The sequence below is a fragment of the Streptosporangium nondiastaticum genome (assembly GCF_003011965.1).
Taxonomy (GTDB): domain Bacteria; phylum Actinomycetota; class Actinomycetes; order Streptomycetales; family Streptomycetaceae; genus Streptomyces; species Streptomyces nondiastaticus.
This window is the reverse complement of the sequence record NZ_PXWG01000038.1, coordinates 1-54370: the sequence shown is the minus strand read 5'-3', so window position 1 is coordinate 54370 and position 54370 is coordinate 1. Positions and strand designations below refer to the sequence as shown.

Here is a 54370-nt window from a genome sequence, read left to right as displayed (position 1 = left end):
GCCTCCGCGGGCGCGGAGGCCGCGGCCGTCTACGGCCCGAACGGCGCCGGCACGACGCTCGTCTCCGTCGCCGCCCCGCGCGGCACCACCGGCTACCGGCGGCTCGGCGACGGCCCCGGCTGGCCCCGGCAGACCCGCTCGGAGCTGGCCGAGCCGCAGAGCGGCCGCGAGGACCGCAGGACGACGCTCGCCTCCTTCGTGCAGTTCACCGACCTGCACCTGACGGACGTGCAGCACCCGCTGCGCTACGAGTTCTTCCGGGCCGGCGAGCCCGGCGCGTGGCGGCCGCACGAGGCGCTGACCCTGCCCGGCGTCGTCTCGCTCATCGAGCGCGTCAACCGGCTCCGGCACGGGCCCGCGACGGGCTCGCCGCTCTCCTTCGTCATCACCACCGGCGACAACGGCGACGAGAACGCCAAGATCGAGGTGGAGTGGTTCCTGACCGCCATGAGCGGCGGCCGCATGACCCCCAACACCGGCGACCCGCGCCACTACGAGGGCGTCCAGAACAGCGGCCTGAAGCTGTTCTGGCAGCCCGAGAGCGCCGTGCGCGACCAGGACAAGCAGGCCGGCTACCCGCGCATCCCCGGCTACCTCGGCGCGGCCACCCGCCAGGTCAACAGCCCCGGCCTCAACATCCCCTGGTACTCCACCTACGGCAACCACGACGGCCTCTCCGGCGGCTGCTACCCCGCCGCGGGCACCTTCATCGCCGAGGCCGCGACCGGTAACAAGAAGCTCCAGATCGTCTCCGCCGCCCAGGCCAAATGGCTGATGGAGGGCGAGTCCAAGGGCGTCGACCCCAAGGGCAAGCGCATAGAGGCGGTGCTGAAGGAGCACAAGAAGGAGATGCGCACGGTCACCGCCGACCCCCGGCGGGTGCCACTGACGGCGCGTCAGTACGTGGCCGCCCACCTCGAAGCCCGCTACAAGGGCCACGGGCCCGTGGGCCACGGCTACACCCGCGAGAACCTCGACTCCGGCAACCTCTACTACTCCTTCAAGATCTCCGACAAGGTCATCGGCATCAGCCTCGACACGACCGACCCCGGCGGCCACTACCAGGGCTCGCTCGGCACCGGCCAGCTGCGCTGGCTGGAGCGCACCCTCAAGCACTACGAGGACAAGTACGCGCTCGTCTTCAGCCACCACCCCAGCTGGAGCATGGACAACCTCACCCCCGACCCCACCCGCCCCGGCGAGGACCGCCACGACGGCAACGAGCTCATCGCCGTCCTGCAGGACCACAGCAACGTCCTCGCCTGGATCAACGGCCACAGCCACCGCAACCGGATCCGGCCCCGCGGCACCTTCTGGGAGATCGCCACGGCCTCGCACGTCGACTACCCGCAGCTCGCGCGCGTCATCGAGGTCACGGACAACCACGACGGGACGATCTCGCTCTTCACCACCCTCATCGAGTCCGCCGCCCCCTACCGCACCGACTTCGGCGACCTCTCCCAGACCGGCCTCGCCTCCCTCTACCGCGAACTCGCCTTCAACGCACCCGGATCCGACACCTCCCTCGGCGGCGCGCCCGCCGACCGCAACACCGAGCTCCTGCTGTCCCGCCGCTGAGGCGGCCTCACCGGGGCAGCACCACCAGATACGCGGCGGGGTCGCGGTCGGCCGACGCCATCAGGGCGGTACGGACCACCGCGGCCTGCTGCTGCGGGGACTCGCGCAGCTTCTTCGGCGTCACGTGCACGACCATGACCCCGAGCCGCTCCAGGTGCTCCCGCTTGCGGAACTGCGCCGACCACACGGCTTCCTCGTCCTGCCGGGGCGTCCGCGCGTCGATCTCCACGGCCACGCTGTACTCCGGCCAGAACGCGTCCACCCGGCCCAGCTGCGGCCCGCCGGGCAGCCGCAGGTCCACGTTCCACAGCGGCGCGGGCAGCTGGTGGTCGCGCACCAGGTCGTAGAGCCGGCCCTCGGCGACGGCCCGCCCCTCCGCCAGCAGCGTGTCCACCGCGTCCACCACGTGGGCCCGCCCCAGCAGCCGCGCCCGCGTCAACTCCTGCACGACCGCCGCCGCTTCGCAGTGCCCGCCGCGCACCGCCTCCGCCAGCAGCCTGCGCACCGTGGACGCGTCCGTCAGCTGCCCGATCGCGTCCGCGACCGCCCGCGCGACCGGCGCGACGGGCACCCCGGTCAGCAACTGCGGCTGCGGCAGGGAATGCGCCCGGACGATCCGCGCGAAACCCGTCGTCCGCAGCCTGCGGGTGCGCGGCACGAGCACGTCGATGTGGTCGAGGGCGAGCAGCGGCGGCACGGACGTGAAGCGGTGCAGGGCCAGCGCCGCCGCACCGGTGATCATGGCGGGGCCGTACAGGCCGGCCGCCGCCTCCCGGGCCGCGGCGGTGGCGGTGCCCGGGCCCGGCTGGACGGGCCGGCCCTGGGTGCGCGGCACCGTGTACAGCAGGGCGGCGTGCAGCCGCTCCTCGCTGGTGGCGGGCCCCGTGCGGAGCAGGAAGACGCCGGGCAGCAACTGCTGCCACGGCCCGCCGGGGCGGCAGCGCTCCCCGGCGGCGGGTCCGGACACACCGTGGTCGCGCAGCTGACGTGCGGTCATGACACGGTGACGGACGTCGGAGAGGTGATGCAGGGGGCGCGGGGAGAGAGGGGTGTCGGAGTTCATGCCCGGCACGTTCCCGCGTCCGCGGCGGGCGCTAACCCGGTGTTACAGCCCCGTCGACATTTCCGGACAACGCTGCCCTAAAGTACGGGCGTTCGACGCCCGGCCCGCCGTGCGGGCGGGGGCCGGGCCCTTGGCTTCGAGCCGGCGCGGCGTCCCTCGTCTCCGCCGCAGGCGGCTTCTTATGTCCGCCGCGACGGCGAGAAACCTCGTACTGCGCATTCGGCGGTGCCGGACGCAGCTCAGCGGACGCTGGATGTCCCGGCTGCGGGGAAGCACCCCGCAGCCGGGACCGTACCCCCGTAGCCGCGGAGCTACTCCGCGGCGCCGTCGCACTCCTGCGCCCGCAGCGCGCGAGCGAGGTCGTCCCGCGCCTCCAGGACGAGCCGGCGCAGCGCCGCGGGCGAGCCCGCGTGCTCCGCGAGCCACGCGTCGGCCGCGGCGAGCGTGCGGGGATCGTCCTGAAGGCTCGGGAAGAGCCCCCGCACGACGGCCATCGCGTACTCGATGGACCGCTCGCGCCACACGCCCTCGATCACCGCGAAGTACCGCTCGGCGTACGGCGCGAGCAGCTCCCGCTGCCCCGGCTGGTCGAAGCCCGCGATGGTGGCCTCGGCGAGGGCGTTGGAGAGCTTGTCGGAGCCGACGACGGCCTCCCACGCCTCCTCCTTGACCGCCGCGGACGGCCGCGACGCCAGGCAGCGGACGCTGTGCCGCTCGCCGGAGGCGGTGTTGTCACGGGCCAGCTCCGCGGCGACCGCCGCCTCGTCGGCCGCGCCCTGCCCGGCCAGCGCGGCCAGGAACGCCCAGCGCAGCTCCTGGTCCACCTCCAGCCCGTCGATCTGCGCGGAGCCGTCGAGCAGGCCGCGCAGCAGCTGCAGGTGGGAGGCGTCCGCCGCCAGCTGGGCGAAGAAGCGCGCCCACGCCAGCTGGTGGCCGCTGCCCGGCTCGGCGCGCCGCAGCTCGCGCAGCGCGCCCTCGGCGAGCTCCCGCCCGCCCCGCTCGCGCCACGCGGGCGACGCGTAGTGCACGAGGGCGGTCCGCGCCCACGCCTGCAGCATCTGCAGCACGCCGACCTCGCTCTCGGCGCCCGCGAACCGCTCCACGAGGCCGACGAAGTCGCGGGCGGGCATCAGCCCGTCGCGCGTGAGGTTCCACAGCGCCGACCAGCACAGGGCGCGCGCGAGCGGGTCCGCGACGTCGCCCAGGTGCGCGCGCAGCGTGTCCAGCGAGCCCTCGTCGAAACGGACCTTGCAGTAGGTCAGGTCCTCGTCGTTGACCAGGATCAGCTCCGGGCGCTCGGCCCCGGCCAGGCCGGTCACGACCGTGCGCGGGCCCGCGACGTCGACCTCGGTGCCGGCGTAGCGCACCAGCGCGCCGTCCGCGCCCTCGCGGCGGTAGAGGCCCACGGCCACCCGGTGCGGGCGCAGCTCGGGGTGCTCGGGCGAGGCCTCCTGCAGGATCGCGAGCTCGGTGATCCGGTCGGCGGCGTCGTACGTCGCGAGCGGCGTGAGCGAGTTGACGCCCGCGGTCTGCAGCCAGGACCGCGCCCACGCGGCCATGTCGCGGCCCGAGGTCTCCTCCAGCACCTCCAGCAGGTGCGACAGCCGCGTGTTGCCGAAGGCGTGCCGCTTGAAGTAGCGCCGGGCGCCCTCCAGGAAGGCCTCCCGCCCCGCGTAGGCGACGAGCTGCTTGAGCACGGACGCGCCCTTGGCGTACGTGATCCCGTCGAAGTTGAGCTTGGCCTCCTCCAGGTCGTGGATGTCGGCCGTGACGGGGTGCGTGGAGGGCAGCTGGTCGGCGCGGTAGGCCCACGCCTTGCGGCGGTTGGCGAAGGTGATCCAGCCATTGGTGAAGCGGGTCGCCTCGACCATCGAGAAGGTGCCCATGAAGTCCGCGAAGGACTCCTTGAGCCACAGGTCGTCCCACCACTCCATGGTCACCAGGTCGCCGAACCACATGTGCGCCATCTCGTGGAGGATGACGTTGGCCCGGCCCTCGTAGGCGGTCTGCGTCACCTTGCCGCGGAAGACGAACTCCTCGCGGAAGGTCACCAGGCCCGGGTTCTCCATCGCGCCGAGGTTGTACTCGGGCACGAACGCCTGGTCGTACTTCCCGAAGGGGTACGGGTAGTCGAAGTTGTCGTGGAAGAAGTCCAGGCCCTGCTTGGTGACGGTGAAGATGTCGTCCGCGTCGAAGTGCCGGGCCAGGCCCTTGCGGCACAGCGCGGCCAGCGGGATCTCCAGGGCCGTGCCGTCCGGCAGCGTGCGGCTGTAGTGGTCGCGGACCACGTGGTACGGGCCGGCCACGACCGCCGTGATGTACGTGGAGATGGGCAGCGTCTCCGCGAACTTCCACGTGGCGGCGTCCGGCGCGACGGGCTCGGGCTCGCCGTCCTGCGCGCCGTTGCCCAGCACCGTCCAGCCGGCCGGGGCGGTCACCGCGAGCGAGAACGGCGCCTTCAGGTCGGGCTGCTCGAAGTTCGCGAAGACCCGGCGGGCGTCGGCGGGCTCGTACTGGGTGTAGAGGTAGACCTCGCCGTCCTCCGGGTCCTCGAAGCGGTGCAGGCCCTCGCCGGTCCGGCTGTACGCGCACTGCGCGTCCACGACCAGGACGTTCTCGGCGGCCAGCCCGTCCAGCGCGATCCGCGCGCCGTCGAAGACCGCGGCCGGGTCGAGCGCGCGGCCGTTCAGCGTGACGGCCGTCACGGCCGGCGCCAGCAGGTCCGCGAAGGTCGCGGCGCCAGGCTCGGAACAGCGGAAGCGCACGGTCGTCACCGAGCGGAAGGTGCGGTGGTCCTGTCCCGCCCCCACCGCGGACCGCAGGTCGAGCGCCACGTCGTAGGCGTCGACCGACAGCAGCCGGGCCCGTTCGCGGGCCTCTTCGCGGGTCAGGTTCTCACCGGGCACGTCGGGACTCCCTCTGCTGGATGGTGTGTTTTGGACAACAGCGGAATCATGGCACGGGGTGTCTTTGTTGAAACTGCGAACGAACGGCCCGCCTGAGGAGACCCCCGTGACCGCTGTGGAGAACAAGACCCCCGCCGACTTCTGGTTCGACCCGCTGTGCCCCTGGGCCTGGATGACCTCCCGCTGGATGCTGGAGGTCGAGAAGGTCCGCCCCGTCGAGGTGCGCTGGCACGTGATGAGCCTCGCCGTCCTCAACGAGGACAAGCTCGACACCATGGACGAGCGGATGCGCACGATCATGCGGACCGAGGCGTGGGGCCCGGTGCGGGTGTGCGTCGCGGCCGCCGCCAAGCACGGCGAGGACGTGCTCGGCCCCCTCTACACCGCCCTCGGCACCCGCTTCCACAACCAGGGCCTGCCGCGGGACCGCGAGACGATCGTCGCCGCGCTGGAAGAGGTGGGCCTGCCCGCGGAGCTCGCGGACGTCGCCCACTCGGACGCGTTCGACGGCGAGCTGCGCGCCTCGCACGCCGAGGGCATCTCGAAGGTCGGCCAGGACGTCGGCACGCCCGTCATCGCGGTGCCGGGCGCGGACGGCGAGCAGATCGCCTTCTTCGGCCCGGTCGTCACCCCGGCCCCCAAGGGCGAGGCCGCGGCGCGGCTGTGGGACGGCACGCTGCTGGTGGCGTCGACGCCGGGCTTCTTCGAGATCAAGCGCACCCGCACGCAGGGGCCGGTCTTCGACTGAGTGCTCCGCTCGACGCGCGGTTCTCTGACTGCGGGCCGTCGGTGGCTGGTCGCGCAGTTCCCCGCGCCCCTGACGGGGCGCGATAGGCGCCGGCCGACGCGCGCTTCGGCCACCCCTCCCTTAATGTCCCGGTATGGGGCAGACCGAACTCACGTCGCCGATCGGCTGGGACGGCGGCCGGGCCGACGCGGACGCACCGCTCGCGAACCGGTTCGCCGAGCGGGCCGTCCGCCCGTACGACCTGCTGCTGCGAGCCGCCTGCCAGGCGCTCGTCCCGCTGCGGTCCGCCCTGGGCCTGCGCCGGGCGGCCGGGGTCCTGCGGCACTACCTGCGCGGGACCGGCACCCCGTACCGCGTGGACGCGGACGCCCTGCTCGCCCTTCCGGCCGTGCGCTCCGCGGCCGGGGAGCAGCTGGAGCGCTGGCGCGCCGAGGCGCTGGAGCAGTGGCGCGGCGGCCCGCGCACGGCCGCCGCGTACCCGGCGGACAGCGGCTGGCGCGAGGTGGCGCTGCCCCGGGCGTGGGGGAGCGCGGACTGGCGGCTGGCGGTGCGCGCGTTCGCGTACCGGCTGACGGGCACGGTCCGGGTCGCCGCCGACGGCACGGCCTCGGCCGACTACCGCTTCGCGGTGCTCGCGTGCTGGGACGCGGGGCGGTTCGCCCGGCTGCACGACGCGGGGCTCGCGAAGGGGTTCGCGGTGACGGGCGAGGCGTTCGGCCACGTGTGAGAAGGGCCCTCGCAGCTGCGAGGGCCCTTCTCCGCCTGCCACGTGAAGGGTGAGAAGACGATCACGAGCAGGACACCGGGGAGCGTTCCTTACGGAACGAGCAGCAGGTTGCCGCGCTGCTTGGCGGCCTCGAAGCGCTTCGCCACGTCCTGCCAGTTGACGACGGCCCACATGGCCTCGATGAAGTCGACCTTCTGGTTCTTGTACTGCAGGTAGAAGGCGTGCTCCCAGGCGTCGAAGACCAGGATCGGGACCGAGCCCTGGCCGACGTTGCCCTGGTGGTCGTAGACCTGCTCGACGATCAGCTTGCCGCTGATCGGCTCGTAGGCGAGGACGCCCCAGCCGGAGCCCTGCGTGGTGGCGGAGGCCTTGCTCAGCTGGGCCTTGAACTTGGCGAAGGAGCCGAAGGACTCGGCGATGGCGTCAGCGAGCTCGCCCACGCCGTCCTTGTCCAGGGGCTCGCCGCCGCCGTCGCCGGTCATGTTCTGCCAGTAGATGCTGTGCAGGATGTGGCCGGAGAGGTGGAAGGCCAGGTTCTTCTCCAGGCCGTTGATCGCACCCCACTGGTCCTTGTCACGGGCCTCGGCGAGCTGCTCCAGGGTGTCGTTCGCGCCCTTGACGTACGCCGCGTGGTGCTTGTCGTGGTGCAGCTCGATGATCTTCGCGTCGATCGTCGGCTGCAGCGCAGCGTAATCGTAGGGGAGTTCAGGAAGTGTGTAGATGGCCATGCCGAGCCCTCCGACTTATTGCAATTAACTTGCAAGTGGACGTTACCAGCAAGAGCATCTGACGCGCCGTAAGGGGGGCGTCATCCCCGTGGATCTCCGACTAAAGACCGAGGCGGGCTAGGTCCTGAAGATCAGGACCCGGCCCGCCTCGTGGGGGGTGTGGTGGTGGTCTGCGGCGTGGCCGGAAACGCGGGGTCAGCGCTTCCCGGCCGTCACCCGCTGTCGTGCGTAGCCGATGAGGGCGAGGGCGGCCGTGAGCCCCGCCGTGAAGTACAGCTGCACGCGGGTGTCCTCCTCGCGCAGCATCAGGGCCAGGACGCCCACGATGCCGGCCAGGGCCACCCAGGTCAGCGCGGGGAAGAGCCACATCTTCACGACGAGCTTCTCCGGCGCCGTGCGCTCCAGCTGCCGCCGCATCCGCAGCTGGGTGACGGCGATGATGCCCCACACCACGAGCACCGCCGCGCCCGTCATGTACAGCAGCCACTTGAAGACCGTGTCCGGCCACCAGTAGCTGAGCAGGACCGCGAAGAAGCCGAAGGCGGAGGAGGCGATGACGGTCAGCCGCGGCACGCCGTTGCTGACCTTGGCCAGGAAGCGGGGGCCCTCGCCGCGCATCACCAGCGAGTGCGACATCCGGGAGGCGCCGTAGATGTTGGCGTTCATCGCGGAGAGCAGGGCGACCAGCACGATCACGTTCATGATCTGCCCGGCGGCCGGGATGTCCAGGTGCTTGAGCACCGCCACGTACGGGCCGTCCGTCAGGAGCGACTTGTCGTTCCAGGGCAGGACGGTGACGACGACCAGCATCGAGCCGACGTAGAAGAGGGCGATGCGCCACATCGCCGTGCGGACGGCCTGGGCGACGCCCTTGACCGGCTGCTCGGACTCGGCGGCCGCGATCGTCACCGTCTCCAGGCCGCCGTACGCGAAGACCGACGCGAGCAGGCCCACGACCAGGCCGTTGGCGCCGTTGGGGATGAAGCCGCCGTTGCCGGTGAGGTTGTCGGCGCCCGGGGCCTCCGTGCCCGGCAGGACGCCGCAGATGGCGAGGACGCCGAGGACGAGGAAGACGCCGATCGCGGCGACCTTGAGCGTCGCGAACCAGAACTCGAACTCGCCGAAGTTGCTGACCGCCGCGAGGTTCGTCCCGCAGAAGACGGCCATGAAGATCAGCACCCACATCCACGAGGCCGTGGAGGGGAACCAGGACTGCATGATGTGCGCCGCGCCGATCGCCTCGACGGCTATGCCCACACAGAGTTCGACCCAGAACATCCAGCCGGCGGTGAAGCCGGCCCAGGGGCCGATCGCCTTCTCGGCGTGCACGGAGAAGGTGCCCGAGGCCGGGTTGGCCGCGGCCATCTCGCCCAGCATCCGCATCACGAGCATCACGAGCAGCCCGGAGGCCGCGTACGCGAGCACGATCGCCGGACCGGCGGCGGCGATGCCCGCACCGGAACCGACGAAGAGGCCGGCCCCGATGACCCCGCCGAGGGCGATCATCGACAGGTGGCGCTGCTTGAGGCCGTGCGACAGATCCGTGCCGCCCGGCGCCTGGCCGCTGACCGCGCGCTCGGGCGCGGAGGTCGCAGAAGTCCGAGTCATGGTCGTGTGTGTCCCGTGGGGTGAGAGCGGAAAAGTTGCCTCAGTGTGGGGGTCATGTTCGCCCAGGACAACACCTGTGACAGAGCTGTCCGATATTCAGACGCAGGTATGACTGTCCGTGCCTGACATCTCGCCAGAAGGCGATGAAAACGAGCCGACCCGGCGGGCCGGTCAGGCCGCGCGGCGCAGCCGGAGCTCGCGCACCCAGGCCACCACGAGCACGGCGCCGGTCGCCGCGGCCGACCACAGGAGCTGCGGCCGGGCCCCCTCGTCGGTGATCATCAGCACCAGCACGCCGGCCATCCCGGCCAGAGCGACCCAGGTCAGATAGGGGAAGGCCCACATCTTGAGGGCGAGCCGCTCCGGCATCTCGCGCTCGATGCGGCGCCGCAGCCGCAGCTGCGAGACGGCGATCAGGCCCCAGACGAAGAGCAGTACCGCACCCACGGCGTTCAGCAAGTACCGGAAGATCGAATCCGGCCACTCCAGGTTGAGTATCACCGAGGCGAAACCGAAGGCGACCGACGCCAGCACGGCCCGGCGCGGCACCCCGCCGCCCGACACCTTCAGCAGGCCCTTGGGGGCCTCGCCACGCTCGGCGAGCGAGAAGACCATCCGCGAGGAGCCGTAGAGATTGGCGTTGAGCGCGGACAGCAGGGCCACGAAGACCACGATGTTCATGATCTGGCCGGCGGCCGGGATGCCGATGTGGTCGAGCACGGCCACGTACGGGCTCTTGCCCGGCTGCATCGACGACCACGGCAGGAGGGTGACGATGACGAGCATCGAGCCCACGTAGAAGAAGAGGATGCGCCACACGGCGCTGCGCACCGCACGGCCCACCGCGCGCGCCGGGTCGTCGGACTCGGCGGCGGCGATGGTGACGACCTCCAGGCCGCCGAAGGCGAAGACGACGGCGAGGACGCCGGAGACGACACCGCTCACGCCGTTCGGCAGGAAGCCGCCCTGGCCGGTGAGGTTGGTGAAGCCCACGGCCTCGGTGTCCGGCAGCACGCCGAAGATCGCGAGCAGGCTCAGCGCCAGGAAGAGGACGATCGCCCCGACCTTGAGCGCGGCGAACCAGAACTCGAACTCGCCGAAGTTCTTCACCGCGGTGAGGTTGGCGGTCGTGAAGACCACCATGAAGATCAGCACCCAGCCCCACTGCGGGACGCCCGGCACCCAGCCGTTCGCGATCTGGGCCGCGCCCGTCGCCTCCACGGCCAGCACGACCACCAGCAGGAACCAGTACAGCCAGCCGACCGTGAAGCCGGCCCAGCGGCCCAGCGCCCGCTCGGCGTGCACCGAGAACGCGCCCGAGGCGGGCATCGCCGAGGACATCTCGCCGAGCATCCGCATCACCAGCATCGCGAGCGCGCCCGCGATCAGGTACGAGACGATGATGCCCGGGCCCGCGACGGCGATGCCGGCCCCGGAGCCCACGAACAGGCCCGCGCCGATGACGCCGCCCAGCCCGAGCATCGTCAGGTGCCGCTGCTTGAGCCCGGCCGACAGGGGTTCTTTCTCGGCCGCGAGGGAATCGGCGGCGGGGGGTGCGTCGTGCATGGGCTTCGTACTCTCGGGTCCGCGCGAAAAGCGCTGGGGGTCTTCGCAGCCGCAAGGAGCAGGTGCAAAGAGGTATAGGTGACTCCACATTCTCCCGGGGAGGTGCCCCGAGCCAAGCCTCAAGGGAATCCAGTGACGAGCATCACGCGTAATTCCGCCTGCTGAGGGAACCGCGCTGGGAAGTCTCCAAGCGGAACGGCGCGCCTTTGTCATTGCCGCGCGCTGCCCGGCCGAGACCCCTCGGCTAACGTCACAAAGTCACTTGTCCCCACCACATATCTGCGGAGTAACGATGGCCACCGCCGCTGCCTCTGTTCCCCGGACCGGTACGGTCCTCGCCGATCTGCTCCCCGCCACGACCGCCGGGCGCGCCCGCGTGCGCGACGCGGCCCTGATCCTCGGCGGAGCCGCCCTCACCGGCCTCGCGGCGCAGATCACCGTCCCCGTGCCCGGCTCCCCGGTCCCGGTCAGCGGCCAGACCTTCGCGGTCCTCCTGGTCGGCACCGCCCTCGGCGCCCGCCGCGGCTTCCTCTCCCTCGCCCTGTACGCCGTCGCGGGCGTCGCGGGCATGCCGTGGTTCGCCGAGGCCCGCTCCGGCGCCGCCTTCCCGTCCTTCGGCTACGTCCTGGGCATGCTGCTCGCCGCGACCGTCGTCGGCGCACTCGCCCGCCGCGGCGCCGACCGCTCGGCCCTGCGCACCGCGGGCACGATGGCCCTCGGCTCGGCGATCGTCTACGCCGTCGGCGTGCCGTACCTGGCCCTGTCCCTCCACCTGTCCCTCGCGGACGCGGTGGCGGCCGGCCTGACGCCGTTCCTCATCGGCGACGTTCTGAAGGCGGCCCTGGCCATGGGCGCGCTGCCCACGGCGTGGAAGCTCCTGGGGCGCCGGGGCTGATCCCCTCCTACGCACAAACGCAGCGGCCCGCGTCCCCGAGGGGGACGCGGGCCGCTGCGTTTGTGCGTGCGCTAGCGCTGCGCCGCGCGGTGACGGCGGTCCAGCACCAGGCCGATCACCAGGACGACCGCGCCCACCAGGACGGAGGCGAGCACCGTCTCGCGGTTGTCGCCGCCGGTGTAGAGCATGTAGCCCAGCACGAAGGTGATCATGCCGATCGTGGCCCACGTCAGATACGGGAAGAGCCACATCTTCACCGTCAGCTTCTCCGGCATCTCCCGCAGGATGATCCCGCGCATCTTCAGCTGGGTGAAGCAGATCACCAGCCAGACGAAGAGGGCGACCGCACCGGAGGAGTTCAGCAGGAACTTGAAGACGGTGTCGGGCCACACGTAGTTGAAGAGGACCGACACGAAGCCGAAGACGACCGAGGCGAGGATCGCGACCTGCGGGACGCCCCGCTTGTTGACCGTGGCGAAGGACTTCGGCGCGTCGCCACGCTGGCCCAGCGAGAAGGCCATGCGCGAGGCGGTGTAGAGGCCGGAGTTCAGGCAGGAGAGGACGGCGGTCAGCACGATGACGTTCATGACCTGGCCGGCGTGCGGGATGCCGATCGAGTCGAGCGCCGCGACGTAGCTGCCCTTCTCCGCGATCTCCTTGCTGTCCCACGGCAGCAGGCTGACCACGACGAAGATCGAGCCGAGGTAGAAGACGGCGATGCGCCAGATGACGCTGTTGGTGGCCTGGCGGACCGCGCGCTGCGGGTCCTCGGACTCACCGGCGGCCAGCGTGACGATCTCGCTGCCCATGAAGGAGAAGACGACCATCAGCACACCGGTGAGGATCGCGCCCGCACCGTTGGGCAGGAAGCCGCCGTGCGCGGTGAGGTTGTCCAGCCCGGAGCCCGGGTTGTCGGAGCCCGGCAGCACGCCGAAGACGGCCAGCAGGCCGAGGACCACGAAGGCGGCGATCGCGACGACCTTGATGCCGGCGAACCAGAACTCGAACTCGCCGTACGAGCTGACCGAGGCGAGGTTGGTCGCCGTCAGCACGATCATGACGAGCAGGGCCCAGGTCCACTGCGGCACGGCCGGTATCCAGCCGTTGAGGATCTTGGCTCCCGCGGTCGCCTCGACCGCCTGCACCACGACCCAGAAGAACCAGTACAGCCAGCCGATGGTGAAGCCGGCCCAGCGGCCCAGGGCGCGGTCCGCGTAGGCGGAGAACGACCCGGAGGTCGGGTTGGCCGCGGCCATCTCACCGAGCATCCGCATCACGAAGACGACGAGCGCGCCGACGAGGGCGTAGGAGATGAGGATGCCGGGGCCGGCGGCGGCGATGCCGGAGGACGAACCCACGAAGAGGCCCGCTCCGATGACACCGCCAATGGCGATCATGGACAGGTGGCGGTTCTTGAGTCCGGCCTTCAGGCCGTCCCCGCCCGCCTCCGGGGCGTGGCCGGGATCGCCGGTCGTCGACCCCTTCGTCATGGTCGGCGGTGTCGCGCTCATGTGCACGTTCCTTCGGGTTGTTCCTTAGGTTCTCGGGTTACGAGTGACCGCATTAGAACTTTTCGAAGGCGACTTTAGGAAGACCCGAATCCAATTCGTTGTGTTCACTCAGCGTTACCGCCCACCTGCTGACCGATCGGCGCCCCGGGACGTGCCACACTCGGACGCATGCGCGTGTACCTCGGCTCCGACCATGCCGGCTACGAACTCAAGAACCACCTCGTCGAGTGGCTCAAGGCCCACGGCCACGAGCCCGTGGACTGCGGTCCCCACATCTACGACGCCCAGGACGACTACCCGCCGTTCTGCCTCCGTGCGGCCGAGAAGACCGCTGCCGACGCCGGCAGCCTCGGCATCGTGATCGGCGGCTCCGGCAACGGCGAGCAGATCGCCGCGAACAAGGTCAAGGGCGTCCGGGCCGCCCTCGCCTGGAGCGAGCAGACGGCCGCGCTCGGCCGCGAGCACAACGACGCCAACGTCATCAGCATCGGCGGCCGCATGCACACCCAGGAGGAGGCGACGAAGTTCGTCGAGATCTTCCTGGCCACGCCGTACTCGGGTGAGGAGCGGCACACCCGCCGCATCGAGATGCTGGCGCGCTACGAGGAGACGGGCGAGCTCCCCGCGATCCCGGCGCACCACCCGCAGGAGAGCTGACCTCTTTGTCCCCACCGCCGGACGGGCTGAGAATCCAGCCCGTCCGGCGCTTGAGGACGAGCGCGTCCAGCGCGATACGGGGCCCGGGGCGGAGCCCTGGTTACGGGAAGGGGCGGGTAGGGGAGAAAGCGCCGCCCGCAGACGACAGCGCACAGGAGACACACCGTGCCCGAGGGGCATACGATCCACCGCCTCGCGGCGGACCACCGCGAGGCGTTCGCGGGGCGGCCCGTCCGGGCGACCAGCCCCCAGGGCAAGTTCTCCGACGGCGCCGCCCTCGTCGACGGCCGGATCCTGGAAACCGCCGAGGCCCACGGCAAACACCTCTTCCTCGGCTTCGGCGGCGGCCCCGGCGGCGACTGGATCCACATCCACCTCGGCCTCTTCGGCAAGTACACCCTCGGCGGAGCCCCCGTGCCGCCGCCCACCGACACCGTCCGCCTGCGCCTGGCGAACCCCGAGTCGTACGCGGACCTCCGCGGGCCCACCACCTGCGCCCTGATCACCGGCGCCGAGAAGCAGGCGATACACGACCGGCTCGGGCCGGACCCGCTGCGGCCCGGCGACGACCCCGGCAAGGCCTGGCAGCGGATATCCCGCAGCCGCACCAGCGTCGCCGCCCTGCTCATGGACCAGAAGGTCGTCGCGGGCGTCGGCAACGTCTACCGCGCCGAGGTCCTCTTCCGGCACGGCATCGACCCGTACCGCACCGGCCGCGACCTCACCCGCTCCGAGTGGGACGCCATGTGGGCCGACCTGGCCGGCCTGATGCGCGAAGGCGTGCGCAACAACAGGATCGACACCGTGCGGCCCGAGCACACCCCGGAGGCCATGGGCCGCCCGCCGCGCGTGGACGACCACGGCGGCGAGGTGTACGTCTACCGCCGGGCCGCCATGCCCTGCCACGTCTGCGGCGGGGAGATCCGCACCGCCGGCCTCGCCGCCCGCAACCTCTTCTGGTGCCCGGGCTGCCAGCAGCGCTGACAGCCCGTCACCCGTACCGGCGACCGCCGGGTGCTCAGAAGCCGTGCGGCAGCCACGGCGCCACGTCGCTGCCGAACGCCGCCGACGCCTCCTCCAGCGCGCCCTCGCGCAGCTCCCGCACCCGGCCCGCCCCCGCGAGCGCGGCCAGGGACACCCCGCCCAGATAGGCCGAGCCCAGCTCCCGCACGGACAGGGCCAGGTCGGCCGCGTCCTCGGTGCGCTCGCAGGACGCGCCCTTCGGGTCGCCCGTCAGCCGCCACCGTCCCGCGTTCCAGGGGCAGAAGTCGTCGGCGACGTCCAGCACGACGTCCACGGGGGCGCGGTACGTCCGCGCGGCGAGCGCCGCCCCCACGTCGACCAGCCGCACGTGCAGCGAGTCCTTGAACCGCGGCTCGCACCGCCGGACGTCGCTGACCAGGTGCAGCAGCGGGTCGTCCACGGGACGGTTGCGGGCGGTGACGCTCGACGTCAGGTCGATCTCCGTCAGATAGCGCCACAGGGCGGCGTACGCGGCCGGGGTCAGCGCCTCCGCGTCGCGCAGCAGGACCGTGCCGTTCGCGCCGGCGTCGGTCCAGTCCGGCCGCACGGCGTACCGCGCGTACCCCACCGTCCGCCCGTCCTCCTCGGCGAGCACGCACTGCAGCGGCGACGCGCCCTCGCGGGTGTCCGCCGGGTCCAGCAGCGGCAGGCCCTCCCAGCCCGGCTGCCGCGCGAGCATGCCCGGCCGGGCGGCTACCCGGCGTGCGTAGACCTCCTCGCAGGCGTCGCGCGCTTCACCGGGCTTCGACAAGCGCAGCCGCACCCCGTCCGTGCCCGGCGGGACGGACAGCCGCACGCGGGCCGTATCGACACGGACGCTCATCATGTGTGTCGCGATGCCGTAGCCGAACCGCCCGTAGATGTCCGGCTCGGAGGCCGTCAGGACGGCCAGCGGCTCACCCCAGGCCCGCACGTCGTCCAGCTGCCGCCGCATCATCCGCCGCAACAGGCCCCGCCTGCGGTGCGTCGGCCGCACGGACACCATCGTCACCCCGGCGGCGGAAACCTGCTCCCCGCCCGGGACCGTGATCCGGAACGCGAACGCCCCGGTCGTACCCACCGTCTCGCCGCCGTCCCAGATCCCGATCGACCGGTCGAAGCCGGTCAGCTCACGCCACAGGGCGACTTCCTCGGGGGACTCGGGGACACCGCCGAACGCCAGCTCCAGGTTGGCGTACCACGTGTCGAATTCCGCATCGCGCAGGACTCGCAGCTCCGTCGTCATGCCCCCATCCCTAGCAGCGATCCCGCCCCGCACGCGAAGGAATTTCACATAAGGGGCCGACGCCTCCGTGCGGGACGTACCGCACCCCGGCCGTGTCGGCGCGGCGTGAGTCGACGCACCGCCGAATGGGTGGATAAGGTCACGATGCAATGACTGGCGGTGCGGAGACCCCGACGGCACGGATGCGCAAAGCATGGCACCGGGCCCGCACAAGCGTGCGCAAAGCCGGGGTGGACTACTTCCGCGGCGACGGCTCCGACTGGATCGCCCTCGCGGCCCTCCTCCTCACCGTCCCCGCGCTCGCCCTCACCACCATCGCGCTGCCCTCCTGGTGCGTGCCCACCGCGCTCGTCCTGCCCATCGTCGCCGGCGGGCTGCTGCTGCGCCCCGCCAGCCTGCTCGCCCTCTACGCCGCCTCCGCCGTGGCCCTCATCGCCGAGGCCGGCGTGCTGAACGCCGAAGCCTCCGGCGACGGCGTCCGGGTCACGCCCGGCACGATCCTCGTCGTCGCGGCCGTCGGCTTCCTCGGGCTGCTCATCGCCCAGTTCCGCAGCCGCGTCGGCGTGCCCTGGCGGCGCGGCGGCACCATGCTCTTCGACCTGCGCGAACGCATCCGCGTCCAGAGCAAGCTGCCGAAGCTGCCGCGCGGCTGGCACCGCGAGATGGCGCTGCGCCCGGCCGGCGGCCAGTCCTTCTCGGGCGACTTCGTCGTCGCGGCCCGCACGAACGGCGGCCGCACCCTGGAAGTCGTCCTGACGGACGTCTCCGGCAAGGGCATGGACGCCGCCTCGCGCGCCCTGCTGCTCTCCGGCGCCTTCGGCGGCCTCCTGGGCTCCCTGCCGCCCCACGACTTCCTGCCCGCCGCCAACGGCTACCTCCTGCGCCAGGACTGGGACGAGGGCTTCGCCACCTCCGTGCACCTCGTCCTCGACCTCGACAGCGGCGACTACGAGATGTTCTCCGCGGGCCACCTCCCCGGCCTCCAGCTCTCCGCCGGCACCGGCCGCTGGGAGGAGAAGGCGGCGGAAGGCCCGCTCCTCGGCGTCTACGACGGCGCCCAGTTCGACCCCATCAAGGGCACCCTGCGGCAGGGCGACGTCCTGATGCTCTTCACCGACGGCCTCGTCGAGACCGCCGAGCGCGACCTCACCGAGGGCATGGACCGCCTCACCGGCGAGGCCGACCGCTACGTCTCCGCCGGCTTCCAGGGCGCGGCCTGGCACCTCATCGAGGCCGTCGCCAAGGACGTCAACGACGACCGCGCCCTGCTGCTGATCTGCCGGCACTGAACCCGGTGCCGGACCCCGGCACCGCACCACGGAGGACGCCCATGACCACTCTCGACCTCGCCGCCGTAGAAGCCCTGGCGCGGCGCGCCCACGCCGCCCAGACGGACAAAGCCGGCCGCCCGTACACCGAGCACCTGGCGGCCGTCGCCGAAGGCGTGCGGCGGCGCGGCGGCAGCGACGAGCAGATAGCCGCGGCCTGGCTGCACGACGCCGTCGAGGACGGCGCGGTGAGCGAGGAGTGGCTGGCGGCCTCGGAGCTGCCCCCGGCGGTCAAGGACATGATCCTCGCGGTGACCAAGCGCCCGGGCGAGGCGCCGGAGGAGTACGCGGCCCGCATCCTGGCCACGCCCGGCGCCCTCCTGGTCAAGGAGTCCGACCTGGCCCACAACTCGGACCCGGAGCGGGCGAAGGAACTGGACGAGGCGACGCGGGTCCGCCTGGCGGCGAAGTACGCGAAGATGCGGGGACTGCTGGGCCTGGGCTGAGGCGAGGCCCAGCAGGGCCCCGGGTGCTCACTGCTTGCGGAACGCCCACTCCATCCGCGGTTCCATCACGCACCGGAAGACCCGCCGCACCGGCGCCGTGCAGAGCGCGGTCATGACCACGATCGCGATCAGGGTCACGGCGACCTCGCCGACCGGCTGACGAATCCACGCAGCCGCGTCGTACCACTCCCACCAGCGCGACAGCTTGATCAGGAAGCCGTGCAGCAGGTACCCGTACAGGGTCCCCGCGCCCAGCGACGTGAACCACACGGCCCGGCGCGGGACCCAAGCGAGGAACCCGGCCGTGAGCACGGCCGAGCAGAGGAAGAGCGCCAGGGTCATCACGGGCGCCGTCCAGACCGGCTCGTGCAGGTCCTGGACGGCGCTGTTCCGGTAGAACCAGCCGGTGTCCAGCGTGGGCGCCAGCCAGTACGCGACCGCCACCGCCGCCGCGAACACCGGCACCGCCGCGACCCGCACCCACCGCCGCCGCACCAGGTCGAAGTGCTCGCGCCGCAGGTGCAGGCCGATCACGAAGAACGGCAGGAACTGCAGCACCCGCTGCAGGTCGAAGTCGCCGCCGATCTCGGGGGAGACCGCGGCCAGCACGGCCACGACGAAGGCGACCGGGACGGGCATGCGGATCAGCTTCCAGATGGGCGTGGTCAGCCGCCAGACGAAGAGCGCGGCGAGGAACCAGTTCAGGTACCACGGGTTGAGCAGCGAAACCGGCTCCGGCGCCGCGTCCGGCTCCGCCCAGTGCTGGAAGTACGTGTAGGCGACCTCGAAGACCAGGTACGGCACGACCACGCCCGTGAGCAGCCGTTTGAGCTTGGCCGGACTCAGATCGAAACCGCGGGAGAAATAGCCGGATATCAGGATGAAGGCCGGCATGTGAAAGGTGTACACGGTCATGTAGAGCGCCATCGCGGCACGGCTGGAGTGCGAGAGCGGCTCCCACGCGTGCCCCAGCGCCACCAGGACGATCGCGAGGTACTTCGCGTTGTCGAAAAAGGGATCGCGCTGTGCCGGGGCGGCGGCGGACGCGGGTCCGGCCTGCTCCGCGGGGGTCACCGCGCGGGCGGGGGGTGTGACGGCGGGGGACATCCGACGCACCCTAGCGGCGTCGCGCCGCCACCGCCACGCCGCCCGCCAAGTCCCCCGATATCCACTGACCACGGCTTTGCGGACAGTTTCCGGACGAAGTGCCGATGAAATGTCACGGGCCCACAGAAACAGGCAAGTTGGTGGCACGATGGTTGACGGGCGAGGGCTGCGGGGAGCATGTCTCCCGGGCCGACCAGTGGGTGGACCGGTGTATCCGACCGAGGGTGTGATCAGTTGTGGCCATTTCGCTGTCAGTGGTGCTGCTCTTGGCGATCGTGCTGGTGGTGCTCTTCCGCTCCGGCAGCATCAAGGGCGGCCCGGCCATCGTGGCCATGCTCTTCGGCTTCTTCCTCGCCTCGACGGGCCTGGCGCCGTCCATTCAGAGGTTCCTGAACTCGATCGTCGAGACGATAAGCGGTATCAAGATCTGAGCCGGCGGTCGGCAGGAAGCAGCGGTCAGCAGAAAGCGGCGGCCGTACGACCGGCGGCCGTACGACGAACGCCCCCGGCAGGGCCGGAGGCGTCGGTGGAGCGGGCGACGGGAATCGAACCCGCGTAGCCAGTTTGGAAGACTGGGGCTCTACCATTGAGCTACGCCCGCACGCGCCGCGAGCCCGGAAGGGCCGTACGGCACGGTGTGCATCGTAGCGGGTCCTGGCGGTGCGCCGCACGTCACCCCTTCGTCACCCCTTCGGCCGCGGCCCCCGCGCGTCCGCGCGCCGGTCCCGCGCCGCCCCGCGCTCCCGGGCGCCGCCGTTAATGCGGCCACCGTCCCCTCCGCGGGCATGTACCCTACGTCTCGCACTTACGGGGTGTGGCGCAGCTTGGTAGCGCGTCCGCTTTGGGAGCGGAAGGTCGTCGGTTCGAATCCGGCCACCCCGACCACACGAACGGCCGCGGCCACCGGGAACCACGGGGCCACGGGCAAGATCACATTGTGGGGCTCATCCTGCTTGCGGTTACTATGCAAGCTGCGTGCCCGTGTGTCTGCACTACCGAGTCTGCCTACCGGGCGCGATCCGCTGAACCTCAGCAGAATCACCAGAAGTCAGCCCCAAGGAGACCGAACCGTGAAGAGCGCCGTGGAGACCCTGAACCCGACTCGGGTTCGGCTCACTGTCGAGGTGCCCTTCGAGGAGCTCAAGGCCAGCCTCGACGCGGCGTACAAGAAGATCAACCAGCAGGTCACGGTGAAGGGCTTCCGTCAGGGCAAGATCCCGGCCCGTGTCATCGACCAGCGCTTCGGCCGCGGTGCGGTGCTGGAGGAGGCCGTCAACGACGCGCTTCCGAAGTTCTACACCGAGGCGATCAACGAGGCCGAGCTGAACCCGCTGGGTCAGCCCGAGGTCGACATCACGGAGCTGAAGGACGGCGAGCTGCTGGCCTTCACCGCCGAGGTGGACATCCGCCCGACCCTGGAGATCCCGGACTACTCCGGCATCGAGGTCACCGTCGACTCCGTCGAGGTCACCGACGAGGACATCGAGAAGTCGATCGAGCAGCTGCGCGACCGCTTCGCGACCACCGCTCCGGTCGAGCGCGCCGCCGCCGAGGGCGACATCGTCACCGTCGACCTGGAGGCCAAGGTCGACGGCGAGGTGCTGGAGGACGGCGTCGCCAAGGGCGTCGACTACACCATCGGCTCCGGCCAGCTGCTCGACGGCATCGACGAGGCCGTCACCGGCCTGGAGGCCGGCGGCACCGCCACCTTCACCTCCGAGCTCAAGGGCGGCTCCGCCGAGGGCAAGGAGGCCGAGGTCAAGGTCGACGTCACCGCCGTCAAGTCCCGCGAACTGCCGGAGCTCGACGACGACTTCGCCCAGCTGGCGAGCGAGTTCGACACCCTCGAGGAGCTGCGCGCCGACAGCCGCAAGCGCCTTGAGCGGATGAAGAAGTTCGACCAGGCCACGCAGGCCCAGGAGAAGGTCCTGGACGAGCTGATCAAGCTCGTCGAGGTCCCGATGCCCGAGAAGCTGCTCGAGGACGAGGTCAACACCCGCAAGCACAACCTCGAGCACCACCAGCTGGGCCAGATGGGCCTGGACCTGGCGAAGTACCTGGAGATCCAGGGCAAGTCCGCCGAGGAGTTCGACGCCGAGCTCAAGGAGCAGGCCGAGAAGGGCATCAAGACCCAGTTCATCCTCGACGAGATCGTCAACAAGGAGAAGGTCTCGGTCGGCCAGGACGAGCTCACGGAGCACCTGATGCGCCGTGCCCAGTCCTCCGGCATGAGCCCCGACCAGTTCGCCCAGGCGGTCGTCGAGGGCGGCCAGGTCCCGATGCTCGTCGGTGAGGTCGCCCGCGGCAAGGCGCTCGCCACCGTGGTCGAGGCCGCCACCGTCAAGGACGCGTCCGGCGAGGTCATCAGCCTGGACGACGAGGACGAGGAGACGGCCGAGGCCGCCACCGAGGTCGTCGAGGCCGCCGAGGGCACGACCGAGGCCTGATAGCCCCGGTCTCCCGCGCAGGCGCCGCAGGGCGCCCGTGAGGCAGCTATGGAACGGGTCCGGACGTGTTCGCACGTCCGGGCCCGTCCGTGTCCCCGGGGGCCGCTGCCCGCCCTGCCGCCCGGGCCTGCGCGACCTGCGGATCCCGCGCCGGCCCCGCATCGATGCCGCACCCATGCCGCACCGATGCCGCAGTGAACCTGCGCTCAGAGCGAACAGTTCCTGATGCGGGATGGCGGCCGCCGAACAGCGCGTTAGGGTCCGTAGATACGAGGGCAGGGGACCACGTGGCGACCGCCGGAAGCAGTCCGGCCGCGCCGGCCGGACCCCGGTCCCCGGAGAAGACGCGGAGACGGCCCGTTGCCGTCAGAGACGAGCAGGTGGATACGTGACGAATCTGATGCCTTCCGCCGCCGGTGAGATCGCCATCGGTGGTGGCCTCGGCGACCAGGTCTACAACCGGCTGCTCGGGGAGCGGATCATCTTCCTCGGCCAGCAGGTCGACGACGACATCGCCAACAAGATCACGGCGCAGATGCTCCTCCTGGCCGCCGACCCGGACAAGGACATCTACCTCTACATCAACAGCCCCGGCGGCTCGGTGACGGCCGGCATGGCGGTCTACGACACCATGCAGTACATCCCGAACGACGTGGTCACCATCGGCATGGGCCTCGCGGCCTCGATGGGCCAGTTCCTGCTGACCGGCGGCACCCCGGGCAAGCGCTTCGCGCTGCCCAACACCGACATCCTCATGCACCAGGGGTCCGCGGGCCTCGGCGGCACCGCCTCGGACATCAAGATCCAGGCCGAGCAGCTGCTGCGCACCAAGAAGCGCATGGCCGAGATCACGGCCCTCCACACCGGCCAGACCGTGGACACGATCATCCGTGACGGTGACCGCGACCGCTGGTTCACCGCGCAGGAGGCCAAGGAGTACGGGATCATCGACGAGATCATCACCCACGCTTCCGGCGTTCCGGGCGGCGGCGGCACCGGGGCCTGACGCCCCGGCGCAGTACGTACCGCCAGACAGCCCGCATCCGGGCCGGGGAGCCCGCCTCCCGGCCCACCGACCGCCACCAGGATGGTGAAAACCCGCATGAACATCTCGTCCCCGAGCGGCCTGTACACCGGCCCGCAGGTTGACTCCCGCTACGTCGTCCCGCGCTTCGTCGAGCGCACCTCGCAGGGCGTCCGCGAGTACGACCCGTACGCGAAGCTCTTCGAAGAGCGCGTGATCTTCCTGGGCGTGCAGATCGACGACGCCTCCGCCAACGACGTCATGGCGCAGCTGCTGTGCCTGGAGTCGATGGACCCGGACCGCGACATCTCGATCTACATCAACAGCCCCGGCGGCTCGTTCACGGCCCTCACGGCCATCTACGACACGATGCAGTTCGTGAAGCCGGACATCCAGACGGTCTGCATGGGCCAGGCCGCCTCCGCCGCCGCGATCCTCCTCGCGGCCGGCACCCCGGGCAAGCGCATGGCCCTGCCCAACGCCCGCGTGCTGATCCACCAGCCCTCCAGCCAGACGGGCCGCGAGCAGCTCTCCGACCTGGAGATCGCCGCGAAGGAGATCATGCGGATGCGCACCCAGCTGGAGGAGATGCTGGCCAAGCACTCCACCCAGCCGATCGAGAAGATCCGGGACGACATCGAGCGCGACAAGATCCTCACTGCCGAGGACGCGCTCGCCTACGGCCTGGTCGACCAGATCGTTTCTACCCGCAAGAGTTCCGTAAACGTTTGATCGCCGTGCCGCTGGTATCCCCCTTGCGCTGACCGAGTAAGGGCAAGGGGGGCCCGCTCGGGGGGCCCGGCAAGGTACCGTCGATAGGCAAGTACCCGGGTTCGCAGTGCAAGGCGGATCCCAGGCGAAGGGGAAGCACCTCGTGGCACGCATCGGTGACGGCGGCGATCTGCTCAAGTGCTCGTTCTGCGGCAAGAGCCAGAAGCAGGTGAAGAAGCTCATCGCGGGTCCTGGTGTGTACATCTGCGACGAGTGCATCGACCTCTGCAACGAGATCATCGAGGAAGAGCTCGCGGAGACGAGCGAGGTCCGCTGGGAAGAGCTTCCCAAGCCCCGCGAAATCTACGAGTTCCTCGAGGGCTATGTCGTCGGCCAGGAAGCCGCGAAAAAGGCCCTCTCCGTCGCCGTCTACAACCATTACAAGCGGGTGCAGGCCGGTGAGACCGGCGCGCACAACCGCGACGACGGCATCGAGCTCGCCAAGTCCAACATCCTCCTGCTGGGCCCCACGGGCTCCGGCAAGACGCTGCTGGCCCAGACCCTGGCCCGCATGCTGAACGTCCCCTTCGCCATCGCCGACGCCACCGCCCTGACGGAGGCCGGCTATGTCGGCGAGGACGTCGAGAACATCCTGCTGAAGCTGATCCAGGCCGCCGACTACGACGTCAAGAAGGCCGAGACCGGCATCATCTACATCGATGAGATCGACAAGGTCGCCCGTAAGAGCGAAAATCCGTCGATCACACGGGACGTGTCGGGCGAGGGCGTCCAGCAGGCCCTGCTGAAGATCCTGGAAGGCACCACGGCCTCGGTCCCGCCCCAGGGCGGTCGCAAGCACCCGCACCAGGAATTCATCCAGATCGACACGACGAACGTGCTCTTCATCGTCGGCGGCGCCTTCTCCGGCCTGGAGAAGATCATCGAGTCGCGGGCGGGCGCGAAGGGCATCGGCTTCGGCGCCACGATCCGCTCCAAGCGGGAGATCGAGGCCAGCGACCAGTTCCAGGAGGTCATGCCGGAGGACCTGGTCAAGTTCGGCATGATCCCGGAGTTCATCGGCCGCCTGCCGGTGATCACTTCGGTGCACAACCTCGACCGCGAGGCGCTCCTCCAGATCCTGGTCGAACCGCGCAATGCCCTGGTGAAGCAGTACCAGCGCCTGTTCGAACTCGACGGTGTAGAGCTGGAGTTCGACCGCCCCGCCCTGGAGGCCATCGCCGACCAGGCGATCCTGCGCGGCACGGGCGCGCGCGGCCTGCGCGCCATCATGGAAGAAGTCCTCATGTCCGTGATGTACGAGGTCCCGTCGCGCAAGGACGTCGCCCGGGTCGTCATCACGGCGGACGTCGTCCACTCCAACGTGAACCCCACACTGGTCCCGCGGGAGCCGCGGATCGTGGGCAAGGACGAGCGGCACGAGAAGAGCGCGTAGCGCGCTGCGCTGAGCTTGTTGCTTGTGGGGCGCCCGGCGGTTTGCCGGGTGCCCCTTTTGCTGCCCGCGGAGCCTTAGAACTGGCGACCGACTCGATGCTCGAACGAGTGGTCGGGTTTGGATGGCCGGACGCCACAGAGATCAGACCACTGGAACGGCGCGTGGACAGCGTGCTGCGCATCCAGCCGCGTGACAGCAGTAAGAGCTTTCTCCTGGCCATCGAGGCGCAAGGGCGCCGCGACAGCGACAAGGCGGTCAGCTGGGCGTACTACCTCGCGTTTCTGAAGGCCAAGTACGGGCATCCGGCACTGCTGCTGGTGGTCTGCCAGGACAAGGCGACCGCGGAATGGGCAGCAGGCCCCTTCAAGCTCGGGCCCGAGGGCTGGAAAGCGCTGTCCGTGCACCCGCTGGTCCTGGGGCCCGGAAACGTCCCGCCGATCATCGACGAGGAGGAAGCCGCCCAAAATCTGGCCATGGCGACCTTCTCGGCCATGACGCATGGGCGGGACCAGGATGCTCCGGCCATACTGGACGCGCTGGCGCGTGCCCTGGGGACGGTAGACGAAGAGTCCGTCGCGTACTACTCGGAACTGCTGGAAATCGGCCTGGGAGAGACCCCGGCGAGGGAGACCTGGAGGAATCTGATGACCATCCGCACGTACTTCCCCGGCCGGGGCACGCTCATCGAGGAGACGCTCCTGAAGGGTGAGGCCAAGGGGCGGGCAGCAGCTTCGGCAATGGTGCTGCGCGTGCTGGCTCACCGGGAAATCCTCGTGCCGGAGGCGGCTCGCGAGCGCATCACGAGTTGCACGGACCTGGATGTCCTGGAGCGCTGGATGGACCGTGCTCTCACCGCATCCACGATCGAGGAACTCTTCGTCGAGGAAAGCTGAGCGGTAGCTTGGAGGAGGGCGTCCGGACGAGTGCCGGGCGCCCTTTTCGTATGCCTGTGCGTAGGGTGTGGCCATGGCTGGAGAACGTGATCTGAGCAAGCTACTGAGTGGAATGCGGCCGGAGCTGAACGCCGGGCGGTACGTGTACGCGACGGTGGAGGGGGAGGCGCCGGCGGGCGTCGCTCCCGTGGTGACGGTGCGGGAGCCGGAAGGACTGACCCTGGTCGTACGGCAGGAGGAGGCCGACGCGGCCGGGCTGTCGTACGACTACGTGGCCGGCTGGATCACGCTGCGGATCCACTCGGCGCTGGAGGCGGTGGGGCTGACCGCGGCCGTGGCCCAGGCCCTGGCCCAGGCCGAACTGAGCTGCAACGTCGTGGCGGGGTTCCATCACGACCACCTCTTCGTGCCGTACGAGCGGGCGGAGGAGGCGGTGGAGGTCCTGGAGCGGCTGGCGAGCGCGGCCGAGTGGGATCAGTCCGGCGGCTGAGGAGCGTCGGCGCGTCCCGCTGCGGCGTTCCAGGGGAGTGGTGTTTCCGCAGGCCAGGTGGAGCGTGAGTGTTCCGGCGTCCCGGATGGCGCGGTGGGGCCTTGTGGGTGGCGGAGGTCCGCGGAGAGGCTGACGGCACGCCCCGGGCAATCCCGCCCCGGGAGGCGTTCGACTCTCTTGGAGGCACCCGTATGCGTACTGCCCGCATCATCACCACCGGCCTCGCCCTCGCCGCCGCGCTCCTCGCCGGCACCGCCGCCACGACTGCGCAGGCGCAGGCGGCGGAGCCGGCTCCCGGGTCGGGGTCGGCGTCCATCCCGGCCTGCTCGCTTGCGAACACCAAGACCACCGTGCAGAACGTGTCCCGCCCCATCAACCACCAGCTGCTGACCGTCACCAACACCAGCAGCGAGCGATGCTTCGCCTACGGCCACCCGCACCTGGCCTTCGACGCCGCGCAGAACGTGGTGCCGGTCGTGGACGAGTCGATACCGCAGGCCGTGGTCACCCTGGAGCCCGGCGAGTCCGCCTATGCCGGCATCAACCTGTCCGCGGCTGACGGTTCCGGCACGGACGGGCGCTACGCGAGCGTCCTGCGCGTCAGCTACGACGAGGGCGACGGCACGGAGAGCCGGGCGCGCACGGTGAAGCTGCCCAAGGGCACGTGGGTCGACAGCAAGGCGGCGGTGACGTACTGGCAGAGCGAGGTCGGCCTTGCCCTGATGTGGTGAAGAGGTTCCGTCGTGCTGGGCTTCTCCGGTGCCTGGGAGGGGCGAAGCGAGTACGGTAGGAGCTGCCGATGTCCGTCCGGTTGGGCAGCCGGGAACACTGTGCCATCCAGGTACGGTCACTGGACATGGTGGAACCCACCATCGGGGTCACGATGGCGGGCTCCTGCGAAGGACCAAACGCTGTGATCCCTCGCTAGTGGGTTTAGCGAGGGCTTACAGCTTGTGCCTCACCTCCAGCCACCACCGGAGCAGGGCCACCAGCACGGCGCCTACGAGCGGCGCCGACCAGCGGTAGATCCGATGGAGCAGGACCCAGAGGTGAGACCGGTCCTTCTTTTTGCGATGGCGCACGTACCGCGCCTTTCTCCCAGGGTGGGCGGTCACCCACCGGTCAGACCCTCCAGGCGGAGGGCTGGCCATGGGCACCGGGCCGGGCCGGGAAGCGGCGAACCGTCAACTGTGCGTGGTACGCGGTGTGGTGGTGCGGTTCCGTGGTTCGGGTGCGGGTCAGAACAGGCTGGCAGCGGGGGGAGGGGTGGGGGTGCGGCTCCGTCGGGTGTCCGGCGGGTCGTGGGCGGTTGGCCGCCGTACTCCTGCCGTCGCGGATGTGGGTGCGTGAGGAGACCTCCCCATAAGCCGTGGCTGAGGGGGAGCGGGCAGCTGCCGCGATGTGCCTGGGGCCGGTGGGGGCGCTTCGCTCAGCGCGGGTTGCGTGGTGGTTGCGCGGCCGAGTGCGGCTTGAGTGTGGCTGGTGAGGGGCGAATGGCCTGGTGAGGTTGTTGAGATGGGCGGCCGTCCTTCTCTGGCCGTTTGTCCGCCGCGCAGACCCCGAGCCGGTGGATTTCCGTGCCGGGAGGGCGCCAACCCCCACTAGTTCGCACCCGCCCGCTCAGCCACGACGGTGGCGAGCCGAGCGAAGCGCCCACGACGGGCGAAACCACATCGCGGCAGCTGCCAGCTCCCCGCCAGCCACGGTCTATGGGACCGGTCTCCTCACGCGCCCGCATCCGTGACGGCACGAGTACGGCGCCCGGCCGCCCACCGAGCGCCGGACACCCGACGGGCACAAGCCCCCCACCCCTCCCCCTGCTGCCAGCCTGTTCTGACCTCAGCCAACAGCTAAGGGACAGTCGGCGTTAGGGCTGCGGGGAGACGTACGAACCCATTCCGGGTTCCGTGTAGATGAGGCCCTCGGCTCGTAGGCCGCGGTGGACCTTGTGGGCCGTCATGGCCGCAATGCCGAACTCTTCGGTGAGCTGGTTGACGGACGGAACGCGTGAACGGGGCGGGTACGTCCCGTCCTTGATGCGCTGTCGGATCACATCGGCCACTTGACGCCAGCGGGGGATGTCAGGAACGAATTCGATCACACAGGCACGCTACGTGTTCCATGGCTTGCGCGGCAATGAGCAGAATCATTCGGATCACGACAATCATCAGTGTTCTATAGGAACCCTGGGATAGAGTCCGCGTGATCGAGAAACCCCGGCGACCGCTGGCACGGTCCCGGGGCATGGCCAACGCTGCGCTAGGAGCGTCGACATGCGTCACTTTATCCGCCGCTGGTTCCGCCGTGAACGGCAGATTTCCGTCCCCGAACCGCCGCCCGTGCCCGAGCCTCGCGCCGCCGAACCCGAACCTCGCACCTCACAGGGCCCCACCTGCGGCGTCTACGTATGGGCCACCGCCCACGGCATCAACCTTCAGTCCCGTTCCCCGCTGGGCATCTGCACCTGCTCCGAGCGAGCGCATCAACCGCTCCCCGCCATCGGCTCGTTCGTCGTCGACAAGCGGGACGGCAGCGTCGGGCAAGTGATGCGCAACGACGGAGCGCAGTTCCTGCTGCTGCGTGCGCCCTCGGGCGGGGGCGACTGGGAAGCGGACGCCGACATGGTCCGGCCCGCCACCGAGGCCGAGCTCCTCAGCGCCAAGGTTCAGGCCGCCAACGCCGCCAGCAGGTGGGGGAGATAACCCACGGACGGGTAGCGGCTGCCTCTGCAGCCGCTACCCGTCATTGCTTACTTGTCCTTGCGGACCTCGTTGCGGACCTTGGCGGTCGCCTCCGAGAGCTCCTGCGCGGACATCGCGTTGCCGGTGGCCTGGGCGCTGCTGTCCCCGTAGGGGCTGTTGGACTTGGAAACCACGTGCTGGACGAGGCCGACAGCGCTCGAGTCGGCCCAGACGCACGAGCTGGACTCGCCGGTGGCCGTCATGGCGCCCACGGTGTACGTCGACTTCTTGGCCTGGCACTTCATGATTGCGCCGTCGTAGCCGCTGGGGGAGAACTCCGTCCACGGAGTGACCGTCTCGATCTTGACGCCGGGCATGGACGACTCGTTCTTCTTCGCGCTCTCGTCCATCTTCGCGACGAGTGCGTTGAGCGTCTTCTCCGGGTCGGAGAGCTCGCCGTACACACCCGTCACCCGGAGGTTCTGCTTCTCGGGGCTGGCGTAGATACCCGAGACCGCCGTGCCGTTGGAGATGCCCATCTCCTTGACCTGGGCGTCGTCGGTCAGGTCCTTCGTGTCCGTCTGCTTCGCGCCCGGGGAGCTCACGCTGTTCTTCGCGTACTTCCCGTCCAGCAGCTTCTCCGGCAGGACGATCGTGTACGGCTTCACGTCACCGCCGCCGCCCATGAAGTACACCGCGCCCGCGATGAGCGCGCCCACGACCGCCACCGCGCCGATCGTGATGCCGATCGCCTTGCCCTTGCCGCCGCCCTGCGGCGGGACCGGCGGGGGGTACTGGCCGCCCGGGTAGCCCGGCTGGGGCTGCTGGGGGACGCCCCAGGGCTGCTGGGGTGCCTGGGGGGCGGCGCCGTACGGGGTGCCGGGCGGCGGCGGGGGCGGCGGCGGGTAACCGTAACCGGGCCGGCCGGCCGGGGCGCCCTGGCCGTACGGGCCCGGCTGCTGGGGCGGTTGGCCGTAGGGGCCCGGCTGGTTGTAGCTCATCGCGTCTCTCTTCGATCCGTGGGGGGACTCGTGTGACAGTCCCGCTATCCTTCCGGATCTCTTAAGGGGCTCTTGCCGCCGGGCGGCAACGGTTTCGGAACAGTTGGCACACAACAGCGGTCACTTCGGCCACTTCGGTCGAATCGCCCCGCCCCGCGAGCGGCTACCGCGGCTTGCGGACTTCCTTGCGGATCTTTGCGGTCATCTCGGCCAGTTCTTCCGCGGACATCCCCTTGTCGTTGCCCTTGGCGCCGAAGGGCTGGCTCACCACCGTGCCGATGACGCCCTTGTCCGCCCAGAGGCACTGGCCGAGGCTCGTCGTGGAGTAGTTCGCGTCGCCGAACGAGAAGGAGATCTTGTCGGCCCTGCACTTCAGGACGACCCCGTCGAAGCCGTGCGGGCGGTAGTCCTTGTACGTGCCGCGCTCGACCTTGCCGCCCATCGGAGCCGTGCCGTCCTCGCCGCCGCCCTTGTCCATCCGGGCCGCCATCAGGCCGATGGTCTTCTCCGGGTCGGGGATCTTGCCGTACATGCTGGCGACCTGCAGGGCCCCGCGCTTGTCGCTCTGGTAGCTGCCGGCGTCGCCGTCGGCGTCCTCGATGCCGAAGGACTTCATCTCGGCGCGGTCCTTCGCGCTGCTGCCGGTGTCCTTCTCGGCGCCGTCGTCCTTGTCCCTCTTGTACTCGCCGTCCACCAGCGTCTGCGGCATCTCGATCCGGTACGCCGCCGCCCCGTCGCCGCTGCCGTCGTTGAAGTACAGCAGGCCGCCCACCAGCGCCCCGGCGAAGACCAGCGCGCCCGCCGTGATGCCGATCGCCTTGCCCTTCCCGCTCGGGCGGTCCGGGATCGGCGGCGGCCACGGGCCCGGCGGAGTCTGCGGGTCCGGCGGAGTCAGCGGAGCCGGCGGGGTCTGCGGGCCCGGCGGCGTCTGCGGCTGGTTCCGGTCGTCGGGCATGGGACGTTCCCCCGTGTTTCTTTGTCGATAGAAGTCGGGGAACATCCTTTCTTGTCGCTTATCCGGCCCTTACCGCGGGGTCCGCGCCGCCCGTCGCAGCTCTCCCGCCGCCTCCGCCGCCTCCGGGACGGCCGTCCGCTCGCCCAGGGCCGCGCCCACGACGCCCAGCGTGCTGTGGTCCGCCCAGACGCAGTACGGGAGGGTCAGGGAGGCGCCGGGCTCGCCCTCCGCCGGGGTGAAGCTCACCGGCTGGCACTTCATGACGGCGCCGTCCACGCTCACCCGCTCCGGGCTGCCCACGACCTCCTCCCGCGCGCCCTGCCGCACCGGCTCCCGCCGCGCGTCCTCCGCCATCGCCTCGAACATGCCGTCCACGGCCCGCTCGGGATTCCTCACCTCGCCCCAGACGCCGCTGAACATCAGCTTTCCGCGGGCCGAGGAGTAGCCGGCCGTGACGCTGCCCGCGTCCCGTACGCCCAGGCGCCGCAGCCGCTCCAGGTGGTCCGTCCGGAACGTCCGGCCGGCCGGCGCGTCCCTCCGGAAGCCGGCCGCGTGCTCCGGTGCCGTCAGCCGGTACCGCGCGGCAGCGCCGCCGGCGGCCTTGCTGCCGCCGCCCGTGAGGAGCAGGAATCCGCCCAGAAGCGTGCACGCCAGGATGAGTGCACCGATCGCCACACCGGCCACGACCCTGCCCCGGCCGGCGCCCCGCCGGTCCGGGACCGGCGGTGGCCACACGGCTGCGCCGTAGCCGTTCGGGCCGCCCGGCCGGGCGTAGGACCGGGGCGTCGCCGGGAGCGGCTCGTACAGGGCGGCCTGCTGATTGCTCATCGTTCTCTCGCCGCTTCTCTCGTTGCGTGGGCGTCATCCTTGCCGATCCCGCGGCAATCGATTCGAAACCCCCGCGTACGCCCCCTTAGAATTCACCCCGTGACCGACAACACTCAGCGCCCCGACAGCGGGCACGCCGACCGCACCCCCGACCTGCCGACCCAGTACGCGCCGGCCGACGTAGAGGGGCCGCTGTACGAGCGCTGGGTAGAGCGGGGCTACTTCGAGGCAGACGCCAAGAGCGAGAAGGAGCCCTACACGATCGTCATTCCGCCGCCCAACGTCACCGGCTCCCTCCACCTGGGCCACGCCTTCGAGCACACGCTGATCGACTCCCTCACGCGCCGCAAGCGCATGCAGGGCTACGAGGTCCTGTGGCAGCCGGGCATGGACCACGCGGGCATCGCCACGCAGAACGTGGTCGAGCGCGAGCTGGCCAAGGAGGGCAAGTCGCGCCACGACCTCGGCCGCGAGGCGTTCGTCGAGCGCGTGTGGCAGTGGAAGGGCGAGTCCGGCGGGCAGATCTCCGGGCAGATGCGCCGTCTGGGCGATGGTGTCGCCTGGTCGCGTGAGCGCTTCACCATGGACGAGGGCCTCTCCAAGGCCGTCCAGACGATCTTCAAGAAGCTCTACGACGACGAGCTGATCTACCGCGCCGAGCGCATCATCAACTGGTGCCCGCGCTGTCTGACCGCCATCTCCGACATCGAGGTGGAGTACCAGGACGACGACGGCGAGCTCGTCTCCATCCGCTACGGCTCCGGGGACTCGGAGATCGTCGTCGCCACGACCCGCGCCGAGACGATGCTCGGTGACACCGCCGTGGCCGTCCACCCCGAGGACGAGCGCTACCAGCACCTCGTCGGCACCGAGATCGAGCTGCCGCTGACCGGCCGCCGCATCCCCGTCGTGGCCGACGAGCACGTCGACCCCGAGTTCGGCACGGGCGCCGTCAAGGTCACGCCCGCCCACGACCCGAACGACTTCGAGATCGGGCGCCGGCACGATCTGCCGAGCCTCACCGTTCTCGACGAGCACGGCGTGATCACCGTCCACGGCCCCTTCCTCGGCCTGGACCGCTTCGAGGCCCGCTCCGCGATCGTCGGCGCCCTGCGCGCCGAGGGCCGCATCGTTGCCGAGAAGCGCCCGTACACCCACTCCGTGGGCCACTGCTCGCGCTGCAAGACGACGCTGGAGCCGCGCCAGTCCATGCAGTGGTGGGTCAAGACCGCCCCGCTGGCCAAGGCCGCGGCCGACGCCGTCCGCGACGGCAAGGTCAAGATCCACCCGCAGGAGATGGAGAAGCGCTACTTCGACTGGGTCGACAACCTCCACGACTGGTGCATCTCGCGCCAGCTGTGGTGGGGCCACCGCATCCCGGTCTGGTACGGCCCGGACGGCGAGATGGTCTGCGTCGGCCCGGACGAGCAGCCGCCGGCGGGCGAGGGCTGGCACCAGGAGACCGACGTCCTCGACACCTGGTTCTCCTCCGGCCTGTGGCCGTTCTCCACCCTCGGCTGGCCCGAGCAGACCGAGAGCGTCCAGAAGTTCTACCCGAACTCCGTCCTCGTCACCGGCTACGACATCCTCTTCTTCTGGGTCGTCCGGATGATGATGTTCGGCCTGTACGCGATGGACGGCACCCCGCCGTTCCACACCATCGCCCTGCACGGCATGGTCCGCGACCAGTTCGGCAAGAAGATGTCGAAGTCCTTCGGCAACGCGGTCAACCCGCTCGACTGGATGGACAAGTACGGCTCCGACGCCGTCCGCTTCACCCTCGCCCGCGGCGCCAACCCCGGCGTCGACGTGCCGATCGGCGAGGACTGGGTCCAGGGCTCGCGCAACTTCGCGAACAAGATCTGGAACGCCACGCGCTTCGCGATGATGAACGGCGCCACGGTCGAGGGCGACCTCCCGCCGGCCGAGCAGCTGTCGGCCACCGACCGCTGGATCCTCTCGCGCCTCAACGCCGTCGTCGCCGAGGTGGACGCCCTCTACGACGACTACCAGTTCGCGAAGCTCTCCGACGCGCTGTTCCACTTCGCGTGGGACGAGGTCTTCGACTGGTACGTGGAGCTGTCCAAGACCACGTTCCAGAAGGGCGGCCCCGAGGCCGAGGCCTCGCGCCGCGTCCTGGGCGAGGTCCTCGACGTCACCCTCAAGCTCCTGCACCCGATCGTGCCCTTCGTCACCGAGACGCTGTGGACCACGCTCACGGGTCGCGAGTCCGTCGTCATCGCCGACTGGCCCAAGGACAGTGGCTTCCGCGACGCGGCCGCCGAGCAGGAGATCGCCACGCTCCAGCAGGTCGTCACCGAGGTCCGCCGCTTCCGCTCCGACCAGGGCCTGCAGCCGGGCCAGAAGGTCCCGGCCCGCCTCGACCTGACCGGCACGGCGCTGGCCGCCCACGAGGACGCGATGCGTTCGCTGCTGCGCCTGCAGCCGGCCGGCGAGGGCTTCGCCGCGACCGCCTCGCTGCCGGTCGCGGGCGCGACCGTCGCCCTCGACCTGTCCGGCACGATCGACGTCGAGGCCGAGCGGAAGCGGCTCACGAAGGCGCTCGCCGCGGCCGAGAAGGACAAGGCGCAGTCGATGGCCAAGCTCGGGAACGAGGCGTTCCTGGCCAAGGCGGCGGAGGCGGCCGTGGAGAAGATCCGCAAGCGGCTGGAGACGGCCGACGCGGATATTGAGCGGATCAGTGCGCAGCTGGCGGCTCTGCCGCAGGGCTGAGTCGGCGTCGCAGGGTTCTGAAACGGCCCCCGTACCTCTGTGGGTACGGGGGCCGTTCGCATTCGGCTGCCGGCCGGTGGGGGCTTGTCGCGCAGTTCCCCGCGCCCCTTACGGGGCGCGCCCACGCGGCGTAGCCGCAGGTCGGCGCAGGTATCTCTACCGCGCCGCCCACGGCCGCGACCTGTTCGGGTCCCACATCGGCCCCCACGGGCCCTCCACCAAGCCCTCGTCCTCCTCCGCCGGGCGGCGGCGCCGCTTCCTGCGGTGTTGCGGCCAGAACAGCACGTACACCGTCGACACCGCCACGAACCCGAGCCGGATCAGGCCCTTGGCCGATTCGTCCGGTACGGCGAACACGCTGCCGTACAGCACGATCAGCGCGATCCAGCTCCACCACGGCACGAGGCGCCGCTGCCCGCACACGTCCCACAGGAGCGTGCCGAGCAGCACCGACGCCGTGTAGTACGTGTAGACGCTCGGGTCGAGGAGGATGCGGGCGTTCGCGCCCAGCAGGACGACCCCGGCCCAGCGGCCCCGCCACACCGCGATCGCGCCCAGGGTGAGGCCGAGGGCGGCCTGGGCGGGGCGGGCCCAGTCGGGGGTCACGGGGGTGTTGCCGCCCAGCCAGCGCAGGGCGGAGGCCGGGCTGTTGGGGATGGTGAACTTCGCGGCGGCGAAGGAGTCCGGGGCCGCGATGAAGAACGGCAGCCAGGCGAGGGCCAGCAGGGCCGCGCACCACAGGACCGCCCGCATCCAGCGGTCGCGGGGCAGGGCGAGGATGAGCGGCACGAAGGCGAGGGCCGTCGGCTTGGAGTCCATGGCGAGGGCCAGGCAGGCGCCGACGGCGGCCGGGTTGCAGCGGGTCAGGAACCAGACCGCCAGCGCGGTGAAGAACAGCGCCAGGACGTCGTCCAGGTGCCCGAACCGGACCGACACCTCGATCCACATCGGGATGAACGCCAGCCCGGCGATCAGCACGCGGCGGCGCAGCCGCTCGTGGTTGGTGCCGGTGCCGAGGAAGTGGGTGGCGGCGCTGCGCCCCGCGAGCACCATGATGACCAGGCCCAGCACGGACATGAACGCCGCTGCCAGGAACTGGCCGGTGTGCTCGGAGAACGGGTTGAACAGGCCCGCCACCAGGAAGCTGATGGGGCCCATCTGCAGCTCGGGGTGGTGGGCGTAGAGGTTGAGCCCGCCGGTGCCGTCGCCCGACGCGCCCTGGTAGATCAGCTCGCCGCCGGTGCGCAGGTAGTGCCAGGAGAAGCCGCCGTTGGGCTCCACGACGGCGAACCACAGCACGGTCCACGCCGTGAGCAGCAGCAAGTGCATCCGTGTGCTGATTTCCGGTACCCGCACCCGTACAACGCTCCCGTTCCGCTGCCCGGACCTGCTCCGGACATGTGTCACCGGGGGTCAGATGGCGGAACGGGGGCGTTGGTTGCCTCGTGGGCCATGGATGTGGCCTATTTCATGGTTTGTGCGGGGGTGGTGGGGTCGTCAGCTCTCGATCGCGACCGGGCCCGACGTGACCACCTCGGCGTTGCGCCGCGTCTTCGCCCAGCCGTTGCGGCCGCGGAGCATCCGCACGAAGCCGCGTGCCGACGCCGGGAAGAGGTGGTACGCGTACAGCCACAGCGCGAGGCCCCACAGCAGGGCGGACAGCAGCGAGTGGTCGGACGCGCGGTCGCGGCGGTAGACCGGGCCCCACAGCACGAACGGCAGCACGGAGACCACGGCCAGGCCCAGCACCAGCGGCCACAGCGCGAGCATGCCGCCGAACGCGGCACCGAAGCCGTCCTCGGCCGCGGTCAGGCCCAGCAGGACGAACATGACCGCGCACAGTGCGAGGGTCACCAGGTGGGCGACCGGCTGGAGGAAGGTGTAGAGCGTCTCCAGGACGCCCTTGCCGCCGTAGTGGCGGGAGGAGACGATGCGCGGCGCGTAGCGGACGCACTGCAGGTTGCCCTGCGCCCAGCGGGTGCGCTGGGTGAGGAAGCGGCGGGCGTGCGGCAGGCCCTCCTGGGAGACCCAGGTGTCGGCTATGTGGGATATCCGGTCACCGTTCAGGATCATGTGCAGGCCGAGCTCGTAGTCCTCCAGGAGCGCGCCGCGCTGCCACGGGCGGCGCTCGGCGGCGGCGATCCGGTCCAGCGCGGCGAGCCGGGTGAACTGGCCGTTGCCGCCCAGGCCGACGGAGCCGGTGCGGCCGCGCAGCAGCTGCATGCCGGCGTTGGAGACGGAGAACTCCATGTCCTGCATGCGGACGAGGAGACGGGCGAAGGCGTTGCGGACGCGGCCGCGGTCCTCGCCGAGCGGGCGGGGGTCGCCGGCGTTGCGCATGTGCACGCTGACCTGCACGCCGCCGGTCTCCGGGTCGCCGAAGCCGGCGGGGCCGCTCACGCGCTCCAGCGCGCGCGGGTCGAGCTGGCCGTCGGCGTCGATGACGCACACGACGACGCGCTCGCGGTCGGCGTCCTTGGACAGGAACTGGTTCAGCTCGTCGTACGCGGCGTTGAGCGCGGCGCCCTTGCCCTGGCGGGCGTCGGGGCGGACCCGGCTGACGAGGTGCACGCGGCGGTCCGTCTCGGCGCGCTCCGCGACGATGGCGCCGGTGCGGTCGTCGCTGTCGTCGTCGATGACCCACACGTGGGCGCGGGGGTGGTCGGCGCGCAGGCGCTCGACGGTGGTGCCGACGACGGCCTCCTCGTCCCGGCACGGGACGAAGAAGTGCCAGTCGAAGGCGGTGGCGTCGCCGTTCTCCGCCTCGGGGCGGCGGAGGTAGGCGTGCCGGGCGCCGGCCCAGTAGAGGAGGAAGCAGGCGAGGAGGAAGAAGGGGAAGGCGAGGAAGAAGGGGCTGGAGAACACGGGTTTTGCTCCGGGGGGGCTTCGGCGGGTACGGCACCGCCGGTCACGTGTGTGGGGGTTGTTCGCCGTTGCGGCGGAGGAGGGGCCCCGGTCCCGCCCTTTCACCGTTTCGTCCTCAGTCGCCGGACGGGCTGGGTGGTGCCCGGCCGGGCACTCTTCAGCGGGAAGGGGCGGGGTGGGGGAGAGGCCCTACGCGGCCGCGGCAAGCTCCTGCGGGGCGCCGATCGCCGTCAGCAGCGCGACGATGCGGTCCGACGCCAGCCCGTCCCCGAAGGGGCTCGGCAGGGCGGCCAGCCGGGTCAGGCCCTCCGGGCCCTCCGCCAGGCGGCGGCGGGCGGCTTCGCCGATGGCGCGGCCCGGCTCCACCAGGTCCGCGAAGTCCGCCATCGCCTCCGGCCGCTCCGTGGAGCGCCGCACGACGACCAGCGGGCGGCCGAGCACCGTGCACTCCTCCTGGATGCCGCCCGAGTCGGAGACGAGCAGCGCCGCGTGCCGGGCCAGGGCGAGGAACTCGCCGTAGCCGAGCGGGCGGGTGACGGTCAGGCCGGCCAGCAGGCCCTCCAGGCCGGCGGCCTCGATACGGGCCCGGGTCCGCGGGTGCAGCGGCACGACGACGGGGCGGCCGTCGGCCACGAGCGCGGCGAGCTCGGTGAAGATGGCGCGCAGGGCCTCGGGGGAGTCGGTGTTCTCGGGGCGGTGGACGGTGGCCAGGACGTACGCGTCGGCGGTCAGGCCGTGCCGCTCCAGCAGCTCCGCGCGCTCGGCGGCGGACGGGAGCTGGCCGTGCACCGCCTCCACCACCGTGTTGCCGGTGACGGCGATGCGGGCGTTGTCGACGCCCTCCGCGAGGAGGTTGGCGCGGTTGTCCTCGGTGGCCGCGCACAGCACGTCGGCGATGCTGTCGATGAGGACGCGGTTGTGCTCCTCGGGCATGTTGCGGTCGTGGCTGCGCAGGCCGGCCTCGACGTGCAGCAGCGGGATGCCGCGGGCGTTCGCGGCGAGCGCGCCGGCGAGGGCGGCGTTGGTGTCGCCCTGGACGACGACGGCGAGCGGCGGCTCGGCGGTGAAGAGGTCGTCGAGCTGGGCGAGGGCGCTGGAGATCTGGACGGCGCGCGGCTGTCCGCCGACGCCGGTCAGGAAGGTCGGTTCGGGCAGGCCCAGCTCGGTCAGGAAGCGGCCGGACAGCTCCTCGTCGTAGTGCTGACCGGTGTGCACCAGGTGGGCGGCGGGGCCCAGGAGGCGTACGAGGTCGGTGAGCTTGACCAGCTCGGGGCGGGTGCCGAGGACGACGGCGACGCTACGGGCGGGCAGGGACTGCACGAGGTGACTCCTGGGGCCGACGGGCTGCTGACAGCTCACGACCTTGCGGTGCCTCGGTTGCCCCTCCGGGGTGCCTTCGGTTGCCCGACGGTTGCGAAACCGGAATCGGGGTGGAAAAGGGGCTAGAAGGGACTTTCGTCCTCGTCCGGGGCGGGACCTTCGTCCCCGCCGTCGGCCCGGTAGCGGTAGCCCAGCCCCCGTACGGCCTCCAGCGGGTCCGCGGCCTCGTCGCCGGCGGCCTGCCGCAGCTTGCGCCGCAGCCGCAGGACGGCGAACTTCACCCGCTCGCGGCCGGTGCCCTCGGGGTCGTCCCACACCCGGTCGAGCAGCTGGTCGGTGGTGATCACCCGGCCCCGGTTGCGGACGAGCACCTGCAGCAGCCGGTACTCGATGTCGCTGAGCCGGGCCTCGTGCCCCTGCCAGACCGCCGAGCGCCGCTCGGGCACGAGCCGCAGCCCGTCGTCGAAGGAGTCGCCGGCCCAGCGGGTGGGCGCGCTGCGGCGCAGCAGCGCCTCGACGCGGGCGAGCAGCTCGTCGTTGCCGAAGGGCTTGGGCAGGTAGTCGTCGGCGCCGGCGCGCAGGCCGCGGACCCGGTCGGTCTCGGCGCCGCGGGCGGTGAGCAGCAGGACGGGCAGGTCGCTGAGGTCGCGGGTGCGCTCCAGCACCTCCCAGCCGTTGAGCTGCGGCAGCCCGATGTCCAGGAGCATGAGGGCGGGGCGCTCGGCGAACAGCAGCCGCAGCCCGTCGCGGCCGTTGTCGGCGTGGACGACCTCGTAGCCGGCGCGGGTGAGGAGGGTGCGCAGGGCGAGGGAGAGGTCGGGGTCGTCCTCGACGACGAGCACGCGGATCATGCGGCGGCCTCCTCGCGCGGGGGGTCGTCCGGCCCCGCCACCGGCAGCCGGATCAGGAAGGCCGCGCCTCCGTCCGGCGCTTCGCCGACGGTGATCGTCCCGCCGTGCAGCCGGACGATGGTGCGGCTGATGGCCAGGCCGAGGCCGGTGCCGGGATATCCGCCCGTACGGGCGTTCGGCGCCCGTACGAAACCATTGAAGATCTCCTCCCGGAATTCCTCCGGGACGCCGATTCCGGTATCGGCGACTTCGATCTCCCAGAACTCGCCGCGCGGTGCCGCCGTGACCGAGATCCGGCCACCCGCGGGGGTGTATTTCGCGGCATTCTCCAGAAGATTGGCCAGGACGTTCTGCAGCCGGTGCCGGTCGCCGCGCAGGAGGGGTCCGGAGGTGCACTCCAGAACGGTGAACAATCCCGCCTCCTGCGTCGTGCTCATGCGGTCGAGGACGGCGTCCTGAAGCATCCGGTCCACCTCCACGTCGCCGAATTCCAGCTCCAGGCCGGCGGTGGCCCGCATCCGGGTGGTCAGCAGCAGGTCGGCGATCACCCGCTGCATGCGGTCGGCGTTGCGCCGGATGGCGTCGAGGAAGGAGGCCTGCTCGTCGGTGAGGGTGCCGAAGGAGGGGTCGGTGAGCAGCTCGCAGAAGCTGATCACGGAGGTGAGGGGCGTGCGCAGCTCGTGGGAGGCGGCGGCCGTGAAGGCGTTGCGCTGCCGGGCCAGCTCGGTGAGCGCCACGTTGTCGCGCTCCAGGTCCCGCTCGCGCCGCTTGCGCTCGGTGACGTCCTCGTACGTCCACAGGGCGCCCAGATAGGCGCCCTCGTGGCGGAGCGGCTCGATCACGCGGCGGACGGTGCGGCCGTCGGGGAGGGGGAGCTCGGCCGTCCGGTGGACGTGGTGGCGGGCCGGGATCTCGCCGGCCCGGACGCCGGTGCCGAACAGGCGGGTGAACCCGCGGTTGGCCGCGAGCACCCGGTCGTCCGGGCCCTGCACGGCGGCGCACGCGGGCAGCGCCTCCAGCACCGCGTCCAGCAGCGTCCGCCACCGGTCGTCGTCCTCGCTCGCCACCCGGCACCACCCGGCTCCTGTAGACATGGGGTTTCCAGGGGAAACGGAAAAAAGGGTCCTTCCGGGAAAACCGTAGGACAAGGCCGCCGGGCCTGCCGCCCGCGCTGCCGGACCCCCTCCGTAGACTGGTCCGCGTGAGCGAGCGCCCCCTGAACGACGACAACGGCAGCACCGGCCCCGACGACAATGACCGTTTCGAGGAAATTGTCGATGCCGAGACCGACCGCGACCCCGACCTCGCCGTCATCGAGGCCGGCAGCCGGACCCTGCGCGCCCAGGCCGGGCCGCCGCAGGGCGACGTCCCCGCCCGGCCCGAGGACCCCGAGACCGACCGCGCGCTGCGCGAGGTCGAGACCGAGCTCGCCGGCCGCTGGGGGGAGACCAAGCTCGACCCCTCGCTGGTCCGCATCGAGGCCCTGATGGACATCCTGGGGCAGCCGCAGCGCGCCTACCCCGCCATCCACATCACCGGCACCAACGGCAAGACCAGCACGGCCCGCATGATCGAGTCGCTGCTTACCGCCTTCGACCTGCGCACCGGCCGGTACACCAGCCCGCACGTCCAGTCGATCACCGAGCGCATCAGCCTCGACGGCGCCCCGATCTCCGCCGAGCGCTTCATCGAGACGTACCAGGACATCAAGCCGTACGTGGAGATGGTCGACGACCGCGAGGACTACCGCCTGTCCTTCTTCGAGGTCATGACCGCCATGGCCTACGCGGCCTTCGCCGACGCCCCGGTCGACGTGGCCGTCGTCGAGGTCGGCATGGGCGGCACCTGGGACGCGACGAACGTGGTGGACGCCTCCGTCGCCGTCGTCACCCCCATCTCGCTCGACCACACCGACCGCCTCGGCGCCACCCCCGGCGACATCGCCGGCGAGAAGGGCGGCATCGTCAAGCAGGACGCCACCGTCGTCCTCGCCCAGCAGCCGGTCGACGCGGCGCAGGTGCTGCTCAAGCGCGCGGTCGACGTCGACGCCACCGTGGCCCGCGAGGGCATGGAGTTCGGCGTCGTCTCCCGCGAGGTCGCCGTCGGCGGTCAGCTGCTGACGCTGCGCGGCCTCGGCGGCGAGTACCCCGAGCTGTTCCTGCCGCTCTACGGCGCCCACCAGGCGCACAACGCCGCGGTCGCCCTGGCCGCCGTCGAGGCGTTCTTCGGCATCGGCGCGCAGCACGCCCGCACGCTCGACATCGACACCGTCCGCCGCGCCTTCGCGCAGGTCAGCTCCCCGGGCCGGCTGGAGGTCGTGCGCCGCAGCCCCACCGTCGTGCTGGACGCCGCGCACAACCCGGCCGGCGCGCAGGTCACGGCCGAGGCGGTCACCGAGGCGTTCGGCTTCAGCCGGCTCATCGGCGTCGTCGGCGCCAGCGCCGACAAGGACGTCCGCGGCCTGCTGGAGGCCTTCGAGCCGGTCTTCGCCGAGGTCGTCGTCACCCGCAACTCCACCCCGCGCTCCATGGACCCCGATGAGCTCGCGGCCCTCGCCGTCGAGGTCTTCGGCGCCGAGCGCGTCCAGGTCGAGCCCCGGCTGGACGACGCCCTGGAGGCCGCGATCACCCTCGCGGAGGAGGAGTCCGAGTTCTCCGGCGCGGGCGTCCTGGTGACCGGCTCGGTGATCACGGTCGGCGAGGCCCGGCTGCTCCTCGGAAAGGGCTGATCATGAGAACGCTGTGCGCCGGCACTCTGATCGGTGAATTCTTCGTCATCGGATTCGCCGGTCTGGTCGCCATGCAGACGTCCGACCTGTCCACGGGCACGGTGTGGGCCGTCAGCGGCACCGCGATGGCCCTGAGCGTGCTGCTGTGCGGCGCGCTCACCCGCCCGGGCGGCGTCCAGCTGGGCTGGCTGCTGCAGATCGGGCTGGTGCTGAGCGGCTTCATCGTCCCGATGATGTTCATCCTCGGGGTGGTCTTCGGCGGCCTGTGGTGGGCATCGGTGCACTTCGGCCGGAAGATCGACGAGGCGAAGGCCCGCTTCGCGGCCGAGGCGGCCGACGCGGCGTAGCCCGGCCGCCGCCCGGCCCCGGTCCGGGTGCCGCGCCTGCGCCGCACCCCTGTACCCTCTGGCCCACCAGACCCGATCGTCCGCAAGGAGCCGCAGTATGAGCCAGCGCACCCTCGTCCTTCTCAAGCCCGATGCTGTTCGCCGTGGCCTGATCGGTGAGATCGTCGGCCGCATCGAGCGCAAGGCGAACTGGACGATCAGCGCGCTGGAGCTGCGCACCCTCGACCGCGACACCCTCGCGCAGCACTACGCCGAGCACGAGGGCCGGGACTTCTACGAGCCGCTGATGGGCTTCATGTCCTCCGGCCCCGTCGTCGCGATGGTCGTCGAGGGCGAGCGCGTCATCCCGGGCGTGCGCGCCCTGGCCGGCCCGACGGACCCGATTTCGGCCGCCCCGGGATCCATCCGTGGCGACTTCGGCACCATCACGCGCGAGAACCTCATCCACGCCTCGGACTCCGAGGAGTCGGCCGAGCGGGAAATCAAGATTTTCTTTCCCGGCCTCGCCTGATAGCGCATCAGGCCCGGAGCCTTTCCGATCAGGGGCGACCGATTTTCTTTCGGTCGCCCCTGGCATATGCGTGGCGAACGAGGGAACCTCTCACTCCGACACGACGTCACCATTACTGGGGGAAGCTCCACTTCCGCCGACAATGGCGGAGGAACCCTCGCACCGCGTTCGACCGGTCGAGACTACGATGAGAGCTTCCGCGCCCGCCGCGCACCGCACACCCTGCCGACCGCAAGTAAGCAATCGCTCACTCCAGCTGGGAAGGCCAGACGTATCCTCATGGGGAACAACATGTCGTTCATCGGCCGTGACATGGCTGTCGACCTCGGGACCGCCAACACGCTGGTGTACGTCAGAGGCCGCGGAATCGTCCTCAACGAGCCATCCGTCGTCGCCATCAACACCAACACCGGCGGCATCCTCGCGGTGGGTGCCGAGGCGAAGAAGATGATCGGCCGCACCCCGGGCAACATCGTCGCGGTCCGGCCACTGAAGGACGGCGTGATCGCCGACTTCGAGATCACCGAGCGCATGCTCCGCTACTTCATCCTCAAGATCCACAAGCGGCGCTGGATGGCCCGGCCCCGCGTCGTGGTCTGCGTGCCCTCCGGCATCACCGGCGTCGAGCGGCGCGCCGTCATCGAGGCGTCCACCCAGGCCGGCGCCCGCCAGGTGCACATCATCGAGGAGCCGATGGCCGCCGCGATCGGCTCCGGCCTCCCCGTCCACGAGGCCACCGGCAACATGGTCGTCGACATCGGCGGCGGCACCACCGAGGTCGCGGTCATCTCCCTCGGCGGCATCGTCACCGCCCAGTCCATCCGCGTCGCCGGCGACGAGCTGGACAACGCGATCATCCAGCACATCAAGAAGGAGTACAGCCTCCTCCTCGGTGAGCGCACCGCCGAACAGATCAAGATCACCATCGGCTCGGCCTACGACCTGGAGCAGGACGAGCACACCGAGATCCGCGGCCGCGACCTGGTCAGCGGCCTGCCCAAGACCGTCGTCATCTCCGCCGCCGAGGTCCGCAAGGCCATCGAGGAGCCGGTCAACTCCATCGTCGACGCCGTCAAGACCACCCTCGACAAGTGCCCGCCCGAGCTCTCGGGTGACGTCATGGACCGCGGCATCGTTCTCACAGGCGGCGGCGCCCTCCTGCGCGGCCTCGACGAGCGGCTGCGCCGGGAGACCGGCATGCCGATCCACATCGCCGAGGACCCGCTGGACTCCGTCGCGCTCGGCTCCGGCAAGTGCGTCGAGGAGTTCGAGGCCCTCCAGCAGGTCCTCGACGCACAGCCGCGGCGCTGACGCGAGCCGAGTCCCGATTCCGGGCGCCGTTCCCCCTGCCGGGGGACGCCGCCCGGCCCCTTGGCAGGGGGTGGCGCCAACGCCACCCGGCATACCACCGCTGCCGGGAAACAACCTGATATACAGGCACAACGCTCCGGATGACCGGCCCGCCCCGCAGCCCGCCGGTCCTACGAGAAGGGCACGCCGCCGCACGTGAGGGACACACGAGAGAGCCGGCTGCTGCTGGTGCTGCTGGTCGCCATCGCCTTCGCACTGATCACGGTCGACATCCGTGGCGGTGAGCGGTCCCCGCTCGACGGCGTCCGGCACGCGGCGGCCTCCGTCTTCGGGCCCGTCGAGAAGGGCGTCGCCTCCGCGGTCGACCCCGTCGGCAACGCCGTGGCGGCCGTGCGTGACTCCGACGAGCGGCACAACCGCATCAGCGCCCTGGAGCGCGAGAACACCGGCCTCAAGCAGCGGCTCGGCAGCGACGACCGCACCCGCGCCCGGGCCGCCGAGCTCGACGCCATGCTCAAGACCGCCGGCCGCGGCCAGTACGGCATCAAGGGCGCCCAGGTCATCGCCATAGGCGCGGCCCAGGGCTTCTCCTGGACCGTCACCATCGACGCCGGCAGCCGCGACGGCATCAGGCGCGACATGACCGTCCTCAACGGCGACGGCCTCGTCGGCCGCGTCACCACCGTCGCCCGCGACACCGCGACCGTGCTGCTCGCCAACGACCCCAAGTTCACCGTCGGCACCCGCATGGAGAAGAGCGGCGAGCTCGGCTTCGCCAACGGCCAGGGCGCCGGCGTCCTGCGCGTCGAACTGCTCAACGGCAAGGCGGCCGTCCGGCCCGGCGACCGGCTCGTCACCTTCGGCTCCAGCCGCGACAAGCCGTTCGTGCCCGGCGTCCCCGTCGGCGAGGTCACCCGCGTCGAGCCCGCCGGCGGCAGCCTCACCCGCACCCTCCAGGTCCGCCCCTTCGTCGGCTACAGCAAGCTCGACATCGTCGGCGTCGTCGTCGAACCCCCGCGCACCGACCCCCGCGACACCGTGCTGCCGCCCAAGCCGGAAGCGCCCAAGCCCACGCCCACCGTGACCGTCACGGTCACGCCCTCCGCGAGCGCCAAACCCGAGGACTGACCGATGCGCCTCAACCGGATCCTGCTCTCGACCGCGCTCGTGGTGGTCGCCCTCGTCGTGCAGGTCACCGTCCTGGCACGGCTCCACCTGCCGGGCGCCGTCCCCGATCCGCTCCTCCTCGTCGTGGTCGGGCTCGCCCTCGTCCACGGCCACACCAACGGCGCCGTCGTCGGCTTCGCCGCCGGCCTGCTGGCCGACCTGGCCCCGCCCGCCGACCACGCCACCGGCCGGTACGCCCTCGTGCTGTCCCTCGTCGGCTACCTCGTCGGCCTCGTCCGGCCCGAGACGGGCAAGCTGCGCTCGGCCACCGTGCCCATGCTCGTCGTCGTGGCCGCGGCCGTCGGCTCCACGCTGCTCTACGCGGGCGTCGGCTCCCTCGTCGGCGACACCGCCGCCCGCAACGTCGGCCTCACCAGCCTCGTCTTCACCGCGGCCCTCTACGACCTGCTGCTCGCGCCCTTCGTCGTCCCGCTCGTCATGGCCATGGCCCGGCGCGTCCAGAACGACCCGCTGGTCGCCGACGGCCCCAGCACGATGGGAGGATCGCGCGCCGGCCGCGTCAGCGGACAGCGCACGGGCATGCGCATGGGGGTGCGGACGGGGCTGCGCCGGCCCGGCCGCCTCAAGGGGGTGAAGCGGCTATGACCAACCTTCCCGACTCCGGGCGGACCTCCCGCGTCACCATCCGCCTCATCGTCATCCAGATCCTCGTCTTCTCCCTCCTCCTCACCCTCGCCGGCCGCCTCTGGTACCTCCAGATCCGCAACGGCGACGAGTACACCGCCGAAGCCGCCGACAACCACATCCAGCAGGTCGTCGCCCCCGCCACCCGCGGCTCGATACTGGACGCCCGCGGCGTCCCCCTCGCCGACAACGAGACCCGCCTCGTCGTCTCCGCGAGCCGCACCGACCTCATGAAGATGAAGGACCGCGGCCGCACCGTCCTCGCCCGCCTCGCCGGCGTGCTGAACATGAAGCCCGAGGACGTCGCCGCGAAGGTCCGCCTCTGCGACGCCAAGACCCCCAAGCCCTGCTGGGCCGGCTCGCCCTACCAGCCCATCCCCATCACCGACGAGGCGACCACCCAGCAGGCCCTGCAGATCCGCGAGCGCGCCGAGGACTTCCCCGGCATCACCGCCGAGCCCACCGCCGTCCGCCGCTACGCCGGCCCCGGCGGCTCCAACACCGCCCAGGTCCTCGGCTACCTCTCGCCCGTCACCGACGAGGAGATCACCAAGGCCAAGGCCGGCCGCTCCCCGCTGCTCCGCTCCGACCAGGTCGGCCGCTCCGGCCTGGAGCGCCAGTACGACTCCCAGCTGCGCGGCAAGGCCGGCGTCACCCGCTACGAGGTCGACAACCTCGGCCGCGTCATCGGCAAGGCCAAGAGCGACAAGGCCGTCCCCGGCGCCAACCTCGTCACCAGCATCGACGCCCGCGTGCAGGCCATAGCGGAACGCGAGCTGGACCAGGCGATGAAGGACGCCCGCAAGGAGGTCGACAAGAACACCGGCACCAACTACAAGGCCGACGCCGGTGCCGTCGTCGTCATGGAGGCCAAGACCGGCCGCGTCGTCGCCATGGCCTCCAATCCCACCTACGACCCCAACGCCTGGGTCGGCGGCATCTCCGCCAAGGACTACCAGAACCTCACGGGCAAGGACTCCGGCTTCCCGCTGCTCAACCGCGCCATCCAGGGCCAGGCCGCCCCCGGCTCGATCTTCAAGGTCATCTCCGCCACCGCCGCCGTCAAGGCCGGCTACGCCTTCGACGACAACTACAACTGCTCGGCCTCGTACAGCATCGGCAACCAGGTCTTCAAGAACTTCGAGTCCAAGGGGTACGGCCCCATCAACCTCGGCCGCGCCCTGGAGGTCTCCTGCGACACCGTCTTCTACGACCTGGCCTACCGCCAGTGGCAGAAGGACGGCGGCAACAACCCCAAGCACCCCGCCGACTGGTTCTACAAGACCGCGCACGAGTTCGGCCTCGGCAAGGAGACCGGCATCGACCTGCCCAACGAGGTCACCGGCCGCGTCCCCGACCGCGAATGGAAGAAGAACTACTGGGAGGCCAACAAGGACTCCTGGTGCAAGCAGGGCAAGACCGACACCAGCTACGCCGGCCAGATCGCCAAGGAGAACTGCGAGTCCGGCATGCGCATGCGCGCCGGTGACTCCGTCAACTACTCCATCGGCCAGGGCGACACTCTTGTCACCCCCCTGCAGATGGCCACCATCTACGCCGCCATCAGCAACGGCGGCACCCTCTGGAACCCCACCGTCGGCAAGGCCGTCATCAGCCCCGACGGCCGCACCGTCCACGAGATCGAGCCCCGGTCCCACGGCAGGCTGCCGTTCGACAAGAGGACGCGCGACCAGATCGACGGCGCCCTCGCCGGCGTCGCCACCCAGGGCACCGCCGCCTGGCGCTTCGAGGGATGGCCCCAGAAGGAGATCCCGATGCACGCCAAGACCGGCACCGCCGAGGTCTACGGCAAGCAGACCACCTCCTGGTTCGCCACCTACACCGGCGACTACGCCGTCGTCATGACGATCTCCCAGGGCGGCACCGGCTCCGGCGCCTCCGGCCCCGCCGTGCGCAACATCTACAACGCCCTCTACGGAGTCGACGAGAAGGGCAAGATCGACGCCAAGAAGGCGCTCCTGCCCCACCCGGAGACCGGGCTGCCGAAGATCGAGAAGGACGGCACCATCGAGGCCCGGCCCATCGAGCCGCCCCCGCCCAGCCCCTCGGCCCGGAAGGAGGAGCAGGACTCGTGACCACCACCGACGGCTACCGCGCCCGCCGCTACAGCCCCGAGCGCTCCGCCTGGGGCCGGCTGACCGCCCGCGACTCCGTCCTGCGCCGCCTCGACTGGGTGATGGTCTGGGCCGCCCTCGCCCTCTCCGGCATCGGCACCCTCCTGGTCTACTCGGCCACCCGCAACCGCACCGAGCTCAACCAGGGCGACCCGTACTACTTCCTGCTCCGCAACATCCTCAACACCGGCATCGGCCTGGGCCTGGCCATCGGCGCCGTCTGGGTCGGCCACCGCGCCCTGCGCGGCGCCGTCCCCATCCTCTACGCCATCTCCGTCCTGCTCACCGTCGCCGTCCTCACCCCGCTCGGCGCCACCATCAACGGCGCCCGGTCCTGGATCCAGCTCGGCGGCGGCTTCTCCCTCCAGCCCTCCGAGTTCACCAAGATCACCATCGCGCTGGGCATGGCGATGCTGCTCTCCGCCAAGGTCGACGCGGGCGAGCGGCTCCACCCCGACCACCGCACCGTCGTCGAGGCCCTCGGCCTCGCCGCCCTGCCGATCCTCATCATCCTGCTGATGCCCGACCTCGGCTCCGTGATGGTGCTCGTCGTCATCGTCCTCGCCGTGCTGCTCGCCTCCGGCGCGTCCAACCGCTGGATCGCCGGCCTGATCGGCACCGGCGTCCTCGGCTGCATCCTCATCTGGCAGCTCGGCGTCCTCGACGAGTACCAGATCAACCGCTTCGCCGCCTTCGCCAACCCCGCGCTCGACCCCTCCGGCGTCGGCTACAACACCAACCAGGCCCGCATCGCCATCGGCTCCGGCGGCCTCCTCGGCGCCGGCCTCTTCCACGGCTCCCAGACCACCGGCCAGTTCGTGCCCGAGCAGCAGACCGACTTCATCTTCACCGTCGCCGGCGAGGAGCTCGGCTTCGTCGGCGCGGGCGCGATCATCTTCCTCGTCGGCGTCGTCATCTGGCGCGCGTGCCGGATCGCCCGCGAGACGACGGAGCTCTACGGGACGATCGTGGCGGCCGGGATCATCGCCTGGTTCGCCTTCCAGTCCTTCGAGAACATCGGGATGACGCTCGGGATCATGCCGGTCACGGGTCTGCCGCTGCCGTTCGTGTCGTACGGGGGGTCGTCGATGTTCGCGGCGTGGATCGCGATCGGACTCCTCCAGTCGATCAAGGTCCAACGACCGGTTTCGGCGTAGCGCCGGGCCGGGACGCCGTGGCTCGGGAGGCCGGTGATTCCGCCGGACCCTCGCCGCAGCGGCGAGCAACCACGATGTCGTGGACCGGCGGTGCCGGACCCACCCGCATCCCGGCGTGAAGACGGCTGCCCAATGGGACGCACGCGCACTAGATTCGGGACCATGGCGGACACTCTGCGCGAGATCGAGCGGAAGTACGAAGCCGGGCCCCACGCCGGAGGCGCCACGCTGCCCGACCTGAGCCGCGTCGCGGGCGTCGCGGCCGTCACGGACGAAGTGACGCACAAACTCGACGCCGTCTACTACGACACCCCGGACCGGCGCCTCGCGGCCGCCGGCATCACCCTGCGCCGCCGCACCGGCGGCGAGGACGAGGGCTGGCACCTCAAGCTCCCCGTCGCCCCCGGGGTGCGGGACGAGATCCGGGCGCCCCTCTCGCCGGACGTGCCGCGCGCCCTCGCCGCCCTCGTCCGGGCCCGCGTCCGCCGCGCCCCGCTCGTCCCCCTCGTCCGCATCCGCTCCCGCCGTACGGTCAGCCGGCTCCTCGACGCCCAGGGCACGCTCCTCGCCGAGGCGAGCGCCGACCGCGTCAGGGCCGACCGGCTCGGCGACGGCGGCCGCAGCGCCCGCTGGACCGAGTTCGAGGTCGAGCTCGGCAGCGGCACCGACCCCGCCTTCCTCGACGCCGTCGAGAAGCGCCTCCGCAAGGCGGGCCTGCGCCCCTCCGACGCGCCGTCGAAGCTGGCCAGGGCGCTGCAGGAGACGGGGGAGGAGCAGCAGAAGAAGCCCGCGCGGAAGCCCGCCACCGCCGGCGACCACGTCCTCGCCTACATACGGCAGCAGACCGACGCCCTGCTCGCGTACGACACCGCCGTCCGCCGCGACGCCGAGGACTCCGTCCACCAGATGCGCGTCGCCACGCGCCGCCTGCGCAGCGCCTTCCGCACGTACGGCGACGTCCTGGACCGCAAGGTCACCGACCCGCTCGGCGCGGAGCTGAAGCGGCTCGCCGAGGAGCTCGGCGCGGACCGGGACCGCGAGGTCGTCGCCGCCCGCCTGAAGGAGAGCCTCGCCGGGCTGCCGGGCACGCTCGTGCTCGGGCCCGTCCGCGCCCGCCTGCGCATCTACGCCGCGGGCCGCGCCAGGGGCACCCGCAAGCGCGTCCTCGCCCTCCTCGACGGCGAGCGCTACCTCGCCCTCCTCGACGCGCTCGACGCCCTCCTCGCCGACCCGCCGCTGCGCCGGGCCGCCGCCCACCCCGCGCCGGAGGTCCTCGCCGGTGCCGTCCTGCACGACTACGAGCGGCTGGCCGGTCGCGTCGAGAAGGCCCTGGGCACCGGTCCCGGGCCCGAGCGCGACACCGCCCTGCACGAGGCCCGCAAGGCGGCCAAGCGCGCCCGCTACGCCGCCGAGGCCGCGGTGCCGGCCCTCGGCAAGCCGGCCAAGCGCTTCACGTCCCGGATGAAGGACGTCCAGACGCTCCTCGGCGACCACCAGGACAGCGTCATGACCCGCACCGCCCTGCGCGCGCTCGCGGTCCGGGCCCACGCGGCGGGGGAGAGCACGTTCACCCTGGGCCTGCTGTACGGGCGCGAGGAGCAGCGCGCGGCCCGGGACGAGCGGGAGCTGCCGCAGGTGTGGCGCAAGGCCTCCCGGAAGCGGTACCGGGCCGATCTGTGATCGTTAAGGTCCGCTCCGCGGGCACGTTACCCTTGAGGGTCACCCCCTTCCGCTCATGAGAGACATTGCGATGCCTGTCGAGTCGGTCTTCCCGCGCCTCGAAGCTCTCCTCCCGCACGTGCAGAAGCCCATTCAGTACGTCGGTGGCGAGCTGAACTCCACCGTCAAGCCCTGGGACGAGTGCGACGTCCGCTGGGCCCTGATGTACCCGGACGCGTACGAGGTCGGCCTGCCCAACCAGGGCGTCATGATCCTTTACGAGGTCCTCAACGAGCGGGAGGGCGTCCTCGCCGAGCGCACGTACAGCGTGTGGCCGGACCTCGAGGAGCTCATGCGCGAGCACGAGGTGCCACAGTTCACCGTGGACAGCCACCGGCCGGTGAAGGCGTTCGACGTCTTCGGCCTGAGCTTCTCCACCGAGCTGGGCTACACCAACATGCTCACGGCCCTGGACCTGGCGGGCATCCCGCTGGACTCCAAGGACCGCACGATCGACGACCCGATCGTGCTGGCCGGCGGCCACGCCGCCTTCAACCCCGAGCCGATCGCGGACTTCATCGACTGCGCCGTCATCGGCGACGGCGAGCAGGCCGTCCTGGAGATCACCGAGATCATCCGGGCCTGGAAGGCCGAGGGCCGCCCGGGCGGCCGCGAGGAGCTGCTGTTCCGGCTCGCGAAGACGGGTGGGGTGTACGTCCCGGCGTTCTACGACGTCGAGTACCTGCCGGACGGCCGCATCGGCCGCGTCGTGCCCAACAAGTCCGGCGTGCCGTGGCGCGTGTCCAAGCACACGGTCATGGACCTGGACGAGTGGCCGTACCCGAAGCAGCCGCTCGTGCCGCTCGCGGAGACCGTCCACGAGCGCATGTCCGTCGAGATCTTCCGCGGCTGCACCCGCGGCTGCCGCTTCTGCCAGGCCGGCATGATCACGCGCCCCGTGCGGGAGCGAAGCATCACCGGCATCGGCGAGATGGTCGACAAGGGTCTCAAGGCGACCGGCTTCGAGGAGGTCGGCCTGCTCTCGCTGTCCTCCGCCGACCACACCGAGATCGGTGACATCGCGAAGGGCCTGGCGGACCGGTACGAGGAGGACAAGATCGGTCTGTCCCTCCCGTCCACCCGCGTGGACGCCTTCAACGTCGACCTCGCCAACGAGCTCACGCGCAACGGCCGCCGCTCCGGCCTGACGTTCGCCCCCGAGGGCGGCTCCGAGCGCATGCGCAAGGTCATCAACAAGATGGTCTCGGAAGAGGACCTGATCCGCACCGTCGCCACCGCGTACGGCAACGGCTGGCGCCAGGTGAAGCTGTACTTCATGTGCGGCCTGCCGACCGAGACCGACGAGGACGTCCTGCAGATCGGCGACATGGCGGTCAACGTGATCGCCAAGGGCCGCGAGGTCTCCGGCTCCAACGACATCCGCTGCACCGTCTCCATCGGCGGCTTCGTGCCCAAGCCGCACACGCCGTTCCAGTGGGCCCCGCAGCTCTCCGCCGAGGAGACGGACGCCCGCCTGGCGAAGCTGCGCGACAAGATCCGCGGCGACAAGAAGTACGGCCGCTCGATCGGCTTCCGCTACCACGACGGCAAGCCCGGCATCGTCGAGGGCCTGCTCTCGCGCGGTGACCGCCGCATCGGCTCCGTCATCCGCGCGGTGTACGAGGACGGCGGCCGCTTCGACGGCTGGCGCGAGCACTTCTCTTACGACCGCTGGATGAAGTGCGCCGAGCAGACGCTGCCCGAGCAGGGCGTGGACGTCGCCTGGTACACGACGCGCGAGCGCACGTACGAGGAGGTCCTGCCCTGGGACCACCTGGACTCCGGTCTCGACAAGGACTGGCTCTGGGAGGACTGGCAGGACGCGCTCGACGAGACCGAGGTCGAGGACTGCCGCTGGACCCCGTGCTTCGACTGCGGCGTCTGCCCGCAGATGGACACGTCCATCCAGATCGGCCCGACGGGCAAGAAGCTGCTGCCGCTCTCCGTCGTCAAGTAGGAACGTACGTTCGATCGGGGGCCCTGCCGGGTTGGCAGGGCCCCCGCGGCACGTACTCTAGGTAGCAGTACGACCGCACTCACGAAGGAATCAGACCACTGGGCAAGCGACAGCCCGAAGGCCCGCCGCCCGCACCCGCGGTGCAGCGCATCCGCCTGCGCTACACCAAGCGCGGCCGCCTCCGGTTCACCAGCCACCGCGATTTCCAGCGCGCCTTCGAGCGGGCCCTGCGCCGGGCCGAGGTCCCCATGGCCTACTCGGCGGGCTTCACCCCGCACCCGAAGGTGTCCTACGCCAATGCCGCACCCACCGGCACGGGCAGCGAGGCCGAGTACCTGGAGATCCAGCTCGCCGAGGTCCGCGAGGTCGAGCAGCTGCGCAAGCTGCTCGACGAGTCCCTGCCCGCCGGGCTGGACATCACGGACGCCGTCGAGGCACGGACGTCCTCCTTCGCCGAGCGGCTGGAGGCCTCCGTCTGGGAGCTGCGGCTGGACGGCGTGGAGCCCGCGGACGCCGAGCGCGCCGTGGCGGCGTTCCTCGCGGCCGAGCAGGTGGACGTCCAGCGCCGCACGAAAAACGGGTTGCGGACCTTCGACGCCCGTGGTGCCGTGATCCGGCTCGAGGCGCGTGACGCCGCGGCCGATAGGCCCGGCGACGGTCCCTGTGCGATACTGCGGCTGGTTGTTCGGCATGCCACACCCGCCGTTCGACCCGACGACGTCCTGTCCGGTCTCCGCGCTACGGCCGACCTGGCGCCGCCGGTCCCCGCTGCGGTGACCAGGCTGGCGCAGGGGCTGCTCGATGAGGAGTCCGGCACGGTGACCGACCCGCTCGCGCCCGACCGCGATGCCGCCCCGGCCTTCCCCACAACGGCCGCCGGGCCGAGCCCCGCCGGCGGCGCGCAGGTGCCGGAAGGTTCCGCGTAAGGACGGCCGTCGAAGCGCCGCCGGACACCAGGGAGCCACCCGGTGCGGCAGGCGCACTGACCAGGAGACTTTCGCCGGTCCCGAGGACAAGGGTTCGGGCCCGGCGAGCGAGACGACAGCTCCCGTGCGGCGACCGCGCCCCGGACGGCGGTACCGCGCTCATCACGCGGACCGGCGGGCCGGAACCGGCGCGGCGCCCGGGAGCGTGACGGGAGAACCGCCCGCATGCTCGAATCCATTGAGCCCGCTGAGCCCGGCCCTGCCGGGACCGAAAACGACAACAACAGCCCCAGCGACACGCTGCCGGCACGTCGCCGCCGCCGTGCGGCCTCCCGCCCCGCGGGCCCGCCGGCCGCTGCAGAGGCCTCCGAGGCCGCCGCACCCGCCGCCGAGGCCGCC

Annotated in this window: 47 protein-coding genes and 2 tRNA genes; 30 read left to right on the top strand and 19 right to left on the bottom strand. The window is 71.1% G+C overall.

Features of this window, described 5'->3' with window-relative positions:
• On the top strand, positions 1 to 1578 hold a 1578-nt coding region (locus B7P34_RS16605), incomplete at its 5' end, for a TIGR03767 family metallophosphoesterase (RefSeq protein WP_106677282.1).
• Between the two features lie 7 nt (positions 1579 to 1585).
• On the opposite strand, the gene B7P34_RS16600 is transcribed toward B7P34_RS16605, so the two are convergent.
• Together B7P34_RS16600 and pepN are read right to left on the bottom strand one after the other, a co-directional pair.
• The gene (locus tag B7P34_RS16600; RefSeq protein WP_106677280.1) at positions 1586 to 2641 is read right to left on the bottom strand and encodes a hypothetical protein; all 1056 of its coding nucleotides are present in this window, start codon (positions 2639 to 2641) and stop codon (positions 1586 to 1588) included.
• A gap of 311 nt (positions 2642 to 2952) precedes the next feature.
• Positions 2953 to 5547, bottom strand: a complete 2595-nt coding sequence (pepN, locus tag B7P34_RS16595; protein ID WP_106677278.1) for an aminopeptidase N — start codon at positions 5545 to 5547, stop codon at positions 2953 to 2955.
• 115 nt (positions 5548 to 5662) lie between these two features.
• On the opposite strand from pepN, the gene B7P34_RS16590 reads away from it, so the two are divergent.
• Positions 5663 to 6295 (top strand): DsbA family oxidoreductase, encoded by a 633-nt coding sequence (locus tag B7P34_RS16590; RefSeq protein WP_435693965.1) that lies wholly within the window; start codon positions 5663 to 5665, stop codon positions 6293 to 6295.
• A 133-nt stretch (positions 6296 to 6428) separates the two neighbouring features.
• On the top strand, positions 6429 to 7022 hold the full coding sequence (locus B7P34_RS16585) for a hypothetical protein (RefSeq protein ID WP_106677276.1): 594 nt from the start codon (positions 6429 to 6431) through the stop codon (positions 7020 to 7022).
• Positions 7023 to 7111: 89 nt separating this feature from the next.
• On the opposite strand, the gene B7P34_RS16580 is transcribed toward B7P34_RS16585, so the two are convergent.
• The 3 genes from B7P34_RS16580 to B7P34_RS16570 all read right to left on the bottom strand — a co-directional run bounded on the left by B7P34_RS16580 (position 7112) and on the right by B7P34_RS16570 (position 10924).
• Positions 7112 to 7750 (bottom strand): superoxide dismutase, encoded by a 639-nt coding sequence (locus B7P34_RS16580; RefSeq protein ID WP_106677274.1) that lies wholly within the window; start codon positions 7748 to 7750, stop codon positions 7112 to 7114.
• Between the two features lie 195 nt (positions 7751 to 7945).
• Complete coding sequence (locus tag B7P34_RS16575; RefSeq protein ID WP_106677272.1) at positions 7946 to 9358, bottom strand: amino acid permease; 1413 nt, start codon at positions 9356 to 9358, stop codon at positions 7946 to 7948.
• A 171-nt stretch (positions 9359 to 9529) separates the two neighbouring features.
• A complete protein-coding gene (locus B7P34_RS16570) occupies positions 9530 to 10924 on the bottom strand; it encodes an amino acid permease (protein WP_106677270.1) in 1395 nt (464 codons plus the stop codon).
• 292 nt (positions 10925 to 11216) lie between these two features.
• Here B7P34_RS16570 and B7P34_RS16565 point away from each other — a divergent pair, with 292 nt between their 5' ends.
• The gene (locus B7P34_RS16565) at positions 11217 to 11819 is read left to right on the top strand and encodes a biotin transporter BioY (protein ID WP_106677268.1); all 603 of its coding nucleotides are present in this window, start codon (positions 11217 to 11219) and stop codon (positions 11817 to 11819) included.
• A 71-nt stretch (positions 11820 to 11890) separates the two neighbouring features.
• On the opposite strand, the gene B7P34_RS16560 is transcribed toward B7P34_RS16565, so the two are convergent.
• The gene (locus B7P34_RS16560; RefSeq protein ID WP_106677266.1) at positions 11891 to 13330 is read right to left on the bottom strand and encodes an amino acid permease; all 1440 of its coding nucleotides are present in this window, start codon (positions 13328 to 13330) and stop codon (positions 11891 to 11893) included.
• 168 nt (positions 13331 to 13498) lie between these two features.
• Between B7P34_RS16560 and B7P34_RS16555 the strand changes: the two genes are divergently transcribed.
• Complete coding sequence (locus tag B7P34_RS16555; protein ID WP_106677264.1) at positions 13499 to 13987, top strand: ribose-5-phosphate isomerase; 489 nt, start codon at positions 13499 to 13501, stop codon at positions 13985 to 13987.
• 165 nt (positions 13988 to 14152) lie between these two features.
• Complete coding sequence (locus B7P34_RS16550) at positions 14153 to 14971, top strand: Fpg/Nei family DNA glycosylase (RefSeq protein WP_106677262.1); 819 nt, start codon at positions 14153 to 14155, stop codon at positions 14969 to 14971.
• A 34-nt stretch (positions 14972 to 15005) separates the two neighbouring features.
• On the opposite strand, the gene B7P34_RS16545 is transcribed toward B7P34_RS16550, so the two are convergent.
• Positions 15006 to 16235, bottom strand: coding sequence for a GNAT family N-acetyltransferase (locus tag B7P34_RS16545; RefSeq protein ID WP_106677260.1), 1230 nt, complete (start codon positions 16233 to 16235; stop codon positions 15006 to 15008).
• A 215-nt stretch (positions 16236 to 16450) separates the two neighbouring features.
• Here B7P34_RS16545 and B7P34_RS16540 point away from each other — a divergent pair, with 215 nt between their 5' ends.
• Complete coding sequence (locus B7P34_RS16540) at positions 16451 to 17524, top strand: PP2C family protein-serine/threonine phosphatase (protein ID WP_223267916.1); 1074 nt, start codon at positions 16451 to 16453, stop codon at positions 17522 to 17524.
• Positions 17525 to 17565: 41 nt separating this feature from the next.
• On the top strand, positions 17566 to 18009 hold the full coding sequence (locus B7P34_RS16535; RefSeq protein WP_106677256.1) for an HD domain-containing protein: 444 nt from the start codon (positions 17566 to 17568) through the stop codon (positions 18007 to 18009).
• Between the two features lie 27 nt (positions 18010 to 18036).
• Here the strand turns inward: B7P34_RS16535 and B7P34_RS16530 are convergent, their stop codons facing one another.
• Complete coding sequence (locus tag B7P34_RS16530; protein WP_106677254.1) at positions 18037 to 19116, bottom strand: acyltransferase family protein; 1080 nt, start codon at positions 19114 to 19116, stop codon at positions 18037 to 18039.
• Positions 19117 to 19352: 236 nt separating this feature from the next.
• Between B7P34_RS16530 and B7P34_RS16525 the strand changes: the two genes are divergently transcribed.
• Positions 19353 to 19547 (top strand): hypothetical protein, encoded by a 195-nt coding sequence (locus tag B7P34_RS16525; RefSeq protein ID WP_106677252.1) that lies wholly within the window; start codon positions 19353 to 19355, stop codon positions 19545 to 19547.
• Between the two features lie 96 nt (positions 19548 to 19643).
• Here the strand turns inward: B7P34_RS16525 and B7P34_RS16520 are convergent.
• Positions 19644 to 19717: transfer RNA gene (locus B7P34_RS16520), tRNA-Gly, on the bottom strand.
• 207 nt (positions 19718 to 19924) lie between these two features.
• Between B7P34_RS16520 and B7P34_RS16515 the strand changes: the two genes are divergently transcribed.
• The 8 genes from B7P34_RS16515 (at position 19925) to B7P34_RS16480 (ending at position 26865) form a co-directional block, all read left to right on the top strand.
• Positions 19925 to 20001 (top strand) — tRNA-Pro (locus tag B7P34_RS16515).
• A gap of 185 nt (positions 20002 to 20186) precedes the next feature.
• Positions 20187 to 21563 carry a trigger factor gene (tig, locus tag B7P34_RS16510; RefSeq protein ID WP_189382833.1) on the top strand — a complete coding sequence of 459 codons (1377 nt, stop codon included), beginning with the start codon at positions 20187 to 20189 and terminating at the stop codon, positions 21561 to 21563.
• A gap of 400 nt (positions 21564 to 21963) precedes the next feature.
• Positions 21964 to 22569, top strand: a complete 606-nt coding sequence (locus tag B7P34_RS16505) for an ATP-dependent Clp protease proteolytic subunit (protein ID WP_106677247.1) — start codon at positions 21964 to 21966, stop codon at positions 22567 to 22569.
• Between the two features lie 96 nt (positions 22570 to 22665).
• The gene (locus B7P34_RS16500; protein ID WP_030366475.1) at positions 22666 to 23319 is read left to right on the top strand and encodes an ATP-dependent Clp protease proteolytic subunit; all 654 of its coding nucleotides are present in this window, start codon (positions 22666 to 22668) and stop codon (positions 23317 to 23319) included.
• Between the two features lie 142 nt (positions 23320 to 23461).
• The gene (gene clpX, locus B7P34_RS16495; protein WP_030366476.1) at positions 23462 to 24751 is read left to right on the top strand and encodes an ATP-dependent Clp protease ATP-binding subunit ClpX; all 1290 of its coding nucleotides are present in this window, start codon (positions 23462 to 23464) and stop codon (positions 24749 to 24751) included.
• A 161-nt stretch (positions 24752 to 24912) separates the two neighbouring features.
• Complete coding sequence (locus tag B7P34_RS16490; protein ID WP_223267915.1) at positions 24913 to 25644, top strand: hypothetical protein; 732 nt, start codon at positions 24913 to 24915, stop codon at positions 25642 to 25644.
• 73 nt (positions 25645 to 25717) lie between these two features.
• Positions 25718 to 26134, top strand: a complete 417-nt coding sequence (locus B7P34_RS16485; RefSeq protein WP_106677243.1) for an ACT domain-containing protein — start codon at positions 25718 to 25720, stop codon at positions 26132 to 26134.
• Positions 26135 to 26325: 191 nt separating this feature from the next.
• Complete coding sequence (locus tag B7P34_RS16480) at positions 26326 to 26865, top strand: DUF4232 domain-containing protein (RefSeq protein ID WP_106677241.1); 540 nt, start codon at positions 26326 to 26328, stop codon at positions 26863 to 26865.
• 213 nt (positions 26866 to 27078) lie between these two features.
• On the opposite strand, the gene B7P34_RS37510 is transcribed toward B7P34_RS16480, so the two are convergent.
• On the bottom strand, positions 27079 to 27216 hold the full coding sequence (locus tag B7P34_RS37510) for a hypothetical protein (RefSeq protein ID WP_189382830.1): 138 nt from the start codon (positions 27214 to 27216) through the stop codon (positions 27079 to 27081).
• A 785-nt stretch (positions 27217 to 28001) separates the two neighbouring features.
• Complete coding sequence (locus B7P34_RS16475; RefSeq protein ID WP_189382828.1) at positions 28002 to 28235, bottom strand: GntR family transcriptional regulator; 234 nt, start codon at positions 28233 to 28235, stop codon at positions 28002 to 28004.
• A gap of 172 nt (positions 28236 to 28407) precedes the next feature.
• On the opposite strand from B7P34_RS16475, the gene B7P34_RS38615 reads away from it, so the two are divergent.
• On the top strand, positions 28408 to 28836 hold the full coding sequence (locus B7P34_RS38615) for a hypothetical protein (RefSeq protein WP_223267914.1): 429 nt from the start codon (positions 28408 to 28410) through the stop codon (positions 28834 to 28836).
• Positions 28837 to 28883: 47 nt separating this feature from the next.
• On the opposite strand, the gene B7P34_RS16465 is transcribed toward B7P34_RS38615, so the two are convergent.
• The 3 genes from B7P34_RS16465 to B7P34_RS16455 all read right to left on the bottom strand — a co-directional run bounded on the left by B7P34_RS16465 (position 28884) and on the right by B7P34_RS16455 (position 31599).
• A complete protein-coding gene (locus B7P34_RS16465; RefSeq protein ID WP_106677239.1) occupies positions 28884 to 29816 on the bottom strand; it encodes a hypothetical protein in 933 nt (310 codons plus the stop codon).
• A 163-nt stretch (positions 29817 to 29979) separates the two neighbouring features.
• A complete protein-coding gene (locus B7P34_RS16460) occupies positions 29980 to 30771 on the bottom strand; it encodes a hypothetical protein (RefSeq protein ID WP_106677237.1) in 792 nt (263 codons plus the stop codon).
• Between the two features lie 69 nt (positions 30772 to 30840).
• Positions 30841 to 31599 carry a hypothetical protein gene (locus tag B7P34_RS16455; protein ID WP_106677235.1) on the bottom strand — a complete coding sequence of 253 codons (759 nt, stop codon included), beginning with the start codon at positions 31597 to 31599 and terminating at the stop codon, positions 30841 to 30843.
• Positions 31600 to 31698: 99 nt separating this feature from the next.
• On the opposite strand from B7P34_RS16455, the gene B7P34_RS16450 reads away from it, so the two are divergent.
• On the top strand, positions 31699 to 34332 hold the full coding sequence (locus B7P34_RS16450; protein WP_106677233.1) for a valine--tRNA ligase: 2634 nt from the start codon (positions 31699 to 31701) through the stop codon (positions 34330 to 34332).
• A gap of 156 nt (positions 34333 to 34488) precedes the next feature.
• Here B7P34_RS16450 and B7P34_RS16445 read toward each other — a convergent pair whose 3' ends face one another.
• The 5 genes from B7P34_RS16445 to B7P34_RS16425 form a co-directional block, all read right to left on the bottom strand.
• Positions 34489 to 35661, bottom strand: coding sequence for a hypothetical protein (locus B7P34_RS16445; RefSeq protein WP_106677231.1), 1173 nt, complete (start codon positions 35659 to 35661; stop codon positions 34489 to 34491).
• A gap of 168 nt (positions 35662 to 35829) precedes the next feature.
• Entirely contained in the window at positions 35830 to 37197 is a 1368-nt protein-coding gene (locus B7P34_RS16440) for a glycosyltransferase (protein WP_106677229.1), read from the bottom strand.
• 189 nt (positions 37198 to 37386) lie between these two features.
• On the bottom strand, positions 37387 to 38517 hold the full coding sequence (wecB, locus tag B7P34_RS16435) for a non-hydrolyzing UDP-N-acetylglucosamine 2-epimerase (protein ID WP_106677227.1): 1131 nt from the start codon (positions 38515 to 38517) through the stop codon (positions 37387 to 37389).
• A gap of 122 nt (positions 38518 to 38639) precedes the next feature.
• Positions 38640 to 39368 (bottom strand): response regulator transcription factor, encoded by a 729-nt coding sequence (locus B7P34_RS16430; protein WP_106677225.1) that lies wholly within the window; start codon positions 39366 to 39368, stop codon positions 38640 to 38642.
• Positions 39365 to 40462 (bottom strand): sensor histidine kinase, encoded by a 1098-nt coding sequence (locus B7P34_RS16425; protein WP_223267913.1) that lies wholly within the window; start codon positions 40460 to 40462, stop codon positions 39365 to 39367. The genes B7P34_RS16430 and B7P34_RS16425 overlap by 4 nt, the downstream gene beginning before the upstream one ends.
• 107 nt (positions 40463 to 40569) lie before the next feature.
• On the opposite strand from B7P34_RS16425, the gene folC reads away from it, so the two are divergent.
• The 11 genes from folC to B7P34_RS16370 all read left to right on the top strand — a co-directional run bounded on the left by folC (position 40570) and on the right by B7P34_RS16370 (position 53971).
• Complete coding sequence (gene folC, locus B7P34_RS16420; protein ID WP_106677221.1) at positions 40570 to 42096, top strand: bifunctional tetrahydrofolate synthase/dihydrofolate synthase; 1527 nt, start codon at positions 40570 to 40572, stop codon at positions 42094 to 42096.
• A 2-nt stretch (positions 42097 to 42098) separates the two neighbouring features.
• Entirely contained in the window at positions 42099 to 42443 is a 345-nt protein-coding gene (locus B7P34_RS16415) for a DUF4233 domain-containing protein (protein WP_106677219.1), read from the top strand.
• A 97-nt stretch (positions 42444 to 42540) separates the two neighbouring features.
• Positions 42541 to 42954 carry a nucleoside-diphosphate kinase gene (ndk, locus tag B7P34_RS16410; protein WP_106677217.1) on the top strand — a complete coding sequence of 138 codons (414 nt, stop codon included), beginning with the start codon at positions 42541 to 42543 and terminating at the stop codon, positions 42952 to 42954.
• Positions 42955 to 43233: 279 nt separating this feature from the next.
• Complete coding sequence (locus tag B7P34_RS16405; RefSeq protein WP_286157482.1) at positions 43234 to 44265, top strand: rod shape-determining protein; 1032 nt, start codon at positions 43234 to 43236, stop codon at positions 44263 to 44265.
• A 195-nt stretch (positions 44266 to 44460) separates the two neighbouring features.
• Entirely contained in the window at positions 44461 to 45393 is a 933-nt protein-coding gene (gene mreC / locus B7P34_RS16400) for a rod shape-determining protein MreC (RefSeq protein ID WP_106677216.1), read from the top strand.
• Between the two features lie 3 nt (positions 45394 to 45396).
• A complete protein-coding gene (mreD, locus tag B7P34_RS16395) occupies positions 45397 to 46038 on the top strand; it encodes a rod shape-determining protein MreD (RefSeq protein ID WP_106677214.1) in 642 nt (213 codons plus the stop codon).
• Complete coding sequence (gene mrdA, locus B7P34_RS16390) at positions 46035 to 48173, top strand: penicillin-binding protein 2 (RefSeq protein WP_106677212.1); 2139 nt, start codon at positions 46035 to 46037, stop codon at positions 48171 to 48173. Before mreD ends, mrdA begins: the two co-directional genes overlap by 4 nt.
• Positions 48170 to 49369: a rod shape-determining protein RodA gene (rodA, locus tag B7P34_RS16385; protein WP_106677210.1), complete on the top strand. Its 1200-nt coding sequence runs from the start codon at positions 48170 to 48172 to the stop codon at positions 49367 to 49369. The genes mrdA and rodA overlap by 4 nt, the downstream gene beginning before the upstream one ends.
• Positions 49370 to 49531: 162 nt before the next feature.
• The gene (locus tag B7P34_RS16380) at positions 49532 to 51049 is read left to right on the top strand and encodes a CYTH and CHAD domain-containing protein (RefSeq protein WP_106677208.1); all 1518 of its coding nucleotides are present in this window, start codon (positions 49532 to 49534) and stop codon (positions 51047 to 51049) included.
• A 70-nt stretch (positions 51050 to 51119) separates the two neighbouring features.
• Entirely contained in the window at positions 51120 to 53045 is a 1926-nt protein-coding gene (locus tag B7P34_RS16375) for a TIGR03960 family B12-binding radical SAM protein (RefSeq protein WP_106677206.1), read from the top strand.
• 140 nt (positions 53046 to 53185) lie between these two features.
• Positions 53186 to 53971 carry a TIGR03936 family radical SAM-associated protein gene (locus B7P34_RS16370; protein ID WP_106677205.1) on the top strand — a complete coding sequence of 262 codons (786 nt, stop codon included), beginning with the start codon at positions 53186 to 53188 and terminating at the stop codon, positions 53969 to 53971.
• Positions 53972 to 54370: the final 399 nt, after the last annotated feature.

Excerpts from the sequence above, each read along its gene's own strand:
- B7P34_RS16455 (WP_106677235.1), bottom strand. The coding sequence starts at position 31,599 with ATGAGCAATCAGCAGGCCGCCCTGTACGAGCCGCTCCCGGCGACGCCC.
- B7P34_RS16530 (WP_106677254.1), bottom strand. The coding sequence starts at position 19,116 with ATGTCCCCCGCCGTCACACCCCCCGCCCGCGCGGTGACCCCCGCGGAG.
- B7P34_RS16465 (WP_106677239.1), bottom strand. The coding sequence starts at position 29,816 with ATGAGCTACAACCAGCCGGGCCCCTACGGCCAACCGCCCCAGCAGCCG.
- B7P34_RS16575 (WP_106677272.1), bottom strand. The coding sequence starts at position 9,358 with ATGACTCGGACTTCTGCGACCTCCGCGCCCGAGCGCGCGGTCAGCGGC.
- mreD (WP_106677214.1), top strand. The coding sequence starts at position 45,397 with ATGCGCCTCAACCGGATCCTGCTCTCGACCGCGCTCGTGGTGGTCGCC.
- B7P34_RS16445 (WP_106677231.1), bottom strand. The coding sequence starts at position 35,661 with ATGCACTTGCTGCTGCTCACGGCGTGGACCGTGCTGTGGTTCGCCGTC.
- B7P34_RS16535 (WP_106677256.1), top strand. The coding sequence starts at position 17,566 with ATGACCACTCTCGACCTCGCCGCCGTAGAAGCCCTGGCGCGGCGCGCC.
- B7P34_RS16430 (WP_106677225.1), bottom strand. The coding sequence starts at position 39,368 with ATGATCCGCGTGCTCGTCGTCGAGGACGACCCCGACCTCTCCCTCGCC.
- B7P34_RS16460 (WP_106677237.1), bottom strand. The coding sequence starts at position 30,771 with ATGCCCGACGACCGGAACCAGCCGCAGACGCCGCCGGGCCCGCAGACC.
- B7P34_RS16585 (WP_106677276.1), top strand. The coding sequence starts at position 6,429 with ATGGGGCAGACCGAACTCACGTCGCCGATCGGCTGGGACGGCGGCCGG.
- B7P34_RS16500 (WP_030366475.1), top strand. The coding sequence starts at position 22,666 with ATGAACATCTCGTCCCCGAGCGGCCTGTACACCGGCCCGCAGGTTGAC.
- B7P34_RS16580 (WP_106677274.1), bottom strand. The coding sequence starts at position 7,750 with ATGGCCATCTACACACTTCCTGAACTCCCCTACGATTACGCTGCGCTG.
- B7P34_RS16415 (WP_106677219.1), top strand. The coding sequence starts at position 42,099 with ATGAGAACGCTGTGCGCCGGCACTCTGATCGGTGAATTCTTCGTCATC.
- B7P34_RS16405 (WP_286157482.1), top strand. The coding sequence starts at position 43,234 with ATGGGGAACAACATGTCGTTCATCGGCCGTGACATGGCTGTCGACCTC.
- B7P34_RS16570 (WP_106677270.1), bottom strand. The coding sequence starts at position 10,924 with ATGCACGACGCACCCCCCGCCGCCGATTCCCTCGCGGCCGAGAAAGAA.
- B7P34_RS16565 (WP_106677268.1), top strand. The coding sequence starts at position 11,217 with ATGGCCACCGCCGCTGCCTCTGTTCCCCGGACCGGTACGGTCCTCGCC.
- B7P34_RS38615 (WP_223267914.1), top strand. The coding sequence starts at position 28,408 with ATGCGTCACTTTATCCGCCGCTGGTTCCGCCGTGAACGGCAGATTTCC.
- B7P34_RS16480 (WP_106677241.1), top strand. The coding sequence starts at position 26,326 with ATGCGTACTGCCCGCATCATCACCACCGGCCTCGCCCTCGCCGCCGCG.
- B7P34_RS16375 (WP_106677206.1), top strand. The coding sequence starts at position 51,120 with ATGCCTGTCGAGTCGGTCTTCCCGCGCCTCGAAGCTCTCCTCCCGCAC.
- B7P34_RS16555 (WP_106677264.1), top strand. The coding sequence starts at position 13,499 with ATGCGCGTGTACCTCGGCTCCGACCATGCCGGCTACGAACTCAAGAAC.
- mrdA (WP_106677212.1), top strand. The coding sequence starts at position 46,035 with ATGACCAACCTTCCCGACTCCGGGCGGACCTCCCGCGTCACCATCCGC.
- B7P34_RS16600 (WP_106677280.1), bottom strand. The coding sequence starts at position 2,641 with ATGAACTCCGACACCCCTCTCTCCCCGCGCCCCCTGCATCACCTCTCC.
- B7P34_RS16505 (WP_106677247.1), top strand. The coding sequence starts at position 21,964 with ATGCCTTCCGCCGCCGGTGAGATCGCCATCGGTGGTGGCCTCGGCGAC.
- ndk (WP_106677217.1), top strand. The coding sequence starts at position 42,541 with ATGAGCCAGCGCACCCTCGTCCTTCTCAAGCCCGATGCTGTTCGCCGT.
- B7P34_RS16380 (WP_106677208.1), top strand. The coding sequence starts at position 49,532 with ATGGCGGACACTCTGCGCGAGATCGAGCGGAAGTACGAAGCCGGGCCC.
- B7P34_RS16560 (WP_106677266.1), bottom strand. The coding sequence starts at position 13,330 with ATGAGCGCGACACCGCCGACCATGACGAAGGGGTCGACGACCGGCGAT.
- B7P34_RS16425 (WP_223267913.1), bottom strand. The coding sequence starts at position 40,462 with ATGTCTACAGGAGCCGGGTGGTGCCGGGTGGCGAGCGAGGACGACGAC.
- B7P34_RS16485 (WP_106677243.1), top strand. The coding sequence starts at position 25,718 with ATGGCTGGAGAACGTGATCTGAGCAAGCTACTGAGTGGAATGCGGCCG.
- B7P34_RS16545 (WP_106677260.1), bottom strand. The coding sequence starts at position 16,235 with ATGACGACGGAGCTGCGAGTCCTGCGCGATGCGGAATTCGACACGTGG.